Origin of the sequence: Streptomyces sp. UG1 (assembly GCF_049974585.1) — a bacterium.
GTDB lineage: Bacteria > Actinomycetota > Actinomycetes > Streptomycetales > Streptomycetaceae > Streptomyces.
In genome coordinates this window covers 1-51,576 of record NZ_JBNGGG010000024.1, presented here as the reverse complement: position 1 = coordinate 51,576, position 51,576 = coordinate 1, and the positions used below count along the sequence as shown (strand labels likewise).

76 protein-coding genes and 2 tRNA genes (1 of these 78 only partly in view) are annotated in these 51,576 nt (G+C 70.9%); 53 read left to right on the top strand and 25 right to left on the bottom strand.

The features are described 5' to 3' along the window. The 4 genes in view from ACP4J3_RS26035 to ACP4J3_RS26020 are tightly spaced (each overlapping or abutting the next) and all read left to right on the top strand, a layout consistent with a single transcriptional unit that may run on beyond the window. Positions 1-267, top strand: the 3' end of a protein-coding gene (locus tag ACP4J3_RS26035) for an ADP-ribosylglycohydrolase family protein (RefSeq protein WP_426538456.1). Its footprint begins 1,098 nt before the window's first position; the window shows 267 of its 1,365 coding nt (coding positions 1,099-1,365); its start codon lies beyond the left edge, outside the window; its stop codon occupies positions 265-267. Further along, on the top strand, positions 264-1,220 hold the full coding sequence (locus ACP4J3_RS26030; protein WP_426538454.1) for a ribokinase: 957 nt from the start codon (positions 264-266) through the stop codon (positions 1,218-1,220). The genes ACP4J3_RS26035 and ACP4J3_RS26030 overlap by 4 nt, the downstream gene beginning before the upstream one ends. Next, the gene (locus ACP4J3_RS26025; RefSeq protein WP_426538452.1) at positions 1,217-2,419 is read left to right on the top strand and encodes a CaiB/BaiF CoA transferase family protein; all 1,203 of its coding nucleotides are present in this window, start codon (positions 1,217-1,219) and stop codon (positions 2,417-2,419) included. The genes ACP4J3_RS26030 and ACP4J3_RS26025 overlap by 4 nt, the downstream gene beginning before the upstream one ends. Continuing rightward, a complete protein-coding gene (locus tag ACP4J3_RS26020; protein WP_426538450.1) occupies positions 2,416-3,249 on the top strand; it encodes an HpcH/HpaI aldolase/citrate lyase family protein in 834 nt (277 codons plus the stop codon). The genes ACP4J3_RS26025 and ACP4J3_RS26020 overlap by 4 nt, the downstream gene beginning before the upstream one ends. 75 nt (positions 3,250-3,324) lie before the next feature. Here ACP4J3_RS26020 and lgt read toward each other — a convergent pair whose 3' ends face one another. The 11 genes from lgt to hisI form a co-directional block, all read right to left on the bottom strand. Then, positions 3,325-4,266, bottom strand: a complete 942-nt coding sequence (gene lgt, locus ACP4J3_RS26015) for a prolipoprotein diacylglyceryl transferase (protein WP_426538448.1) — start codon at positions 4,264-4,266, stop codon at positions 3,325-3,327. Positions 4,267-4,351: 85 nt separating this feature from the next. Further along, positions 4,352-5,125 carry a DsbA family protein gene (locus ACP4J3_RS26010; RefSeq protein ID WP_426538446.1) on the bottom strand — a complete coding sequence of 258 codons (774 nt, stop codon included), beginning with the start codon at positions 5,123-5,125 and terminating at the stop codon, positions 4,352-4,354. Positions 5,126-5,235: 110 nt separating this feature from the next. Continuing rightward, the gene (gene trpA, locus ACP4J3_RS26005) at positions 5,236-6,054 is read right to left on the bottom strand and encodes a tryptophan synthase subunit alpha (protein WP_426538444.1); all 819 of its coding nucleotides are present in this window, start codon (positions 6,052-6,054) and stop codon (positions 5,236-5,238) included. Further along, positions 6,051-7,343, bottom strand: coding sequence for a tryptophan synthase subunit beta (trpB, locus tag ACP4J3_RS26000; protein WP_426538442.1), 1,293 nt, complete (start codon positions 7,341-7,343; stop codon positions 6,051-6,053). The genes trpA and trpB overlap by 4 nt, the downstream gene beginning before the upstream one ends. Positions 7,344-7,402: 59 nt before the next feature. Continuing rightward, positions 7,403-7,618, bottom strand: a complete 216-nt coding sequence (trpM, locus tag ACP4J3_RS25995) for a tryptophan biosynthesis modulator TrpM (protein WP_426538440.1) — start codon at positions 7,616-7,618, stop codon at positions 7,403-7,405. A gap of 22 nt (positions 7,619-7,640) precedes the next feature. Then, complete coding sequence (gene trpC, locus ACP4J3_RS25990) at positions 7,641-8,450, bottom strand: indole-3-glycerol phosphate synthase TrpC (protein WP_426538438.1); 810 nt, start codon at positions 8,448-8,450, stop codon at positions 7,641-7,643. A 133-nt stretch (positions 8,451-8,583) separates the two neighbouring features. After that, positions 8,584-9,039: a DUF2752 domain-containing protein gene (locus tag ACP4J3_RS25985; RefSeq protein ID WP_426538436.1), complete on the bottom strand. Its 456-nt coding sequence runs from the start codon at positions 9,037-9,039 to the stop codon at positions 8,584-8,586. 79 nt (positions 9,040-9,118) lie between these two features. Next, on the bottom strand, positions 9,119-9,370 hold the full coding sequence (locus ACP4J3_RS25980; protein ID WP_426538434.1) for an HGxxPAAW family protein: 252 nt from the start codon (positions 9,368-9,370) through the stop codon (positions 9,119-9,121). Between the two features lie 197 nt (positions 9,371-9,567). Continuing rightward, positions 9,568-10,209 carry a TIGR02234 family membrane protein gene (locus ACP4J3_RS25975; protein ID WP_426538432.1) on the bottom strand — a complete coding sequence of 214 codons (642 nt, stop codon included), beginning with the start codon at positions 10,207-10,209 and terminating at the stop codon, positions 9,568-9,570. Positions 10,210-10,278: 69 nt separating this feature from the next. After that, positions 10,279-11,775, bottom strand: coding sequence for an anthranilate synthase component I (locus ACP4J3_RS25970; RefSeq protein ID WP_426538430.1), 1,497 nt, complete (start codon positions 11,773-11,775; stop codon positions 10,279-10,281). Between the two features lie 11 nt (positions 11,776-11,786). Beyond that, a complete protein-coding gene (gene hisI / locus ACP4J3_RS25965) occupies positions 11,787-12,203 on the bottom strand; it encodes a phosphoribosyl-AMP cyclohydrolase (RefSeq protein WP_426538428.1) in 417 nt (138 codons plus the stop codon). 74 nt (positions 12,204-12,277) lie between these two features. Between hisI and ACP4J3_RS25960 the strand changes: the two genes are divergently transcribed. Continuing rightward, positions 12,278-12,913, top strand: a complete 636-nt coding sequence (locus ACP4J3_RS25960; RefSeq protein ID WP_426538426.1) for a TIGR03085 family metal-binding protein — start codon at positions 12,278-12,280, stop codon at positions 12,911-12,913. A gap of 13 nt (positions 12,914-12,926) precedes the next feature. Here ACP4J3_RS25960 and ACP4J3_RS25955 read toward each other — a convergent pair whose 3' ends face one another. The 13 genes from ACP4J3_RS25955 to ACP4J3_RS25895 all read right to left on the bottom strand — a co-directional run bounded on the left by ACP4J3_RS25955 (position 12,927) and on the right by ACP4J3_RS25895 (position 23,586). After that, a complete protein-coding gene (locus tag ACP4J3_RS25955; protein ID WP_426538424.1) occupies positions 12,927-14,177 on the bottom strand; it encodes an MFS transporter in 1,251 nt (416 codons plus the stop codon). 14 nt (positions 14,178-14,191) lie between these two features. After that, positions 14,192-14,782, bottom strand: a complete 591-nt coding sequence (locus ACP4J3_RS25950) for an ArsR/SmtB family transcription factor (RefSeq protein ID WP_426538422.1) — start codon at positions 14,780-14,782, stop codon at positions 14,192-14,194. 118 nt (positions 14,783-14,900) lie between these two features. Further along, entirely contained in the window at positions 14,901-15,656 is a 756-nt protein-coding gene (hisF, locus tag ACP4J3_RS25945) for an imidazole glycerol phosphate synthase subunit HisF (protein ID WP_426538420.1), read from the bottom strand. 41 nt (positions 15,657-15,697) lie between these two features. Further along, on the bottom strand, positions 15,698-16,090 hold the full coding sequence (locus tag ACP4J3_RS25940; RefSeq protein ID WP_426538418.1) for a RidA family protein: 393 nt from the start codon (positions 16,088-16,090) through the stop codon (positions 15,698-15,700). Continuing rightward, positions 16,087-16,812 (bottom strand): bifunctional 1-(5-phosphoribosyl)-5-((5-phosphoribosylamino)methylideneamino)imidazole-4-carboxamide isomerase/phosphoribosylanthranilate isomerase PriA, encoded by a 726-nt coding sequence (gene priA / locus ACP4J3_RS25935; RefSeq protein ID WP_426538416.1) that lies wholly within the window; start codon positions 16,810-16,812, stop codon positions 16,087-16,089. The genes ACP4J3_RS25940 and priA overlap by 4 nt, the downstream gene beginning before the upstream one ends. A 4-nt stretch (positions 16,813-16,816) precedes the next feature. Further along, a complete protein-coding gene (gene hisH / locus ACP4J3_RS25930) occupies positions 16,817-17,464 on the bottom strand; it encodes an imidazole glycerol phosphate synthase subunit HisH (RefSeq protein ID WP_426538414.1) in 648 nt (215 codons plus the stop codon). Continuing rightward, positions 17,455-17,619 carry a hypothetical protein gene (locus ACP4J3_RS25925; protein ID WP_426538412.1) on the bottom strand — a complete coding sequence of 55 codons (165 nt, stop codon included), beginning with the start codon at positions 17,617-17,619 and terminating at the stop codon, positions 17,455-17,457. The genes hisH and ACP4J3_RS25925 overlap by 10 nt, the downstream gene beginning before the upstream one ends. 5 nt (positions 17,620-17,624) lie before the next feature. After that, positions 17,625-18,227, bottom strand: a complete 603-nt coding sequence (gene hisB, locus ACP4J3_RS25920; protein ID WP_426538410.1) for an imidazoleglycerol-phosphate dehydratase HisB — start codon at positions 18,225-18,227, stop codon at positions 17,625-17,627. Beyond that, entirely contained in the window at positions 18,224-19,336 is a 1,113-nt protein-coding gene (locus ACP4J3_RS25915; protein ID WP_426538408.1) for a histidinol-phosphate transaminase, read from the bottom strand. The genes hisB and ACP4J3_RS25915 overlap by 4 nt, the downstream gene beginning before the upstream one ends. Then, on the bottom strand, positions 19,333-20,658 hold the full coding sequence (hisD, locus tag ACP4J3_RS25910) for a histidinol dehydrogenase (RefSeq protein ID WP_426538406.1): 1,326 nt from the start codon (positions 20,656-20,658) through the stop codon (positions 19,333-19,335). Before hisD ends, ACP4J3_RS25915 begins: the two co-directional genes overlap by 4 nt. A gap of 130 nt (positions 20,659-20,788) precedes the next feature. Beyond that, positions 20,789-22,018 carry a site-specific integrase gene (locus tag ACP4J3_RS25905; RefSeq protein WP_426538404.1) on the bottom strand — a complete coding sequence of 410 codons (1,230 nt, stop codon included), beginning with the start codon at positions 22,016-22,018 and terminating at the stop codon, positions 20,789-20,791. Positions 22,019-22,043: 25 nt separating this feature from the next. Further along, positions 22,044-22,991, bottom strand: a complete 948-nt coding sequence (locus ACP4J3_RS25900) for a hypothetical protein (protein WP_426538402.1) — start codon at positions 22,989-22,991, stop codon at positions 22,044-22,046. A 145-nt stretch (positions 22,992-23,136) separates the two neighbouring features. Beyond that, positions 23,137-23,586 (bottom strand): helix-turn-helix domain-containing protein, encoded by a 450-nt coding sequence (locus ACP4J3_RS25895; protein ID WP_426538400.1) that lies wholly within the window; start codon positions 23,584-23,586, stop codon positions 23,137-23,139. Between the two features lie 149 nt (positions 23,587-23,735). On the opposite strand from ACP4J3_RS25895, the gene ACP4J3_RS25890 reads away from it, so the two are divergent. From ACP4J3_RS25890 to ACP4J3_RS25685, 42 genes are all read left to right on the top strand, one after another. After that, positions 23,736-23,984, top strand: a complete 249-nt coding sequence (locus ACP4J3_RS25890; protein ID WP_426538398.1) for a helix-turn-helix domain-containing protein — start codon at positions 23,736-23,738, stop codon at positions 23,982-23,984. After that, the gene (locus ACP4J3_RS25885; RefSeq protein WP_426538396.1) at positions 23,984-24,199 is read left to right on the top strand and encodes a helix-turn-helix domain-containing protein; all 216 of its coding nucleotides are present in this window, start codon (positions 23,984-23,986) and stop codon (positions 24,197-24,199) included. The genes ACP4J3_RS25890 and ACP4J3_RS25885 overlap by 1 nt, the downstream gene beginning before the upstream one ends. A gap of 183 nt (positions 24,200-24,382) precedes the next feature. After that, positions 24,383-24,715 (top strand): hypothetical protein, encoded by a 333-nt coding sequence (locus tag ACP4J3_RS25880; protein ID WP_426538394.1) that lies wholly within the window; start codon positions 24,383-24,385, stop codon positions 24,713-24,715. Beyond that, entirely contained in the window at positions 24,715-25,632 is a 918-nt protein-coding gene (locus ACP4J3_RS25875; RefSeq protein ID WP_426538392.1) for a hypothetical protein, read from the top strand. Before ACP4J3_RS25880 ends, ACP4J3_RS25875 begins: the two co-directional genes overlap by 1 nt. Beyond that, on the top strand, positions 25,625-26,026 hold the full coding sequence (locus ACP4J3_RS25870) for a hypothetical protein (RefSeq protein ID WP_426538390.1): 402 nt from the start codon (positions 25,625-25,627) through the stop codon (positions 26,024-26,026). The genes ACP4J3_RS25875 and ACP4J3_RS25870 overlap by 8 nt, the downstream gene beginning before the upstream one ends. Next, a complete protein-coding gene (locus ACP4J3_RS25865; RefSeq protein WP_426538388.1) occupies positions 26,026-26,370 on the top strand; it encodes a hypothetical protein in 345 nt (114 codons plus the stop codon). The genes ACP4J3_RS25870 and ACP4J3_RS25865 overlap by 1 nt, the downstream gene beginning before the upstream one ends. A 5-nt stretch (positions 26,371-26,375) precedes the next feature. Continuing rightward, entirely contained in the window at positions 26,376-26,729 is a 354-nt protein-coding gene (locus tag ACP4J3_RS25860; protein ID WP_426538386.1) for a hypothetical protein, read from the top strand. Further along, a complete protein-coding gene (locus tag ACP4J3_RS25855) occupies positions 26,726-27,847 on the top strand; it encodes a YqaJ viral recombinase family protein (protein WP_426538384.1) in 1,122 nt (373 codons plus the stop codon). The genes ACP4J3_RS25860 and ACP4J3_RS25855 overlap by 4 nt, the downstream gene beginning before the upstream one ends. Before the next feature lie 2 nt (positions 27,848-27,849). Further along, complete coding sequence (locus tag ACP4J3_RS25850) at positions 27,850-28,713, top strand: recombinase RecT (protein ID WP_426538382.1); 864 nt, start codon at positions 27,850-27,852, stop codon at positions 28,711-28,713. Continuing rightward, positions 28,710-29,324, top strand: a complete 615-nt coding sequence (locus tag ACP4J3_RS25845) for a hypothetical protein (RefSeq protein WP_426538380.1) — start codon at positions 28,710-28,712, stop codon at positions 29,322-29,324. Before ACP4J3_RS25850 ends, ACP4J3_RS25845 begins: the two co-directional genes overlap by 4 nt. A gap of 68 nt (positions 29,325-29,392) precedes the next feature. Beyond that, positions 29,393-30,277: a hypothetical protein gene (locus ACP4J3_RS25840; protein WP_426538378.1), complete on the top strand. Its 885-nt coding sequence runs from the start codon at positions 29,393-29,395 to the stop codon at positions 30,275-30,277. Further along, positions 30,267-30,464, top strand: coding sequence for a hypothetical protein (locus ACP4J3_RS25835; protein ID WP_426538376.1), 198 nt, complete (start codon positions 30,267-30,269; stop codon positions 30,462-30,464). Before ACP4J3_RS25840 ends, ACP4J3_RS25835 begins: the two co-directional genes overlap by 11 nt. Then, a complete protein-coding gene (locus tag ACP4J3_RS25830; RefSeq protein WP_426538374.1) occupies positions 30,461-31,216 on the top strand; it encodes a zinc finger domain-containing protein in 756 nt (251 codons plus the stop codon). Before ACP4J3_RS25835 ends, ACP4J3_RS25830 begins: the two co-directional genes overlap by 4 nt. 26 nt (positions 31,217-31,242) lie before the next feature. Next, the gene (locus ACP4J3_RS25825; protein WP_426538372.1) at positions 31,243-31,632 is read left to right on the top strand and encodes a hypothetical protein; all 390 of its coding nucleotides are present in this window, start codon (positions 31,243-31,245) and stop codon (positions 31,630-31,632) included. Then, positions 31,629-31,823, top strand: a complete 195-nt coding sequence (locus ACP4J3_RS25820) for a hypothetical protein (protein WP_426538371.1) — start codon at positions 31,629-31,631, stop codon at positions 31,821-31,823. The genes ACP4J3_RS25825 and ACP4J3_RS25820 overlap by 4 nt, the downstream gene beginning before the upstream one ends. Beyond that, complete coding sequence (locus ACP4J3_RS25815; RefSeq protein ID WP_426538369.1) at positions 31,820-32,278, top strand: hypothetical protein; 459 nt, start codon at positions 31,820-31,822, stop codon at positions 32,276-32,278. Before ACP4J3_RS25820 ends, ACP4J3_RS25815 begins: the two co-directional genes overlap by 4 nt. Next, positions 32,278-32,670, top strand: a complete 393-nt coding sequence (locus tag ACP4J3_RS25810; protein WP_426538367.1) for a hypothetical protein — start codon at positions 32,278-32,280, stop codon at positions 32,668-32,670. The genes ACP4J3_RS25815 and ACP4J3_RS25810 overlap by 1 nt, the downstream gene beginning before the upstream one ends. After that, a complete protein-coding gene (locus ACP4J3_RS25805; RefSeq protein ID WP_426538365.1) occupies positions 32,664-32,813 on the top strand; it encodes a hypothetical protein in 150 nt (49 codons plus the stop codon). The genes ACP4J3_RS25810 and ACP4J3_RS25805 overlap by 7 nt, the downstream gene beginning before the upstream one ends. 3 nt (positions 32,814-32,816) lie before the next feature. Next, positions 32,817-33,176, top strand: a complete 360-nt coding sequence (locus tag ACP4J3_RS25800; RefSeq protein ID WP_426538363.1) for a VVA0879 family protein — start codon at positions 32,817-32,819, stop codon at positions 33,174-33,176. Further along, entirely contained in the window at positions 33,173-33,646 is a 474-nt protein-coding gene (locus tag ACP4J3_RS25795; protein ID WP_426538361.1) for a hypothetical protein, read from the top strand. Before ACP4J3_RS25800 ends, ACP4J3_RS25795 begins: the two co-directional genes overlap by 4 nt. Before the next feature lie 66 nt (positions 33,647-33,712). Further along, positions 33,713-34,378 (top strand): hypothetical protein, encoded by a 666-nt coding sequence (locus ACP4J3_RS25790; protein WP_426538359.1) that lies wholly within the window; start codon positions 33,713-33,715, stop codon positions 34,376-34,378. Beyond that, the gene (locus ACP4J3_RS25785; protein ID WP_426538357.1) at positions 34,375-34,566 is read left to right on the top strand and encodes a hypothetical protein; all 192 of its coding nucleotides are present in this window, start codon (positions 34,375-34,377) and stop codon (positions 34,564-34,566) included. The genes ACP4J3_RS25790 and ACP4J3_RS25785 overlap by 4 nt, the downstream gene beginning before the upstream one ends. A gap of 3 nt (positions 34,567-34,569) precedes the next feature. Further along, entirely contained in the window at positions 34,570-35,475 is a 906-nt protein-coding gene (locus ACP4J3_RS25780) for a WhiB family transcriptional regulator (protein WP_426538355.1), read from the top strand. Next, on the top strand, positions 35,472-36,431 hold the full coding sequence (locus tag ACP4J3_RS25775; protein WP_426538353.1) for a hypothetical protein: 960 nt from the start codon (positions 35,472-35,474) through the stop codon (positions 36,429-36,431). Before ACP4J3_RS25780 ends, ACP4J3_RS25775 begins: the two co-directional genes overlap by 4 nt. Continuing rightward, positions 36,431-37,027 carry a hypothetical protein gene (locus ACP4J3_RS25770; RefSeq protein ID WP_426538351.1) on the top strand — a complete coding sequence of 199 codons (597 nt, stop codon included), beginning with the start codon at positions 36,431-36,433 and terminating at the stop codon, positions 37,025-37,027. Before ACP4J3_RS25775 ends, ACP4J3_RS25770 begins: the two co-directional genes overlap by 1 nt. Further along, on the top strand, positions 37,024-37,365 hold the full coding sequence (locus tag ACP4J3_RS25765; protein ID WP_426538349.1) for a hypothetical protein: 342 nt from the start codon (positions 37,024-37,026) through the stop codon (positions 37,363-37,365). Before ACP4J3_RS25770 ends, ACP4J3_RS25765 begins: the two co-directional genes overlap by 4 nt. Positions 37,366-37,387: 22 nt before the next feature. Further along, complete coding sequence (locus ACP4J3_RS25760) at positions 37,388-37,711, top strand: hypothetical protein (protein ID WP_426538347.1); 324 nt, start codon at positions 37,388-37,390, stop codon at positions 37,709-37,711. 2 nt (positions 37,712-37,713) lie between these two features. Then, entirely contained in the window at positions 37,714-37,914 is a 201-nt protein-coding gene (locus ACP4J3_RS25755) for a hypothetical protein (protein ID WP_426538345.1), read from the top strand. Beyond that, positions 37,907-38,200, top strand: a complete 294-nt coding sequence (locus ACP4J3_RS25750; RefSeq protein WP_426538344.1) for a hypothetical protein — start codon at positions 37,907-37,909, stop codon at positions 38,198-38,200. Before ACP4J3_RS25755 ends, ACP4J3_RS25750 begins: the two co-directional genes overlap by 8 nt. After that, positions 38,190-38,435: a hypothetical protein gene (locus tag ACP4J3_RS25745; protein WP_426538343.1), complete on the top strand. Its 246-nt coding sequence runs from the start codon at positions 38,190-38,192 to the stop codon at positions 38,433-38,435. Before ACP4J3_RS25750 ends, ACP4J3_RS25745 begins: the two co-directional genes overlap by 11 nt. Further along, positions 38,428-38,778: a DUF6085 family protein gene (locus ACP4J3_RS25740; RefSeq protein WP_426538342.1), complete on the top strand. Its 351-nt coding sequence runs from the start codon at positions 38,428-38,430 to the stop codon at positions 38,776-38,778. Before ACP4J3_RS25745 ends, ACP4J3_RS25740 begins: the two co-directional genes overlap by 8 nt. Then, positions 38,765-39,346, top strand: coding sequence for a DUF7341 domain-containing protein (locus ACP4J3_RS25735; protein ID WP_426538340.1), 582 nt, complete (start codon positions 38,765-38,767; stop codon positions 39,344-39,346). Before ACP4J3_RS25740 ends, ACP4J3_RS25735 begins: the two co-directional genes overlap by 14 nt. An 89-nt stretch (positions 39,347-39,435) precedes the next feature. Further along, a complete protein-coding gene (locus tag ACP4J3_RS25730) occupies positions 39,436-39,795 on the top strand; it encodes a hypothetical protein (protein WP_426538338.1) in 360 nt (119 codons plus the stop codon). Between the two features lie 18 nt (positions 39,796-39,813). Continuing rightward, positions 39,814-40,062 carry a hypothetical protein gene (locus tag ACP4J3_RS25725; RefSeq protein WP_426538336.1) on the top strand — a complete coding sequence of 83 codons (249 nt, stop codon included), beginning with the start codon at positions 39,814-39,816 and terminating at the stop codon, positions 40,060-40,062. Positions 40,063-40,163: 101 nt separating this feature from the next. Further along, positions 40,164-40,236 (top strand) — tRNA-Ile (locus ACP4J3_RS25720). Positions 40,237-40,264: 28 nt separating this feature from the next. After that, positions 40,265-41,386, top strand: coding sequence for a DUF932 domain-containing protein (locus ACP4J3_RS25715; RefSeq protein WP_426538334.1), 1,122 nt, complete (start codon positions 40,265-40,267; stop codon positions 41,384-41,386). 102 nt (positions 41,387-41,488) lie between these two features. Further along, positions 41,489-41,563 (top strand) — tRNA-Ile (locus ACP4J3_RS25710). 28 nt (positions 41,564-41,591) lie between these two features. Next, positions 41,592-42,017 (top strand): hypothetical protein, encoded by a 426-nt coding sequence (locus ACP4J3_RS25705; RefSeq protein ID WP_426538332.1) that lies wholly within the window; start codon positions 41,592-41,594, stop codon positions 42,015-42,017. A 186-nt stretch (positions 42,018-42,203) separates the two neighbouring features. Beyond that, positions 42,204-42,389 (top strand): DUF4236 domain-containing protein, encoded by a 186-nt coding sequence (locus ACP4J3_RS25700; RefSeq protein WP_426538331.1) that lies wholly within the window; start codon positions 42,204-42,206, stop codon positions 42,387-42,389. Between the two features lie 35 nt (positions 42,390-42,424). Next, a complete protein-coding gene (locus tag ACP4J3_RS25695) occupies positions 42,425-42,799 on the top strand; it encodes a hypothetical protein (RefSeq protein WP_426538329.1) in 375 nt (124 codons plus the stop codon). A 5-nt stretch (positions 42,800-42,804) separates the two neighbouring features. Then, positions 42,805-43,095 carry a hypothetical protein gene (locus ACP4J3_RS25690; protein WP_426538327.1) on the top strand — a complete coding sequence of 97 codons (291 nt, stop codon included), beginning with the start codon at positions 42,805-42,807 and terminating at the stop codon, positions 43,093-43,095. Between the two features lie 183 nt (positions 43,096-43,278). Then, a complete protein-coding gene (locus ACP4J3_RS25685) occupies positions 43,279-44,241 on the top strand; it encodes a hypothetical protein (RefSeq protein ID WP_426538325.1) in 963 nt (320 codons plus the stop codon). Between the two features lie 44 nt (positions 44,242-44,285). Here ACP4J3_RS25685 and ACP4J3_RS25680 read toward each other — a convergent pair whose 3' ends face one another. After that, on the bottom strand, positions 44,286-44,525 hold the full coding sequence (locus ACP4J3_RS25680) for a helix-turn-helix domain-containing protein (RefSeq protein WP_426538323.1): 240 nt from the start codon (positions 44,523-44,525) through the stop codon (positions 44,286-44,288). 210 nt (positions 44,526-44,735) lie between these two features. Here ACP4J3_RS25680 and ACP4J3_RS25675 point away from each other — a divergent pair, with 210 nt between their 5' ends. The 6 genes from ACP4J3_RS25675 (at position 44,736) to ACP4J3_RS25650 (ending at position 51,435) form a co-directional block, all read left to right on the top strand. After that, entirely contained in the window at positions 44,736-46,283 is a 1,548-nt protein-coding gene (locus ACP4J3_RS25675) for a GIY-YIG nuclease family protein (RefSeq protein WP_426538321.1), read from the top strand. Next, a complete protein-coding gene (locus ACP4J3_RS25670; protein ID WP_426538319.1) occupies positions 46,280-46,453 on the top strand; it encodes a hypothetical protein in 174 nt (57 codons plus the stop codon). The genes ACP4J3_RS25675 and ACP4J3_RS25670 overlap by 4 nt, the downstream gene beginning before the upstream one ends. After that, the gene (locus tag ACP4J3_RS25665; RefSeq protein WP_426538317.1) at positions 46,450-46,788 is read left to right on the top strand and encodes a hypothetical protein; all 339 of its coding nucleotides are present in this window, start codon (positions 46,450-46,452) and stop codon (positions 46,786-46,788) included. Before ACP4J3_RS25670 ends, ACP4J3_RS25665 begins: the two co-directional genes overlap by 4 nt. 18 nt (positions 46,789-46,806) lie before the next feature. Continuing rightward, a complete protein-coding gene (locus tag ACP4J3_RS25660; RefSeq protein WP_426538315.1) occupies positions 46,807-48,906 on the top strand; it encodes an FtsK/SpoIIIE domain-containing protein in 2,100 nt (699 codons plus the stop codon). A gap of 183 nt (positions 48,907-49,089) precedes the next feature. Further along, on the top strand, positions 49,090-49,422 hold the full coding sequence (locus ACP4J3_RS25655; protein WP_426538313.1) for a DUF6257 family protein: 333 nt from the start codon (positions 49,090-49,092) through the stop codon (positions 49,420-49,422). Between the two features lie 93 nt (positions 49,423-49,515). Continuing rightward, complete coding sequence (locus tag ACP4J3_RS25650) at positions 49,516-51,435, top strand: pentapeptide repeat-containing protein (RefSeq protein WP_426538311.1); 1,920 nt, start codon at positions 49,516-49,518, stop codon at positions 51,433-51,435. The last annotated feature ends 141 nt before the right edge of the window (positions 51,436-51,576 follow it).

Genomic DNA, 51,576 nt, shown 5'->3' with positions numbered 1-51,576 from the left:
ACCGCCCTGATCGCCGCCGCCCTCGCCCACGCGAACGGCGACTTCACGGGCTCCATCCGCCGTGCCGTATCGGGAGGCTGGGACACCGACTCCAATGGCGCGACGGCGGGCAGCATCGCCGCCCTCCTCGCCGGCGACCCCGCCGCCCTCCCGGACCGCTGGACCACCCCCCTCAAGAACCGCCTCACCACCTCCATCGCCGACTTCAACGGCACCGGCTTCGACACCCTGGCGCACCTCACCCACCTGGAGGCCACCCGCCCATGACCGACATCGTCGTGCTCGGCAGCACGAACATGGACCTCGTCACCTACGTCGAGAAGGCCCCGCAGCGCGGCGAGACCGTGACGGGCCGGGAGTTCCGTACGATCCCCGGCGGCAAGGGAGCCAACCAGGCGATCGCGGCGGCCCGCGCGGGCGGCGACGTCCTGATGATCGGCGCCGTCGGCAACGACGCCTTCGGCACCCACCTGCGCTCCACCCTGGAGCTCCCCCACTCTTCGAGCGGGGGGACCCCCACCGGCGTGGACACCGACGACCTCCGCATGGTCGAGGGCCCCTCCGGCACCGCACACATCGTCGTGGACTACGAGGGCGGCAACGCGATCGTCGTGATCCCCGGCGCGAACGGCACCGTCGACCACCTCAGCCCCGGCGACGAGGGCGTCATCGCCTCCGCCGGCACCCTGCTGCTCCAGCTCGAGATCCCGCTGGCGGCGGTCCTCGCCGGCGCCCAGGCCGCCCATCGCCACGGCGTCCGTACGATCCTCACCCCGCCCCCCGCCCAGCCGCTCCCGGACGAACTCCTCGCCACCATCGACCTGTTGGTCCCCAAAGAGCACGAGGCCACCACCCTCACCGGCCGCACCGACCCCCGCGAGGCGGCCACCGCGCTGCTCGACCGGGTGCCCGAGGTCGTCGTCACCCTGGGGGCGTCCGGCAGCCTGTACGCCACCCGCGGCGCCGAGCCCCAGACCGTCCCCGCCCCGAAGGTCACCGCCGTCGACTCCACGGGCGCCGGCGACACCTTCGTCGGCGCCCTCGCGGATGGGGGCGCCCCCGCTCGAGCGAAGCCGAGAGTGGGGGACCTCGGCGAGGGACGCCCGATGCCGGACGCGCTGGCCTGGGCCGCCGCGGCGGCCGCACTGTCCGTCCAGCGCGAGGGCGCCACGGCGTCGATGCCGTACCGCCCCGAGATCGACGAACGGCACGCGTCATGACCGACACTCCCCGGGCGACCCCCTTGACCGGCCTGCGCGTGCTGGACCTGGCCACCCTCTTCGCCGGCCCCCTCGCCGCCACGATGCTCGGCGACTTCGGCGCGGAGGTCATCAAGGTCGAGCACCCCGAGAAGCCGGACCCCTCCCGCGGCCACGGCCCGTCGAAGGACGGCGTGGGCCTGTGGTGGAAGGTCCTCGGCCGCAACAAGCACACGATCACCCTGAACCTCGCCAAGCCCGGCGGCCGTGCCACCCTGCTGCGCCTGGCCGGGACCGCGGACGTCGTCATCGAGAACTTCCGCCCCGGCACCCTGGAGAAATGGGATCTCGGCTGGCCGGAGCTCTCCGCCGCCAACCCCCGCCTCATCCTCACCCGCGTCACCGGCTTCGGTCAGTTCGGCCCCTACGCCCACCGCCCCGGCTTCGGCACCCTCGCCGAGGCGATGAGCGGCTTCGCGGCCCTCACCGGCGAACCGGAGGCGCCCCCGACGCTCCCGCCGTTCGGCCTGGCCGACTCCATCGCGGGCCTGGCGACCGCGTACGCGGTGCTGACCGCCCTGTCCGCCCGCGACCGCACCGGCGAGGGCCAGGTCGTCGACATGGCCCTCATCGAACCGATGCTGATGGCCCTCGGCCCCCAGCCCACCTGGTACGACCAGCTCGGCCACGTCCAGCGGCGCACCGGCAACCGCTCCGCGAACAACGCCCCGCGCAACACCTACCGCACCGCCGACGGGACCTGGGTCGCCGTCTCCACCTCCGCCCAGTCCATCGCCGAGCGTGTGATGCACCTGGTGGGGCGCCCCGACCTGATCGACGAGCCGTGGTTCGCGACGGGTGCCGGCCGGGCCCGCCACGCCGACGTCCTCGACCGGGCGGTCGGCGACTGGATCGCCCGCCACACCCGCGCCGACGTCCTCGCGGCCTTCGAGAAGGCGCAGGCGGCGGTGGCCCCGGTCCAGGACGTACGGGATGTGATGACCGACCCCCAGTACGCGGCCCTCGACACGATCACGACCATCGACGACCCCGAACTCGGCCCGCTGCGCATGCAGAACGTCCTCTTCCGCCTCTCCGCCACCCCCGGCGCGATCCGCTGGGCGGGCCGCCCGCACGGCGCGGACACCCAGGAGATCCTCACCGGCCTGGGCCTGACCCATGAGGAGCTGACGGCCCTGCGCGAGGAGGGAAGCCTGTGACGCGCTTTCCCCTGACCTGGCTGTACGCCCCCGGCGACCGCCCCCATGTGGTGGCCAAGGCCCTGACGTCCGGCGCCGACATCGTCGTCGTCGACCTGGAGGACGCCGTGGCACCGGACCGCAAGGACTACGCCCGGGCGGCCACGGCCGACCTGCTCCGCGAACCCGAGCACCCCGTTCCCGTCCACGTCCGTGTGAACGCCCTGGCCACCCCGGCGGCGGCGAAGGACCTCGCGGCCCTGGCCGCCCTCCCCGGTCTGTCCGGCCTGCGCCTGCCGAAGGTGACCTCGGCCGAGCAGATCATCCACCTCGCCCAGACGACCCCGCCCTGCGCCCCGGGCACGATCCCGCTGCACGCCCTCCTGGAATCGGCCCTCGGCATCGAACGCGCCCACGCGATCGCCTCCGCCCACCCCACCCTCCACGGCATCTCCCTGGGCACCGCCGACCTGCGGGCCGACCTGGGCGTACGGGACGACGCGGGCCTCGACTGGTGCCGCTCCCGCGTCGTCGTGGCCGCACGGGCGGCGGGCCTGCCCCCGCCGGCGCAGTCGGTCCACCCCGACATCCGCGACCTGGAGGGCCTGGCGGCGTCCTGCGCCCACGGCCGCACCCTGGGCTTCCTGGGCCGGGCGGCCATCCACCCCCGCCAGCTCCCGGTGATCGAACGGGCCTACCTGCCCACGGAGGAGGAACTGGAACACGCGGAGACCATCGTCAAGGCGGCCACGACGGAGCAGGGCGCCCAGGCGTTGCGGGACGGCACGTTCATCGACGCGGCGGTGGTGACGGCGGCCCAGCGGACCCTGGCACTGGCCCGCCGACGCTGAGCATGTCCTGCCCCCGCATACGACGAGGGGCGCCCGGAAAGCTCCGGGCGCCCCTCGTCGTCGTAAGACCAGACCTCAGGTCTTCTTCGTCGCCGATCCGGCCTCGTCCTTCGCCTCGGCGTCGGCAGCGGCGTCCTCAGCCTCATCGCCGGAGGCGTCATCGGCCTTGTCGTCGGCGGCCTTGTCGCCGTCGGAGTCCCCGGTACCGGGCTCGACCACGGCTTCCCGGCCGGGCCGCTTCCTCGCCGACACCACGATGTAGACCACCGCGAGCAGGAACACGATCAGCGCGGTCCAGTTGTTCAGCCGCAGCCCGAGGATGTGGTGGGCGTCGTCGACGCGCATGTACTCGACCCAGAACCGGCCCGCGCAGTACGCGGCGACGTACAGCGCGAACGCCCGGCCATGCCCCATCTTGAAGCGGCGGTCGGCCCAGATCACCAGCACCGCGACGCCGATGCACCACAGCGACTCGTAGAGGAACGTCGGGTGGTACGTGCCCGGCACGCGCCCGTCCGCCGAGGACGTGATCTTCAGGGCCCACGGCAGATCGGTCGCCCGCCCGTACAGCTCCTGGTTGAACCAGTTGCCCCAGCGGCCGATCGCCTGCGCGAGGGCGATTCCGGGGGCGACGGCGTCGGCGTACGCGGGCAGCGGGATGCCACGGCGGCGACAGCCGATCCACGCGCCCAGCGCGCCGAAGGCGATCGCGCCCCAGATGCCGAGGCCGCCCTCCCAGATCTTGAAGGCGTCCACCCAGTCACGGCCCTCGCTGAAGTACAGCTGGTAGTCCGTGATCACGTGATAGAGGCGTCCGCCGACCAGTCCGAACGGCACCGCCCAGACCGCGATGTCGGCGACCGTGCCGGACCGCCCGCCCCGGGCGACCCAGCGCTTGTTGCCGAGCCAGACGGCTACGAAGACGCCGATGATGATGCAGAAGGCGTAGCCGCGCAGCGGAATGGGACCGAGATTGATCACTCCGCGCGACGGGCTGGGGATGTAGGCAAGTTCCATGGCAAGGTCGACGCTACCTTGCCGGGCGGCACCGATGTCAGGCACCCCGGCTACGGGTCCATAACAGGCGGCCGCCCGGCGGGGCTCACCCCTTGGCCGCCTCCTCCACCATCTGCTTCAGCTTCGCCGGGGTCATCGTCTGGTCCTGGTAGATGTTCTTGCCGTTCAGCAGCACCGTCGGCGTACCGCTGAAGCCGCCCTTCTGGAACGCCTCGTTGGACTTGTTGACCCAACCGTTGTGCGTGCCGTCCTCGACGCACTTGCGGAAGGCGGGGGTGTCCAGGCCCTTGACCTTGCCCGCGAGCTCGAACAGCCTGCTGTTCTTGGCGAAGGCGTCGTCGATCTCCTGCGGCTGGTTCCGGTACAGCACGTCGTGGTACTGCGTGAACTTCCCGGCGTCCTGGGCGCAGGCCGCGGCGTTGGCGGCGTTGCGCGAGCCGGTGCCGCCCATGTTGCCGTCGATGATCGTCGCCAGGTGGTACTCGACCTTGAGCTTGCCGCTGTCGGTCAGGTCATGGATCGTCGAGCGGTAGGCGTCCTCGAAGGACTTGCAGGCCGGGCAGCGGAAGTCCTCCCAGACTGTGAGAGTCGACTTGGCGCTCCCCTTCCCCACCGGGATCGCGAGACCGTCCTTGCCCTGCGCCCCCGAGGGCCCGACGACCGGCCCCGCGTCACCGCTGTCGTCCTTGCCCGCGTTCGCCGCGACGACTCCGACCACCGCCGCCAGTCCGAGGACGCAGGCGACGCTCGCGCCCACGATCAGCGCGCGGCGCCGCTTGTCGGCGGCCTTCTGCTTCTCCCGCTCGACCGCCAGCCGCTCCCGGGCGGTCCGCTTTCCCTCACGATTCTTTTCGCTCACACCCGCAGAACGAACCGGGGAGGCGCAGCGCGCCTCCCCGGCCTCAGGTCCACCCGTTCGAGTGACCAGTAGAAAACATCCGATATGTACGGATGTGTTACGCCTCCGCGTTACGCCTGCCCGCGCACGCCCTTCGCCAGCTCACCGGCGAGCGCGCGCACGGCCTCGACACCGGCCGCGTCGTCCGGCGCGTCCAGCATCCGCTTGACGAAGGCCGAGCCGACGATCACGCCGTCGGCGAAGCCGGCGACCTCGGCGGCCTGCTCGGCGTTGGAGACGCCGAGCCCGACGCAGACGGGCAGTTCGGTGCCGGTGGCCCGGGTGCGCTCCACCAGGTCCTGGGCCTGTGCGCCCACGGACTCGCGGGTGCCGGTGACGCCCATCAGCGAGGCGGCGTAGACGAAGCCGCTGCCCGCCACGGTGATCTGCGCGAGCCGCTCGTCCTTGCTGCTGGGCGCGACCACGTAGACCGTGGCGAGCCCGTGCTTCTCGGCGTGCTCCCTCCACAGCGCCGACTCCTGGACGGGCAGGTCGGGCAGGATGCAGCCCGCGCCGCCCGCTTCGGCCAGCTCGGCGGTGAAGCGCTCGACGCCGTAGCGGTCGATGGGGTTCCAGTACGTCATGACGAGGATCGGCTTCCCGGTGGCCGCGTGGGCCTCCCGGACCGTGCGCATGACGTCCGCGATCCTGACGCCGCCGCGCAGGGCGATGTCGTCGGCGGTCTGGATGACGGGGCCGTCGAGGACGGGGTCGCTGTGCGGCAGACCGACCTCCACGACGTCCGCACCGCCGTCGAGCACGGCCTTGATCGCCTCGATGCCGCCTGCCACGGTCGGGAACCCGGCCGGGAGGTAGGCGATGAGGGCGGAGCGGTCCTCGGCCTTGGCGGCGGCGAGGGCGTCGGACAGCAGTTGGATGTTCCCGCTCACTTGGCGTCCCCCTGGATCTCGGCGGCACCGCCGTTGGCATCGGCGGCGACCTCGGCATCTGCGTCGGTGTCGTACAGGCCGAAGTACCGGGCGGCCGTGTCCATGTCCTTGTCACCGCGGCCGGACAGGTTGACGACGATCAGCCCGTTCTTGCCCAGCTCCCGGCCGACCTCCAGCGCGCCCGCGAGCGCGTGGGCGCTCTCGATCGCCGGGATGATGCCCTCGGTGCGCGACAGCAGCCGCAGCGCCTGCATGGCCGCGTCGTCGGTGACCGCGCGGTACTCGCCGCGGCCGGAGTCCTTGAGGTAGGAGTGCTCGGGGCCGATGCCGGGGTAGTCCAGACCGGCCGAGATCGAGTACGGCTCGGTGATCTGGCCCTCGTCGTCCTGGAGGACGTAGGACCGGGAGCCGTGCAGGATGCCGGGCTCGCCGGCGGTCAGGGTGGCCGCGTGCTCGCCGGTCTCGACGCCGTGCCCGGCGGGCTCGCAGCCGATGAGGCGTACGTCCGTGTCGGGGATGAAGGCGTGGAAGAGGCCGATGGCGTTGGAGCCGCCGCCGACGCAGGCGATGGCGGCGTCGGGGAGGCGCCCGGCGCGCTCCAGGATCTGGCGGCGCGCCTCGACGCCGATCACGCGGTGGAAGTCGCGGACCATGGCGGGGAAGGGGTGCGGGCCGGCGACCGTACCGAAGAGGTAGTGGGTGTGGTCGACGTTCGCGACCCAGTCGCGGAACGCCTCGTTGATGGCGTCCTTGAGGGTGCGGCTGCCCGACTTCACGGCGATGACCTCGGCTCCGAGCATGCGCATGCGGGCCACGTTCAGGGCCTGGCGCTGGGTGTCGATCTCGCCCATGTAGATGGTGCACTCGAGGCCGAACAGCGCGCAGGCCGTCGCGGTCGCGACACCGTGCTGGCCGGCGCCGGTCTCGGCGATGACGCGGGTCTTGCCCATGCGCTTGGTGAGCAGGGCCTGGCCGAGCACGTTGTTGATCTTGTGGGAGCCGGTGTGGTTGAGGTCCTCGCGCTTGAGGAAGACGCGGGCGCCGCCGGCGTGTTCGGCGAAGCGGGGCACCTCGGTGAGGGAGCTGGGGCGGCCGGTGTAGTTGACCAGGAGGTCGTCCAGTTCTCGGGCGAACTCGGGGTCGTGCTTGGCCTTGTCGTACTCGACGGCCACCTCGTCCACGGCGGCGACGAGGGCCTCCGGGATGAACTTGCCGCCGAACGCCCCGAAGTAGCCTTCGGGGCTGGGGAGTTGACCCTGGGGGTCGGGGATGAAGAAGTCGCTGGGCATGCGTGTACCTCACGGTGAGTTTGTGTTGAGTGCACTAATCGCCGTGGGGCGGGGGGTTGTCAGTTGACTGCGGGCCCGTTGTGGCTGGTCGCGCAGTTCCCCGCGCCCCTGAAGGGGCGCTGCCATCGACGGCCGTTTACCTGTCCTGGTTCGTCGCCGATGACGTACCTGACTCTGCGGCCGTGCACGCGGCGTGCCGGGGCTCGGCAGCCTCGGGGGCGGCAGCCTCGCGCCAGGCGGGCGTGCCGGTCCACGGTCGTCACGGTGAGAGTCATCGTCGGTCAGCCTAGCGGGTGATCAGCCTCGGCCGTGCCGCAATGCGGGGTGCTCGCCCGCTGCCACCAGGTCGGAGACCGCGGACTTGGGGTCCTTGCCGGTGACGAGGGACTCGCCGACCAGGACCGCGTCGGCGCCCGCGTTGGCGTAGGCGATGAGGTCGTGGGGGCCGCGGACGCCGGACTCGGCGACCTTGACGAGGGTGTCCGGGATCTCCGGCGCGACGCGCTCGAAGGTGCCGCGGTCGACCTCGAGGGTCTTGAGGTTGCGGGCGTTGACGCCGATCACCTTGGCGCCGGCGTCGACCGCGCGCTCGACCTCGTCCTCGTCGTGCACCTCGACCAGGGGAGTGAGGCCGATGGACACGGCGCGCTCGATGAGGGACTCCAGGGCCGGCTGCTCCAGCGCCGCCACGATCAGCAGGGCCAGGTCGGCGCCGTACGCGCGGGCCTCCCAGAGCTGGTACGAGGTGACGATGAAGTCCTTGCGCAGGACCGGGATGTCCACGCGCGCGCGGACCGCCTCCAGGTCGGCCAGCGAGCCGCCGAAGCGCCGCTGCTCCGTCAGCACGGAGATGACGGCCGCCCCGCCCGCCTCGTAGTCGGCGGCGAGTCCGGCAGGGTCGGCGATCGCGGCCAGCGCGCCCTTGGAGGGGCTGGAGCGCTTGACCTCGCAGATGACCTTGACGCCGTCGCCCTTGAGCGCGGCGACCCCGTCCTTGGCGGCGGGCGCCTTGGCCGCGCGCTCCTTGAGCTCGTCGAGGCTGACGCGCGCCTGCCGCTCCGCGAGGTCGGCACGGACTCCGTCGATGATCTCGTCGAGCACACTCACGCGAGCGGCCCCCTTCCAGACGGTGGACTGTGAACGGTTCAAAACCGGTGGTCACTGCGATGGTATCCGTAGCTGGACGCAGGCCTCGCATCCGGTTGACGCCGGTCCCACTACCTGGACGTTCATGAGTTGATCAAGGGTGGAGCCAGCCACCGAACGGCAGGTTCCGGACAACAGTGAAGACCAGCAGCAGCGCGCCGACGGCCCACTGGTGCGCCGGCCCGAGCTCGATCATCCTCAGCGGGCGGCGCCCGCGCACCACGCGGACCACCCAGACGGTCCACACCACGGCGAAGAGCACATAGCCGACGACGGCGAGCGCGTTGTCCTGGAGCGCGGCCAGGAAGTCCCCGTGGACGACGGCGTGCGCACTGCGCAGTCCGCCGCAGCCGGGGCAGTAGATGCCGGTGTACTGGAGAAGCGGGCAGGCGGGGTAGTGGCCGGGTTCGTTGGGGTCCACGGTGCCCACGTAGGCGAAGGCTCCGACGACGGCCGCGAGGGCGCCCGCCGGGGCAGCCAGTCGCACCGGCATGGCCCCCGCACGGGGCTCGGTTGTCACCCTCTGGCTGTCGACATTCACGTCATGCATTGTGCCCCGCATACGCGTGAGGGGCGCCCCCTGGCACTCCATCGGTGCCGGGTCGCCCCTCGGCGAAGTCGTGCGTGGATCAGCTCTCGGCGCTCGCGGCCTCGCGCTGCTGCGTGGTGAGCAGCGCCTTGTGGGCGTCCTTCGGCTGGCCCATGCCCATCGCGCTCATGATCCAGCCGACGATGCCACCGAGGACCGTGAGGCCCAGGCCGGCCCAGAAGCCCACGGGCTGGGCCATCACCATGAAGGCGCCCGAGACGCAGAAACCGATGAAGGCGATCGTGACACCGGTCCAGGCGGCCGGGGTGTGACCGTGGCTGCTGCCCGCCATTGCTTGCTCCTCGTTGCTGAAGTACGTGTCGAGCCGGACGCTCGCAGCCATTGTCCCGCACGCGTGCGGGCGGGGTGATCGGGGGTAGCCCTCACGAGTCGACGCCGGGACCTGGCAGCGCCCCTTCAGAGGCGCGGGGAACTGCGCGAGCAACCCCCACCGGCCCGCAGCTCAAAACCGGCCCTCCCAGCGGAGCGCTACGCGCCGGTGGGATCCTCACCCCGGTCCAGCGCCTTCCACAGCTCCTCGGGCCGTTCGGGATCGGTCGGCTGGGCCCGCCGCCGCGGCCGGGGCGCGCCGCCGCGCTCGTAGCGGCCGGACATGCCGGGCCACAGGCGGCCGTAGCGCAGGGCCAGCAGTCCGGCGAACAGGATCAGGACGCCGGCGACGGCCGCGACGTACGGCCAGGCGGTGTGGGTGACGGCGTCGACGGTGGCCGCGGTGTCGCCGGAGGCCTTGGCGGCCTGCTCGTCGAGCGCGGCGCTGTCGGAGGCGCCGAGCAGGGCGGCGGCGACGGTGCCGGCGCCGGAGAGCGCGAGCAGGGCGGCGACCATGAGGCGGCCGGCCCGGCGGACGGCGAAGACGGCGACGAGCGCGGCCAGCCCCACTATCGCCAGGGCTGCCGGGACGCCGGTGACGTCACTGCCGTTGGCGGTCAGGGAGAACGGGCCGCCCGCCACCGTCACGGTGCCCTCCGACCAGCGCTGCCGGGTGGCGAGCAGCGCCACGGCCGCGCCGAGCGCCCCGCACAGCAGGGCGAGGGCGAGACTCATACGGCCGGCCCGGGCGGAACCGGAGGCTTCGGAACGGGGGTGAGGTACAGCAGTCACGTACTCCACTATCGCCCGAACCCCGAACGATCAGTCACCCGGGGTTCGGGTGGGGCGGCCGGCCGGGTTCACCCGAGGTCAACCGAGCCGGTTCGCCGTGTGTACGGCTCGCAGTACCGCCGCCGCCTTGTTGCGGCACTCGGTGTCCTCGGCGACCGGGTCCGAGTCGGCGACGATGCCCGCGCCGGCCTGGACGTAGGCCGTGCCGTCCCGCAGCAGGGCCGTGCGGATGGCGATGGCGGTGTCGGAGTCGCCCGCGAAGTCGAGGTAGCCGACGCAGCCGCCGTACAGCCCGCGCCGGGACGGCTCGAGTTCGTCGATGATCTGCATCGCGCGGGGCTTTGGGGCGCCGGAGAGGGTGCCGGCCGGGAAGCAGGCCGTCAGGACGTCGAAGGCGCTGCGGCCGGGTGCCACGCGTCCGGTCACCGTCGAGACGATGTGCATCACGTGCGAGTACCGCTCGATGGACATGAAGTCGACGACCTCGACCGAACCGGGCTCACAGACCCGCCCCAGGTCGTTGCGGCCCAGGTCGACCAGCATCAGGTGCTCGGCGCGCTCCTTGGGGTCGGCGAGCAGTTCGTCGGCGAGGGCCTGGTCCTCCTGCGGGGTGGCCCCACGCCACCGGGTGCCGGCGATGGGGTGGACCATGGCCCGCCCGTCCTCGACCTTCACCAGCGCTTCCGGCGAGGAGCCGACGACGTCGAAGCCGTCGAAGCGGAACAGGTACATGTACGGCGAGGGGTTGGTCGCCCTGAGGACCCGGTACACGTCCAGCGCGCTCGCCGTGCACGGCGTCTCGAAGCGCTGGGAGGGGACCACCTGGAAGGCCTCCCCGGCCCGGATGCGCTCCTTGATGTCCTCGACGGCCTCCTGGAAGTCCTCGCCGCCCCACAGGGCGGTGTACTCGGGAAGCTCGGAGGGCGGCAGGACGGCGGGCGGCTGGGCGACCGGGCGCGAGAGGTCGGCCTCCATGGCGTCCAGGCGGGCGACCGCGTCCGCGTAGGCCTCGTCGACGCCGGTGTCGAGGTCGTTGTGGTTGATCGCGTTGGCGATCAGCAGGACGGAGCCCTCCCAGTGGTCCATGACGGCGAGGTCACTGGTGAGCAGCATGGTCAGCTCGGGCAGCTTCAGATCGTCCCGCTCGCCGGGGCCGATCTTCTCCAGGCGGCGCACGATGTCGTAGCCGAGGTAGCCGACCATGCCGCCGGTGAAGGGCGGCAGGCCCAGGTCGTGGGCGAGGTCGCGCGGGGTGTGCAGGGCCTCGATGGTGGCGCGCAGGGCGGCGAGCGGGTCGCCCTCGACGGGGACGCCGACGGGCGGGACGCCGAGCCAGTGGGCCTGTCCGTCGCGCTCGGTGAGCGTCCCGGCGGAGCGGACGCCCACGAACGAGTAGCGAGACCATTGAAACGCGGCGCGGCCGTTCTCCGCGGACTCCAGCAGGAATGTGCCGGGGCGCTCGGCGGCGAGCTTGCGGTAGAGGGCGACCGGGGTGTCGCCGTCGGCGAGGAGCTTGCGGGTGACCGGGATGACACGGCGGTCGGTGGCCAGCTTGCGGAACGTCTCGAGGTCCATGGCGGCTGACCTTACTGATCCGTGGCCGGTACGCCGGAATCGGCGCCCTCGGCCTCCTTGAGCAGGACATCCTCGTCGAAGCAGGTACGCGCGCCCGTGTGGCAGGCGGCGCCCACCTGGTCGACCTTGACGAGGACGGTGTCGGCGTCGCAGTCCAGGGCCACGGACCTGACCCTCTGGAAGTGGCCGGAGGTGTCGCCCTTGACCCAGTACTCCTGGCGGCTGCGCGACCAGTAGGTGCAGCGGCCGGTGGTGAGCGTGCGGTGCAGCGCCTCGTCGTCCATCCAGCCGAGCATCAGCACCTCTCCGGTGTCGTACTGCTGGGCGATGGCGGGCAGGAGCCCGTCCGCGCTGCGCTTGAGGCGCGCGGCGATGTCGGGGTCCAGCGGGCTGGGCTGACGGGGCGTGCTGGTGGTCATGGATGCCATTGTGCCGCCTGCCACTGACAGTGACCGTCAGGTGTCCACTGGGCGGACCTGACGGGCAGTCGTAGGCTGACTGCATGTCGACCTTCGCCAAGCGTGAACGACTTCTCCTGGCCGACCTCCTGGAGGCCGAGGGCCCCGAGGCCCCCACCCTCTGCGAGGGCTGGACGACCCGTGATCTCGCCGCGCACGTGGTGGTGCGCGAGCGCCGCCCCGACGCTGCCGCCGGCATTCTGATCAAGCAGCTCGCGCCGCGCCTGGACAAGGCGATGGAGGAGTTCGCGGCGAAGCCGTACGAGGAGCTGATCCAGCTCATCCGCACCGGCCCGCCGCGCTTCTCGCCCTTCCAGCTCAAGCAGATCGACGAGGCGTCGAACACGATCGAGTTCTACGTCCACACCGAGGACGTCCGCCGCGCCCAGTCGGACTGGACGCGGCGCGAGCTCGACCCGGTGTTCCAGGACGCCCTGTGGTCCCGCCTGGAGCGCTCCGCCCGCCTGATGGGCCGCAGCGCCCCCACCGGCCTGGTCCTGCGCCGCCCCGACGGCCAGACGGCGGTCGCCCACAAGGGCACGCCGGTCGTCACGGTGACGGGCGAGCCGTCGGAGCTGCTGCTGTTCTCCTACGGCCGGCAGAGCGCCGCCAAGGTGGAGCTGGACGGCGACGAGGACGCGATCGCCAAGCTGCACGAGACGAAGCAGTTGGGGATCTGAGGGGTCACTGGGGTCACTTCGGCAGTTCCGCGCACCGCAGGTCGCGCACGCACAGGACGACGACGCCGCCGAGCCCGCACACCGCCGCGCTGACCACGAAGACCGGTCCGGTGCCCCAGGCGCCGATGGCGGCGGCGCACAGCGGCATGCTCAGCGGTGCGAAGCCGAGGCTGACCAGGGAGGAGACGGCGGTGACGCGGCCCAGGTAGGCGGGGTCGGCGTGGGTCTGGAGCAGGGCACCGCACATGGCCCCACTGAGTCCGGCCAGCAGCCCGATGACCAGGGCCACGCCGATGGCCGTGACGACGTTCGGGGCGAACGCCAGGGCGCCGATCGCGACCGACCCGCCGAGGATGGTGTACGCCGCCACCCGCCCGGCGTGCGGCAGGTGGCCGCGCACGGTCAGCAGCAGGGACGCGGCGCCCGCGCCGACGCCGAACCCGCCGAGCACCCAGCCCATCCCGGAAGCGCCCCAGCCACTCTCGTCGGCGAGCAGGGCCAGGCCGACGTTGAGCGGACCGACGAAGCCGAGGTCTCCGAGGGCGATGGCCACCATCAGCGGGGCGAGCACCCGGTGTCGGCGGATGTAGCCGAGACCGGCTGTCAGATCGCGCCAGGCGGTGCCGCTGTGTGCTGCCTTCTTGTCGTCGGCGGGCAACTCCCGTATCCGTACGGAAATCAGCAGCGGCACCGATAACGCGATGAGCAGCCCGGCGAGGCCGAACGCGGCCGCCGCTCCCCCGACCGCCACCCCGAGGCCACCGAGCGGGCCGCCGACGACGTGGGCGAAGCGGATGGCGAGCCCCCTCATTCCCTGCACGCGCGCGAGCTGCCCACGACTCGTCACGCGCGCGGGAAGGGCCCCCACGGCCGGCATGAACACGGCGTCGACGGTGCCGAAGACGAGGGCCAGCAGGGCCAGCGGCCACAGTCCGGGAGTGGTGAGGAACAGGAGCGCCGCGACCGCGAGCACGGCCGCGCAGCGCACCGCGTCACTGCCTATGACGACCCTGCGAGGTCCCCACCGGTCGGCGATCACTCCCCCGCCCAGCATCAGCAGGGCCCGGGGCAGCGCGCTCACCGCCATGACCACTCCGGCCTGCGAGGGCGAACCGGTCCGGACGGCCGCCCAGGACAGGGCGATGTAGTAGACGCTGTCGCCCGTCATCGAGGCGGTGTAGGCGGTGAGCCAGCGCAGGACGTTGCCGTCGCGGTGCGCGGGTCTTTCGACGACGTCGGCCGGGGCCTTGAGCGTGGCGGTCACAGGAGCGGGTCCCCTCAGACGCGGAACGGGAAGGTGTACGTGTGCACCGCGACGTTCTCGCGGCCCTCGGAGTCGCCGGCGGCTTCGGCGGCCCGGCCGTGCTCGTCGTACCTGCGCAGGAGCGCGATGATCTCCCGGTTCAGCTCGGCCAGTTCGTCCGCCGTCAGCCGCAGGCTGCTCTCGGTGGCGTCCGCGGCGGAATTCCACTCCTCGCCCCAGTGGCTTCGCTCGTCGAGGAAGCGGCGGTACATGTCGGCCCGCTGCTCGAAGAAGAGCCGACTGGCGGCCGTGTACGCGGCAGCCTGCTCCGGGGCGTCCCGGAAGTCCTCGTCCCGGATGCTCACCCCGTCGGACGCCGGCTGCCACCAGCGCTCCCGCCCGTCCGCGCTGCGCGGCTCGGCCTCCTCGATGAGCCCGGACTCGGCGAGCTTGCGCAGGTGGTAACTGACCAGTGAGACGGCCTCGTCGACCTGCTCGGCGAGCTGTGAGGCGGTGGCGACCCGGGCGATGGTCAGTCCTCGGAGAAGGTTCATCCGCAGCGGATGGGCGAGCGCCTTGAGGGTGCCCAGATCCGTGATCCGGCGGTCTCTTTCCTTGCCTGTCATGCCCCCACCGTAGATACGAAGGAAAAATTGCACAACAAATTTTGCGCAACTTCTCCTTCGCATCGGCCCACGAAAAAGCCCCAGCCGCCCAAAGGCGACCGGGGCTCAACCCGAACCCTCAGCGCACGGGCTGCCCCGCCCCCCGCAACGCGTCCTTCACCTCACCGATCCGCAGATCCCCGAAGTGGAACACCGACGCGGCGAGCACCGCGTCCGCCCCCGCTTCGATGGCCGGCGGGAAGTCGGCCAGCTTGCCGGCGCCGCCGGAAGCGATCACCGGGACCGTCACGTGCTCCCGCACGGCCCGGATCATCTCCAGGTCGTAACCGTCCTTCGTGCCGTCCGCGTCCATCGAGTTGAGCAGGATCTCGCCGGCCCCCAGCTCGGCGGCCCGGTGCGCCCACTCGACGGCGTCGATGCCGGTGCCCTTGCGACCGCCGTGGGTGGTGACCTCGAAGGTGCCCTCGGGCGTGCGGCGCGCGTCCACCGACAGCACCAGCACCTGCCGTCCGAACCGCTCGGCGATCTCACGGATCAGGTCGGGGCGCGCGATGGCGGCCGTGTTGACGCCCACCTTGTCCGCGCCCGCGCGCAGCAGCTTGTCCACGTCCTCGGCCGTACGGACGCCGCCGCCGACCGTCAGCGGGATGAACACCTGCTCGGCGGTGCGGCGCACCACGTCGTACGTCGTCTCGCGGTTGCCCGACGAGGCCGTGATGTCCAGGAACGTCAGCTCGTCGGCGCCCTCGGCGTCGTACACCTTGGCCATCTCGACGGGGTCGCCCGCGTCGCGCAGGTTCTGGAAGTTGACGCCCTTGACGACCCGGCCGTTGTCCACGTCCAGGCAGGGGATGACTCGGACCGCCAGGGTCATGAATCCACGGCTCCTTACGCTTGCCTCTAGCCTGCTTGCCTCTAGCCTCTGAAGGCTTCTATTTCCACTTCGACCAGGATGCGCGGGTCGACGAAGCCCTCCACCACCAGCAGTGTCGAGACCGGCCGCACCGCGTCGAAGAGATCCTTGTGGGCGCGGCCCACTTCGTCGATGTCCCGCTGATGACTCAGGTACATCCGCGTCCGTATCACCGACTCCACGCCGAGCCCGAACTCGGCGATCGCCTCCAGCGCGCTCGCGAAGGCCACCTTGGCCTGTTCGTACGGGTCGCCCTCCCCGTACAGCACACGCCCTTTGAAGGACGTGGTGCCCCCCACCAGGACACGATCGCCCGCCGCGACGGCACGTGCGAAACCGAAGGACTCTTCCCAGGGACTTCCGCTCTGCACGCGCCGTACGGCATCGGACGTCATGACGACACAGCCTCCAGGGCCTCTTCCAGAGTGAACGCCTTCGCGTACAGGGCCTTCCCGACGATGGAGCCCTCGACACCGAGCGGGACCAGCTCGGCGATCGCGCGGAGGTCGTCCAGGGAGGAGACCCCGCCCGACGCCACCACCGGGCGGTCCGTCGCCGCGCACACGTTCTTCAGCAGCTCCAGGTTCGGGCCCTGCAGCGTGCCGTCCTTGGCGATGTCCGTGACGACGTACCGCGCGCAGCCCTCGCTGTTGAGGCGCTCCAGCGTCTCGTAGAGGTCGCCGCCGTCGCGGGTCCAGCCGCGGCCACGGAGCGTGGTGCCCCGTACGTCCAGGCCCACCGCGATCTTGTCGCCGTGCTCGGCGATGACCTTGGCGACCCACTCGGGGGTCTCCAAGGCGGCCGTGCCGAGGTTCACGCGCGTGCAGCCCGTCGCCAGCGCGGCGGCCAGCGACGCGTCGTCGCGGATACCGCCGGACAGCTCCACCTTGATGTCCATCGCCTTCGCGACCTCGGCGATCAGCTCGCGGTTGTCGCCGGTGCCGAACGCGGCGTCCAGGTCGACCAGGTGCAGCCACTCGGCGCCCGCGCGCTGCCAGGCGAGGGCGGCCTCCAGCGGGGAGCCGTAGGAGGTCTCGGTGCCGGACTCGCCGTGCACGAGGCGGACGGCCTGGCCGTCGCGGACGTCGACGGCGGGGAGGAGTTCGAGCTTGGCCATGTCTCTACAGGGTTCCGATCCAGTTGGTGAGTAGCTGCGCTCCGGCGTCGCCGGACTTCTCGGGGTGGAACTGCGTGGCCCACAGAGCGCCGTTCTCCACGGCGGCCACGAAGGGCTTGCCGTGCGTCGACCAGGTGACCAGCGGGGCCGTCATCAGCGGGTTCGCGGTCTGAAGGGTCCAGTCGTGGACGGCGTAGGAGTGCACGAAGTAGAAGCGCGCGTCCGCGTCCAGTCCGGCGAACAGCTCGGAGGCGGGCGGCGCGTCCACGGTGTTCCAGCCCATGTGGGGCACGATGTCGGCCTGCAGCGGCTCGACCGAGCCCGGCCACTCGCCGAGGCCCTCGGTCTCGACGCCGTGCTCGATGCCGCGCGCGAACAGGATCTGCATGCCGACGCAGATGCCCATCACCGGACGCCCGCCAGCCAGCCGCCGCTCGACGACCCAGTCGCCGCGCGCCTCCTTCAGCCCCTGCATGCATGCCGCGAAGGCACCGACGCCCGGCACCAGCAGGCCGTCGGCGTTCATGGCCTTGTCGAAGTCACGGGTGATCTCGACGTCGGCTCCCGCGCGCGCGAGAGCCCGTTCGGCCGACCTCACATTGCCGAAGCCGTAGTCGAAGACCACGACCTTCTTCGCGCCGGTCAATTCCACACCTCCAGCCTCAGGACGCCCGCGACGAGACACATCGCGGCGGCTATCGAGAGCAGCACGATGAGGCCCTTCGGCATCTGCTGCTTGACGAAGGAGTAGATCCCGCCGACCAGGAAGAGGCCGACGACGATCAGAAGGGTCGACAGACCGTTCATGGCTTTTACAGCGCACCCTTCGTGGAGGGAAGGATGCCGGCCGCGCGCGGGTCGCGCTCACAGGCGTAGCGCAGGGCCCGGGCCAGCGCCTTGAACTGGCATTCCACGATGTGGTGGGCGTTGCGCCCGTACGGCACGTGCACGTGCAGCGCGATCTGGGCCTGGGCGACGAAGGACTCCAGGATGTGCCGGGTCATCGTGGTGTCGTACTCGCCGATCATCGGCGCCATGTTCTCGGGCTCGGTGTGCACGAGGTAGGGGCGGCCGGAGAGGTCGACGGTGACCTGGGCGAGGGACTCGTCCAGCGGGACCGTGCAGTTGCCGAAGCGGTAGATCCCCACCTTGTCGCCGAGGGCCTGCCTGAAGGCGGCGCCCAGCGCGAGGGCGGTGTCCTCGATGGTGTGGTGCGAGTCGATGTGCAGATCGCCCTCGGTCTTCACGGTCAGGTCGAACAGACCGTGCCGGCCGAGCTGGTCGAGCATGTGGTCGTAGAAGCCGACGCCGGTCGACACATCGACCTGACCGGTGCCGTCGAGGTTGACCTCGACGAGGACCGAGGTCTCCTTGGTCACTCGTTCGACTCTTCCGACGCGGCCTTCGCGAGTCATGCGCTCTGCTCCTTCTTCAGTTCACGTACCGCGTCGAGGAACGCGTCGTTCTCTTCGGGGGTTCCGGCAGTGACCCGCAGCCAACCGGGCACGCCGTTGTCCCGGACCAGGACGCCCCGGTCGAGGATCTGCTGCCAGAAGGCGTGCGCGTCGTCGAACCGTCCGAACTGCACGAAGTTGGCGTCCGACGCGGTGACCTCGTAGCCGATCGCCAGCAGCTCGGTGACCAGCCGGTCCCGCTCCGCCTTGAGCTGCTCGACGTACTTGAGCAGCGTGTCGGTGTGTTCCAGGGCGGCCAGGGCGGTCGCCTGGGTGACGGCCGAGAGGTGGTAGGGCAGCCGTACGAGCTGGACGGCGTCCACCACCGCCGGGTGCGCGGCGAGATAGCCGAGGCGCAGGCCGGCCGCGCCGAAGGCCTTCGACATCGTCCGGGAGACGACGAGATTCGGCCGTCCTTCGAGCAGCGGCAGCAGCGAGTCGCCGTGGCTGAACTCGATGTACGCCTCGTCGACCACGACCATCGACGGCTTCGCCGCCTGCGCGGCCTCGTACAGCGCGAGGACCGTCTCGGGCGGCACCGCGGTGCCGGTGGGGTTGTTGGGCGTGGTGATGAAGACGACGTCCGGCCGGTGCTCGGCGACCGCCTTCTCGGCGGCGGCGAGGTCGATCGTGAAGTCCTCGCCCCGGGGGCCGGAGATCCAGCCGGTGCCGGTGCCGCGCGAGATGAGCCCGTGCATCGAGTACGACGGCTCGAAGCCGATCGCCGTACGGCCCGGTCCGCCGAAGGTCTGCAGCAGCTGCTGGATGACCTCGTTGGAGCCGTTGGCCGCCCAGACGTTCGCCAGGCCCACCTCGTAACCGGACGTGTCCGTCAGGTACTCGGCGAGCCGGGTGCGCAGCTCGACCGCGTCCCGGTCCGGGTAGCGGTTGAGGTTGCGGGCCGCCTCACGGACGCGCTCGGTGATCCGCTCGACCAGGGGCTCGGGCAGCGGGTAGGGGTTCTCGTTGGTGTTCAGCCGTACGGGGACGTCGAGTTGGGGCGCGCCATAGGGGGACTTGCCGCGCAGCTCGTCCCGTACGGGGAGATCGTCGATACGTACGTCGCTCACTTGCTCTCGGGTACCTTCCAGCCGAACCTCGCCTTGATCGCCGCACCGTGTGCCGGCAGGTCCTCCGCCTCCGCCAGCGTGACCACGTGATGCGCGACCTCGGCCAGCGCGTCCTTCGTGTAGTCGACGATGTGGATGCCCCGGAGAAAGGACTGGACGGACAGGCCGGAGGAGTGGCAGGCGCAGCCGCCGGTCGGCAGCACGTGGTTGGAGCCCGCGGCGTAGTCGCCGAGCGAGACCGGCGCCCAGGGGCCGATGAAGATCGCGCCCGCGTTCTTCACCCGGTCGGCCACGGCGGCCGCGTCGGCCGTCTGGATCTCCAGGTGCTCGGCGCCGTACGCGTCGACGACCCGGAGCCCTTCCTCCACCCCGTCGACCAGGACGATCGCGGACTGCTTGCCCTTCAGCGCCGGGACGATCCGGTCCTCGACGTGCTTGGTGGCCGCGACCTGCGGCTCCAGCTCCTTCTCCACCGCGTCCGCCAGCTCCACGGAGTCGGTGACGAGGACGGCGGCGGCCAGCGGGTCGTGCTCCGCCTGGCTGATCAGGTCGGAGGCGACGTGCACCGGGTCGGCGGTGGAGTCGGCCAGGATCGCGATCTCCGTCGGGCCGGCCTCGGCGTCGATGCCGATCTTGCCGGTGAAGTAGCGCTTGGCGGCGGCGACCCAGATGTTGCCGGGGCCGGTGACCATGGGGGCGGGCGGGCAGGACTCGGTGCCGTACGCGAACATCGCGACGGCCGTGGCGCCGCCCGCGGCGTACACCTCGTCGACGCCGAGCAGCGCGCACGCGGCGAGGATCGTCGGGTGCGGGAGGCCGCCGAAGTCGGCCTGTGCCGGGGAGGCGAGGGCGAGGGACTCGACGCCGGCCTCCTGGGCCGGGACGACGTTCATGATCACGGAGGACGGGTAGACGGCCCGCCCGCCGGGCGCGTACAGCCCGACCCGCTCGACCGGCACCCACTTCTCGGTGACCGAGCCACCCGGGACGACCTGCGTGGTGTGCGCCGTACGGCGCTGTGCGCGGTGGACGAGACGGGCGCGGCGGATGGACTCCTCCAGGGCCGCGCGCACGGCCGGGTCGAGCTCCTGCAACGCGCGCGTGAGCGCCGCGGCGGGCACCCGCACCTGGTCCAGCTTGACCCCGTCGAACTTCTCGGCGAAGTCGATCAGCGCCGCGTCGCCCCGATGATGCACGGCCTCGCAGATCGGACGCACCTTCTCCAGGGCGGCCGATACGTCGAAGTCGGCTCGGGGCAGCAGGTCGCGCAGGGCGGGGCCCTCGGGAAGGGCGTCGCCGCGCAGATCGATTCGGGAGATCACGGGCTCAATTCTCTCAGACCCGGGTCCGGCGCCGTTCGCGCGTATCAATGGCTGATACGGCGGGTCTCCGGGAGCTGCCAGGTCAGGCACTATGTGAGCAGATCTTCCAGTGATCGTCTCTCACTTTTTGTCACACGCCGCTCTCGTCGGCGCTGTGGAAGGCGTCCCAGGCGGTCGCAGCCGGGCGCAGGTCCTCGACGTCGGGGTGGACGTACTTCTTCTTCGTGAACGAGGCGTCCGTGTGCCCGGCCCACGCGGCGAGCACCACGTCGGGCACTCCGGAGACGGCCAGGTAGGTCATGCAGCTATGACGGGCGTCGTACAGCCGCACCCGTCGCATCCCCAGCTCGGCCATCAGCCGGTACGCGTACATGCGCAGCCGCCGCGTGTCCAACGGCTCGCCCAGCTCGTCCACCAGGACGTAGCCGGAGTCCGCGTACGCCTCGCCCGCCGCGAGCTTCTCCGCGGCCTGCCGCGCCTTCAGTCTCTTCAGCGCGTCGGCGGCCTTGCTCGGCAGGGGCAGCCCGCGCTCGCCCGCCACGGTCTTGGTGTCCTTCTCCACCACCTTCGAGCCCATCATGGTCCGGGTCTTCTCGGTCTGGAGCGTGCCGAGCGCGAGGTCGACGTCGGTCCACCTGAGGCCGCACACCTCGGCCGGGCGCAGGCCCATCAGGGACAGCAGGAGCACCGCGTACAGGCGGTCCGGTTCGATGCCCTTGATGAACGTCTGCACCTCGCGGACGTTCCAGGGCCGCTCGCGCCTGCGGTTCTTCCTGTCGTTCTTCTTGGCCTGCTTGGAGACCTTCACGAACGTCGCCGGGTTGACCGAGATCAGTTTGCGGGCGACGGCGCGGCCAAGGCATTCCCGCAGCCGGGACAGCAGGCTCTCCACCGTCGACACGGCAAGCCCCGTGCCCGGCCGGCCGATCCGGCGCCCGCTGGTCACCAGGTCGTCGATGAACGCCTGCACGTCGTCCTCGGTGAGCATCTGGAGCCGGACGTGGCCGAGGTGTTCGCGTGCGTGGATGAAGGTGTGGCGAAGCATGTAGAGGGTGGTGTCCTCCACCTCGCGGGCCTTCATAGTCAGCCAGGCGTCGATCCACTCGGCGACGGTCATCTTGGACGGGGCGATGAACGTGCCGGCGGCGAGCTGCCCGCGGATGCGGTCCAGCTCGTTCTTCACCTCGGTCTTGGTGTCCCGGGTGATGGTGAGCTGCTTGCGCTGCATGACAGGCTTGCCGGTCGCCTCGTCGACGACCGGTTCACCGTCCGCGTCCTTCTTCGGCTCGTGGCCGATGTCGACCACGGTGCGATACCGGGTCTTGCCGCCCTTCAGGGCGACCTTCTTTATCTCGGGCACGTATCCCTCCTTCGGGGATGGGTGGCTATCCACCTCCCGGGGCTGGGAGGCAGATCCCGGCGTCCAGGACCGGGCTGGCGGTGACGCTGGCGCACAGTCCTGATCCGGCGGGGGTCTCTGACGGCGGCGCGCTGGGCGCCGACGAGGGCGGCGGTTCCTCTCCGGCCGGGGGCTGCTCCGCGGACGGAAGCTCGCCCGTGCCGGGCTCATCCGGCGGTGTGCCGCCTCCGCCCGGTGTGGGCTGTGGGGAGCCGGGCGTGGCCGTGGCCGGACCGACCGTCACCACCGAAGCGGTGGGCTCCTGGGAAATCGAGGGCGACTCGCTGATCGAGGCGGTCGCGCTGGGGCTGGGCTCGATCGTGGAGGCGGACGGTGACGGGCTGGTGCTCGGGAGCGGGCTGCTGGGTGGCGGTGTCGGGGGCTGGGTGTAGATGGGCAGGGGCTGGGTAACGGTGGCGGTCGGTGTCGGTGCGGAGGACGGCGGCTGGAGGTCGGCACGGTCCTCCCACGGTGTGATCACCAGCAGGGTGGCCGTCGCGCCGGCGGCTGCTGTGGCGCCGATGGCGGTGCCGACGACGTAGCCGCGGTGTGTCTGGAGCGCCTCTCTGAGCCAGGCGGCGAAGGTGAGGGCGAGGGCGGCGATGCCGCCCGGCAGGAGGCTGATGTGCTTCTTGGTGCGCAGTGGCTGCTTCGCCGGAGGAGGGCTGGGCTCCTGTTCGGGGCGGTTGTCGCCGTTGGCCGCCGCTCTTCGGGGCGGCCCGGGGGCGGGGAGGGACCTGCTGCTCAGGTGGCGCTGGACGTTGAGGAGTTCGCGGTAGATCTCGACGTACACCAGGGTGAACTGCCGGACCATCTCGTCGAGGCGGCGGCCGGCTTCGGCCTGCCGCTGTTCGATTTCCTTGATCCGCCGGAAAAGCAGAACCACAGATGCGAGCAGTGCGACGCCGAGTGCCGCGAGAATGATTCTGATCATTCTCGGCCCCTAGGGGTAGCACGCGGTTACTTTGTGTGTACTTTCTGTGGGAGGCTGTTCACATTGCGCCACCAGTTGGCACCTGTCACGGATATATGCAGCCATCGTGACCAAACCGTGACCCTGCTCGCGGTGTGAACTGCTGTCAGCCAGTGGGGCGTTGACGCCCGTCCCCGTCGCGGGACGCATCGACCCCTCGGTGGATCTCGTCGAACAGCTCCCGGAACGCTTCCATCTGCTTGTCCAGCGGGAGCCGCCTGAACCGCTCGACGAGTTCTTCGACGCCGTTGTCCGCCCCGCCGGCCGCTGATGCCGGTGGGGCGTGTTCGGGGTGGGGGACGTCCTCGGTGAGCGACTTCGGCTTGTGGCCGGCGAGTGCGTCCTCGTAGCCGCCCGGCGCCCACTTCATGCCGCGTTCGATGCCGCGCCGGGTGAGGGGGCTGGCGTTGTGGGGGTTGGTGCGGCCCTTCCGCAGGGCCGAGAGGGTTTCGACGGTGACGTCTGACGCTGCGGAGACCTGCTTCCAGGTCTTCCCCAGTTCCAGGCGGCGTTCCTCCATGAACTGATCAAGTAGCTCATGCGGTTGGGGGTTCATCGATCCTCCTGATGTCTTCCGCAGATTAGCGCAGATCAAAGCAGAACGCAGGAGGGGGTACCGGCCACCTCCACAGTGACTCCAGATCTGATGCAGCAGATCGAGCAGATCTATTGTGATCTGAGTGGATCTGGACTAGCGTTTCGTGTATGCATCAGGTCAACAGCAAGCTCCGCAACGCTCGACTGCGGCTCGGCCTGACGACCACCCAGGTGGCCGAACGGTGCACCGCCGACGGCGCCAAGATCGACAGCGGTCAGGTCAGCAGATACGAGCGCGGCATCCACGCCCCCGAGCCCCGCATCCGCGTGGTCCTCGCCCGCATCCTCGGCGTGGACGCGGCGACCGATTTCGGGCCGGGCGCACTGATCGACGAGGCCGACGAGGGCGCGGCGTGATGTCCGGCGACACCACCACCGGCCCGACCCTCGACGAGGTCCGCTCCTGGCCCGCCACGGTGCCGCCCTCCCAGGCCGCGACCGCGCTCGGCGTGTCCAAGAGCCACCTCAACGAGCTCATCCGGCGCGGCGAGGCCCCCGTCAAGGTGCTGCGCCTCGGCGGACGCAACCGCGTCGTCACCGCCGCCCTTGTGCGGCTTCTCGAAGGCGCGTGAGGAGACGTCATGGCCCGTCAGATCCGTGTGCAGAAGCCGCGCCGCCCGCGCGAGCCGGAGCCGGAAGACCGCCGGACCCCGTCCGGCCAGCCGCTGCCCTACTGACGCGAACGGGGCCGTCGTGCACCCGACGGCCCCGGAGTGATCCACCCGCACATCCATCACCAGGAAGGAAGTGGACCGGTGACCAGCATGACACAACCGGATTCGGCGCCGCCCCCGCGCGCCAGCGGCGGCCAGCCCGCCATCGAGGCGGAGCGGAACGATCTGCGCGAGCTGCTGCGCGCGATCGTCGAGGCTCTCGACGTGCCGGACGGACCCCAGCGCGCGCCGCACCTCGACCGGCGCTCCGCGCGGATCGTAGCCGCCGGGCGCGCCGTCCTCACGGGCCGCACCCCGGCCCCTCAGATCCCGTGGGAGACGGCCTTCCTGCGCACGAAGACCGCCCAGGACGCGGTAGTCGACCGCCCCGTGCCGTACGCGCTGACGGACAGGGCCCTGGGCGGTGACGTCTGATGCCGCGCATCGCCTACGTGGAGAAGAACTTCAGCCCGGCGAGCCTCGACCTGATCACCACCGCGGACTCGATCTGCGGCGAGTATGCCCGCCAGGGCTTCGACCTGACGCTGCGCCAGTTGTACTACCAGTTCGTTGCGCGCGGCTACCTGGCCAACAAGCAGACCGAGTACAAGCGGCTTGGCTCGATCGTCAACGATGCGCGCCTGGCCGGTCTGCTCGACTGGAACTTCATCGTCGACCGCACCCGGAACCTGCGCGGCCTGTCCCACTGGGACGACCCGGAGTCCATCATCAGCTCCGCCGCGTACGGCTACCGCACCGAGCGGTGGGCGAACCAGCCGCACCGGGTCGAGGTGTGGATCGAAAAGGACGCCCTCGTGGGCGTGATCACCGGGGTGTGCAACCGGAACGACGTCGACTACTTCTCCTGCCGGGGCTACACCTCCCAGTCCGAGCTGTGGGGAGCCGCCCGCAGGCTGGCCCGCTACGAGGCCCGGGGGCAGAAGCCTGTGGTCATCCACCTGGGTGACCATGACCCGTCCGGCATCGACATGACCCGGGACATCGGGGAGCGGTTCGCCCTGTTCGGCACGGACGTCACGGTGCGGCGCATCGCGCTGAACATGCCTCAGGTCGAGGAGCACAACCCGCCCCCGAACCCGGCCAAGCTGACCGACTCGCGCGCCGACGGCTATATCAGCCGGTTCGGGCGCAGCAGTTGGGAACTGGACGCCCTCGACCCGACCACGCTCGACCGGATCATCGAGGACGAGATCTGGGCCTGGCGCGACGCCGACCTGTGGGCGGAGGCCACTGCCGCGATGGAGCGGCAGCGCTCCCTGCTCGAAGCGGTCTCCCGCCGCTGGGACGACGTCGCCCGCCTGGTCGCCGAGGACGGTGACGGCGATGGCTGAACCGCTCAGCCGCGTCCAACTCGACCGGATCCGTGCCGGTGTCGAGCGCAACCCCGGCACGCCGTCCGCGCGCACCATCCGCATGCTGCTCGACGAGATCGACCGGTGGCGGCCTGCGCAGGTCACGCCCTGTCCGCTGGACCCGATCTACGTGGACGTCATCGTGTGCGCGGCCAACGGCCAGGACGTCGAACAGACGGCCCGCACCCTGCGCGTGTCCCCCGAGACGATCAAGTCCCGCCGCAAGCGGATCCGAGACCGGCTGGACGTCGGCCCGATGGAACAGGTCGTCGCCGTCGCCATGGCGCAGGGATGGGTGCCCGGCGGCGCGGTCCGCATCCCCCGGCCCATCACCGCCCCCCTCGAATTGATCGGCACGCCCGGAGGTGCCTGATGCCCATCGACACGCCCACGATCAGGCTGGACTGGCGGCCCACGGCCCGCGTCTTCCGCACCGACCCGATGAAGGAGCGGCTGGACGCGCTCGCCAAGGAATGGCCGGAGTACCAGCCGGTCGTGCACCTGAAGCTGGGCACGGCCGACCTACCGGTGGCCGGATACGTCCGCACCGACAGCGCGGCCAGCGTGCCCTGGACGTTCGACGGCAGGCCCCGCCGCGTGTGCGTCGGCCCCGGCGAAGAGGTCTGGGTCAGCGTCATCTGGCACCCGGCCACGGCCTTCCCCAAGCGCGCCTGGGTGCCCGCCCGCCTCCTCAAGGCCACCGGCCGCAGGTGGTGACCGCCATGGGCTACAAGGCGCTGCGCATCGACCCGGACGGCACCCGCACCTACCTCGATCTGCCGGACGAGTTGCTGGACGCCGTCCGTGAACAGGTCGGCGGTGACCTTGAGTTCGCCCACTACGGGCGTGTCCTGAACGGCACGCTGCTCGCGGTCGCCGTCGTCGTCTACGAGTACAGCCTGGACGAGCACCCCGCCAACATCCACGCCACCCGCGCCGTGGAGGCGGTGCGCGGCGCGGCCCTGTCCTACCTGCTGCACGGCCCGGTCGTCTTCCTCGGCTGGGACGGCCGGGAGAACGTCCTCTCCCTGCCTGAGGCGGTCCGCCCGTACCTGCTCGCCGGGAGCGCGTCATGACCACCCGCCCGGCATCCACGCCCCCCGCCACGCCGGGCGGGAACCCCGCCGGGCCGGAGGTCTTCCCCCAAGCCTCCGGCCCGGCCGAAACGGTCCACGCAGCCTTCCCCACCGCACGTCTGGTGCTGCCTGCCGACGCCCCCGAGGACCAGTGGCACGCCGCCCGTCAACTCGGCCTCGGCGGCAGTGACATCGCCGCCGTCCTCGGCCTGCACCGCTACAAGGGCCCGCTGCACGTGTGGGAGGAGAAGCAGGGGCGCGGCGACCACACCGACAGCGAGGCCGCCGAGTGCGGGCGCGAACTGGAGGCAGTCATCGCGCGCCTCTTCAGCAGGCGGGCCGGCCTGGAGATCGCGCCCGCGCCGGGCACGCTCCAGCACATCGAGCACGCGTGGATGCTGGCGAACCTGGACCGGCTCGTCATCGAGCGGACCCCGGCGCTGGGCATCCCGTCCGTGGTCCCGCTGGAGTGCAAGAACCGCAGCGAATACCAGGCGCGTGACTGGGACGACGAAGTGCCCGACGAACCCGCGCTGCAATTGCACTGGTACCTCGCGGTGACCGGCTACGGCCATGGGTATGTGGCGGCGCTCATCGGCGGTAACCGGCTGCGCTGGCACCGGATCGACCGCGACGACGAGCTGATCGAGCATCTCGTCGAGTACTGCGGCGACTGGTGGCAGCGGCACGTCGTCGAGGGCGCACCCCCTCCGCCGGACGGCTCGAAGGCCACCACCCAACTGCTCGCCCACCTGTGGGACGCGAAGGAAGACGCGACCGCCGAGGTCGACCCGGTCGAGGCCCTGCTGCTGAAGCAGCGCCGCCGGGAGCTGAAGGAGCAGATCACCTCCCTCGGCGAGGACCTGGACGAGGTTGAGAACCAGATGAAGGCGATGCTCGGCGAGGCCGAGGTGGCCCTGACCGGCGGCCGTACGGCTTTCACCTGGCGCGCCAACGGCACCTTCGCGGCAAAGCGGTTCCGCGAGGCCGAGCCCAAACTCGCCGCCGAATACACCCGCTTGGCCCCAGCCGTCGACATCGAACGGTTCAAGGCCGACCACCCCGAGATCTACCGCAAGTACCGGGCGCGTCGCCTGCACGTGCCCACGGAAGGATGACCATGGCTGATCTCAAGCAGCGTGTACGTGAGGCCACCGGCGAGGCGCCCACCCCGGCCCCGAGCACGGACCTGGCCGCGCAGGACCCCACCCTGAAGTGGCTGGAGCGCAGGCGCACTTACATCGCGCACGCCCTGCCCAAGCACATCGACGAGGGCCACTTCATCGAGGCCGCGCTGACGTCGATGGGCAAGCTGCGCAACTGCCACACCGACACGATCCAGACCGCGCTCATGGCGTGCGCCCGCTTCGGCCTGGCCCCGGACGGCGTGCGCGCGGCGATCGTCCCCTTCGGCAAGACCGCCACTTTCGTGCCCATGTACCAGGGTCTCATCGACGTCATGCACCGCTCGGGCAAGGTCGAGTCGGTGCGCGTCGACTTCATCCGCGAGCGGGACGTGTGGGACTACACGCCCACCGCCCCGAGCCCCGGCGACTTTTACCACAAGCCCTGCGTGGAGCTGCCGAGGGAAGAGCGGGGAGAGATCATCCTCGCCTATGCGTACGCGTGGATGGCGGGCGGTGGACGCAGTCAGGTGGTGCTACTGAACAAGCAGGACGCCATCGAGATCCGCGACCTGTACTCCAAGGCGTACGCGAAGGCAGAGCGGGAGAAGAAGTTCGACTCCGCCTGGCACACGCACTTCGACCAGCAGTGGGGCAAGTCCTGCGTCCGCCGCCTGGCCAAGCTGGTGCCCACCTCCCCGGAAGTCGTCGACCTGCTGCGCGCCGATGTGGACGCCGACGAGGGCCGCCCGACCGTGATCCGGGCGATGCCGCTCGACTCGTGGGACGAGCCCGGTGAGGGCCAGCCCGGCTCCGGCACCCCCGAGGCCCAAGAGGACAGCGGCGGTGAGCAGCCGTGAGTGTCGGCCTGCTGCCGCCGGTGACCACCTCGTGCGGTCGGATCGATGCCGAACCCCTCACCGAGGGGCCCCGGTTCGTACGCACGCGGGCCATGACCCGCTGGCACCGGCCGCGTTCCGGCCGCCGCTACGTCAGAACCGGGCGGACCGTCTACGACCTGTGGTGCGGTGGCGGCTACGTCGACGACACCGCGTTCCAGCGTGACGAGCCGCTGGCCGGTGAGCCGGTGTGCGGAACCTGCGACGGCCGCGCCGTCGGCGCCGGACAGGAACCCGACGGCCCCAGCGACCGTGAACTCCTGTTCTCGCCCCGCTGGATCGACCCGCCGAAGAACTGCCCCGGCTCCCGCAGCACGCTGTTCGCCGAGATGGCCGGCGGGCGCGTGGGCCGCTGCCTGGTGTGCGGCGACCACCAGCCGCTGCGGGCCATGGGAGGCCCGTACGACCCGCGCTACGGGATCGTCCAGCACCCCACGGGGGCCGCCCTGGTGGCGCCGTGCCCGTTCCACCGCTGGCGCTACCTGACTGTCGTCGACGGCTGCGTGGCGTGCGGCTGCGGCAGACCGCTGGACGCGCCTGCCCGGCCCGACGGCGGCACTGGGGGGTCCTGATGCCTACCGCAGCCCGCCCACGTTCTCTCCGGTCCCGTCGGCGTACGCGCAGCAAGGAGGCCCCGCACGTGGCCCGCATCCGTTCGATCAAGCCTGAGTTCTTCACCAGCCTCACCGTCGCCGACTTGCCGCTGTCGGCCCGGCTCACGTTCATCGGCCTGTGGACGTACGTCGACGACAACGGCGTCGGCCTGGACGAGCCGCGTCTCGTGCGCGCGGCGGTGTGGCCGCTCGACGACCGCACTGCGGCCGACGTCGAGGCGGATCTGGAAGCCCTCCGGAGTGCGGGTCTGATCCTCCGGTACGAGGCCGGAGGACGGCGTCTGCTGGCGGTGAAGAACTGGGAGGAGCACCAGAAGGTGTCTCACCCGCGCAAGCCCCGCTTCCCGATGCCTCAGCAAGCCGTCCCGTCGGACGGCACCCCGCCTGACCAGCCAACACCCCCGACTCCGGAGGACTCCGGTAATCCTCAGGAGACCCTCCAGAGTCCTCCGGAGACCCTCCGCCCTGAGCAGGGATCAGGGAACAGGGAACAGGGAGCAGGGAAGGAGGGGGTTCGCGCGGGCGCGCGCACGCGGGAGGCCTCCCCCTGGAGCCGCACCGACGAGGCGGTCGGCGAGCGCATGGTCTCCGAGTGGTGGGACCGCTACGGCCGTGCGACCGCTCAGGCCAGATCGTCCGTCCTCGCCGCCGTGGAACAGGCCCTGCGAAACGGCCTCGACCCGGGCGAGCTGTGGCAGGCCCTGATCCGACTCGGCGACACCAGCAAACCCGTGTCCGGCGGAACGCTCCAGTTCGCGCTCTCCGCCGTACGAAGCACCCCGCACGGGGCTGCGGGAGGCAACGTCGTCCCGCTGCGCGGCAGTTCGCCACCGGGTGGCAGAGACCTCTTCGCCGAGCACGTGGCGCTGTACGAGAAGCTCGCCGCCGAGGAAGCCGGGGGTGCGCCATGACGTGCCCTCGTGCAAGGGCCGCAAGACGCCCGGCCAGTACCTGTGCCGGTCCTGCTGGTTCCGCCTCACACCCGCCGCCCGGCGCGCCCTCAACCGGCCCGACTCCGGCGCCTACGGCCGACTCCGTGCCCTGTACCGGCAGTTGGAGGACGGGGTGCCGCTCGGCGAGATCGAGGTGTCGCCATGACCCCGGCTGAGGCGCAGAAGCTGCTGGTGCACTGCGCGGCGTTCGACAACCGTCGCCCCAACGAGGCAGCCGCACGCGCATGGTCGGCCGCCCTCGCGGACGTGCCGTACGACGCCGACACCACGGCAGCCGTGGCCCGCTTCTACGGCACCCCGCCGACCGACCCGAGCCAGCGCAAATGGATCGAGCCGCACCACGTGCGCAGCCTGCGCAAGGCGATCCGTGCCGAGCGCACCGCAGCCGAGGGAGAGGTACCGGGCCCCGGCCTGCCTGCGGCGGTGCCGGACGCCGACCCGGACGATCCCGGGGCGTACATCAGGGCGCTGAGGGAGGGTCGTGCCCGCGTTGCGACGGGCGAGCTGCGGCCCCGGCCGGTGCTTGAGCTGATCGAGGGAGTCGGCCGCTTGCCGGGCGAGGACGAGCCCTACCTGCCGGAGCCGACCCGCCGCGAACTCGCCGTCGCAGTGCCCCGGTTCGCCGAGCGCCCCCAGCGGTGGCCGGAGCTCGCCATGGCCTGCCCGAAGGCGGACTGCCGGGCGCTGCCGCTGCGGGCCTGTGTACGGCCTTCTGGCGCCGAGTTGCGGGACCACACGCACCACGCCCGCCGCGCCGCCTGGATCACGGCTGTGGCCGTGTGCCCGGCCTGCCAGGTCGCCCCCGGCACACCGTGCCGCGACCACGACGGGCGACCGATTGCCGACCTGATCCACCCCGAGCGCGACCGCGAAGCGGTCGCCACCGACACCACTTGATCAAGCCCTGGAAGGGGGCGATGGCGATGGCCACAGCGCACGTCGCCGCAACCCACAACCCAATCACCGAGTTCACGACCTGGCTGGCCGAGCACTACCGGCACCGCCAGCGCCCGGCCTCCGTGCCGGACGTTCAGGCGCTGGACGTCGAGGCTCTGCGCCTGTCGCTGCCCCTGGACGAGCCGGACCGGCACCTGCTCGAAGGCCCGGCCCTGGAGGACGCGTTCACGCACCTGGCCATCGACCACCCGAAGCAGGTAGCCGCCGACCGCGAGCAGTTGCTGCTCGCCCTCGTCGACGAGGCGTTCCGGCACGTGTTCCCCGCGCCCATGCACCGCTGGTCGCCACAGGAACGCGCCCTGTACGAGCAGCTGCTCGACTCCACCCGCGCCCACCCCGTCGGAGGCTCGTCATGAGCGCTGTGCTGATCCGGATCCTCACCTGCGACGGCCTGGCGGGCGGCGAGATCTGCGGCGAGGAGTTCGGTGGCGACACCGGGTTCCTGCCGCTGGTGACGCTGCGCCGCCGGGCGCGCGAGGCAGGCTGGCGCCGTCGCCGCCGGGGGCGCGACCTGTGCCCGGCCTGCGTGAAGGACGGTGCACGGTGAGCCGCCGCACGATCAGCGCCGAGAAGCGGGCCGCGATCGAACGGCTGCTGCACGCCGGGCTGCACGACAGGGCCATCGCGGCACGGACGGGCGCGCATCACACGACCGTGGCCAAGGTCCGCAAGGCTCTGCGGCTGCCGGTGCACAAGTCCGGCCGCAAGAGCTACCCCACGCTGGCCGAAGCCTTCCGGGCGCGCACCGAGCCGGCCGAGGGCGGACACCTGCGCTGGACGGGCTCCCTCAGCAGCAGCGGCGTCCCGCTGGTGATGCACGACGGGGTGAGCTACAGCGCCTACCGGGTCGCCTTCAAGCTGCGCACCGGCCGCGAGGCGACCGGCCAGGCCCGGCCCGGCTGCGAGTTCCCCCACTGCGTCGAGCCTCGCTGCATGACCGACCAGCGTGAGCGGGAACGCGACCGCGAGACGTTCGACGCGATCTTCGGCGGTGGTGCCTGATGCGCACCTACGACGAGGCCTTCACGGCCGCCCGCGACGGGAGCACGTTCTCCAACAGCAGCCAGTGGGAGGTCTGGGCGGCGAAGAACTGCAATCGCTGCATCCACGACAAGCCCGCCCGGCAGGGCGACGACGCCAACGGCTGCCCGCTGATCCTCATCGCGCTCATGGGCAAGCGGCCCGCCGAGTGGCTGACGCAGACCGAAGAGCAAGCGGTCTACGCCGACTACACGTGCACCGAGTTCCGCGACGAGGAAGACGGGCCCGGCCCGGAGCCCCGGCCGATCCCGACGCCGCCCGGTCAGGGCGAGTTGTGGCCGCGCGAGCCCTTCGAGGGCCACCGGATGCTCACCCCGCTGGAGCCCGCCACCGAGGCGGTGAGCCCGTGCTGAAGCCGTCCCTCGACCAGTCTCGTCCGGCCGCCACTGCGGAGGCCGCCCGGCTGTACGTCCTCGCCGTCATCTACGCCGCCCTCGGGGGCCTGGCGTGGATCGCCACCGGCCGCCACCTCGCCCGCCCCCGCAAGGAGATATGACCCGTGGATCATCGCAAGCTCACCCAGGCCGAGCTGGTCGACGAAGCCATCGAGCGGTTCGGTGACGACCCGCTCAAGTGGGCGTTCCAGTGCCCCTCCTGCGGGGACATCGCGACCGGCCAGGACTTCCGGGACGCATTGAAGGAGCACCCGCGCACGAACCGGAACGGTGAAGTCATCGCCTCCGACGTGCTCGGCCAGGAGTGCATCGGCCGCACCCTCGGCGCCCTCGAGGGCCGCAAGACCCGAGGCTGCAACTGGGCGGCGTACGGGCTGATCCGCGGCCCCTGGGAAATCGCACTCCCGGACGGCCGCAGCGTGTACGGCTTCCCGCTCGCACCGGCACCGGAGCGTGCCGCGTGATCGCCTACGCCATCGTCGCCGGGGGCTCTGCCGGTGCCCTGGTGCTCGCCTGGCAGGCGGCCCCGCTGATCGTGCAGCGCTTCACCCCCGCAGGCCGTGGACTGCACCGGTACGCCATGACCCCGGCTCAACTGCGCGCCGAACTCGCCCGCAGCGACCGCGACATGGGCGCGCTCGTGTGCGCGCTCACCACGGTCAGCAACGACCGCGACCGGGCTGTGCGCACCGCGTGGGCCTGGCGGCACGCCGCGCACAAGGCCGCCGACCGCATCACCGAACTCGCCGAGCAGGCCAGCGACGCGAAGCAGCTACGCGAATCCAACCGCTCCCTGCGTGCCCAACTCGCCAACGCCACCGCCGTCAGCCAGGCCGCCACCTTCGGCGACGACGACCCGACCGTGCCGGGCGGCATCCCGGTCATCACCGGCGCGCCGTACGCCTCCACCGACCCCGGACGCATCCGCGCCTGACCCGAGACCCGTCCGCCGCCGGGATGACACCGGCTCGGCGGCGGGCGCAGCAACCAGGAGAACATCGTGACCCGAACTCTTCCCGTCCCGCCCCCGCGCGTGGCACGCCTGCCCCGCGACAAGCACGGCCGCCCCATCCCGTGGTTCGTGGCTCGCGTCAACGGCGTCCCGGACTTCCGCATCGCCGACACCCGCAAGATCCACGGGGCGATCGCGTTCCGCTGCTGCTGGATCTGCGGCGGCACCCTGCGCAACGTCACGCTCGGCCTCGCCGCCACCCAGTACGCGTACGTGATCGGGCCCATGTGCGCGGTCAACCGGGTGAGTTCGGAGCCGCCCGCGCATCGCGACTGCGCCCTGTACGCGGCGCACGCCTGCCCGTTCCTGACCACCCCGCACATGCGGCGCTGGCCGATCGACGTCCCGGACACGGTCCGCCCGGACGGGGAGATGATCGAACGCAACCCGGGCGTCACCCTCGTCTGGGTCACGAACACGTGGCGCATGGTGCGCGGTCTCCAACTGTGGGACGTCGGCGAGCCGGTGGAGACGCTCTGGTTCCGTGAGGGCCGCCCCGCCACCTGCGCCGAGGCGCTGGCCGCGATCGACTCCGGCATGCCGCTGCTGCGACGCGAAGCGCAGACCGAGCCGGATCCGGAGCAGGCGCAAGCCCGCCTCGACCGGCAGTACCACCACGCCCTGGCCCTGCTGCCCGGCGGGGGCCCGCGATGACGAAGCGTCCGACCGCGACCAAGGCCCGTTCCTGCACCGGGAAGATCCGCCACGAGACCCGGGCCAAAGCGCTCGCTCATCTGCGCCGCCTGATCAAGCGCGGTTACGTGCGGCTGTCCGCGTACGAGTGCAAGCACTGCGGGGGCCATCACGTGGGCCACCGGCCCAAGCCCCGTACGAGGCGGTGACCCATGGCCTACACCGGAGCCGTCCCCGACACCGCGGTGCGCCACAGCGAGTGGCGGGAGCTGGCCGCCTGTCGGGGTGAGGGCGATGCCCTGTTCTACGAGCAGCGGTACGAGTCCATGGCGAAAAGCCTGTGTGTGATCCACTGCCCTGTGCGGCGGCAGTGCCTGGCGGACGCGATGGCTGCCGAACGCGGCGTCGGGAGGGATCACCGGTACGGCATCTTCGCCGCCCTGGACGGCAAGGAGCGCTGGCGCCTCGACCCGACCGCGTCCGGCCACGTCGACGACGGCTCGACGCTGCTGAAGCTGGACGGGCCGCGCCCGGAGTGCGGCACCTACGAAGCTCTCGTGCGGCACCTCGCGCGCGGCGAACAGGTGGACGACCGGTGCTGGAGCAGGGAGGTGCGCCGCATCCACGGCAGCCGCTCCGGACGCCGTCAGGGCCGCATCAAGCCGGAACCCGAGCCCGTGGCGCAGGTGAAGTCCGGGCCGGAGTGCGGCACTGAGCAGGCCTGGTACCTGCATCGCCGCCGCAAGCAGAACTGCGCCGTGTGCGAGGAGGCGCACGCCGAACTGCTGGAGACCAGGCGGCGCGAGATCCTCGCCGACGAGCACGTGAAGGGCGGCAGCGAACGCGGCTACATGATCCACCGCCGTCTCGGCGAGCCGCCGTGCGACATGTGCACTGAGGGCGCGCGCCGCGACCGGGAGGCCCGCCTCCAGCGGGAGGCCCGGCGGTCGAAGCGGGAGGGCCTGACCGCGCGGGAGCGGCGGGTGCGCGACCTGTGGGAGCAGTCGCTGAGCGACAGCGAGATCGCCCGCCGTGTCGGCATCAGCCGGGCCGGCGTGGCCAACATCCGCCGACGCCTCGGCCTGCTGCCCAACCTGCACGCGAGGAAGGCGTCATGAAGGTCCCGGTTGAGGTCGCTGAGCTGCTGCGCGAGGGCCTGTCGAACGCGGAGGTGTCCCGCCGCACCGGCGTGCATCCGGTCAAGGTCGGGGACGCCCGGCGGGCGCTGGGGCTGCCCGACTTCCGCGACATGAAGGAGGGCTACGTCGCCCCGCCGAGCCACCGCAGACATGGCACGCGCGCCAAGTACGTTGCCGAGAAGTGCCGGTGCCAGGCGTGCAAGCGGGCCAACCGGCGCGAAGGTAACCAGCGCAGCCGCATGCAGGCGTACGGCCACTGGCAGCCGTACGTGGACGCCGAACCGGTCCGCGCGCACGTGCGGGCCCTGGAGGCGTACGGGCTCGGCTGGAAGCGCATCGCCCGCCTCGCCGGGGTGTCGCCGACCACGGTTGGCAAGCTCCTGTACGGCGCGCCCCGGCGGAACATGGGCCCGTCGAAGCGGGTCCGCCCGGAAACGGCCGCGAAGTTGCTGGCGGTCGAGGCCACCCCCGAGAACCTGGGCGGTGCGGTGTCCGTGGACGGCACCGGCACCCGGCGCCGCCTCCAGGCCCTCGTCGCGGGCGGCTGGCCGCAGGCGCAGCTCGCCCGGCGTTTGGAGATGGAGCCCGGCAACTTCGGTGTAACGCTGCGCGCGGAAAGGGTGCTCGTCTCCACGTCCCGCGCCGTCACGGCCCTGTACGAGGGCCTGTGGCGGGCCGATCCGGTCGAGCACGGCGTGCACCCGCAGGGCGTGTCCCGCGCCCGCAACCAGGTCCGGACGAATCAGTGGGCGCCGGTCGGCGCATGGGACGAAGAGAGCCTCGGCGACCCGGCCGCCTATCCGGACTGGACGGGCAAGTGCGGCACCCCGCAGGGCTATGACGCGCACTACCACTACCACCTCTTGCCCGCCTGCCAGCCGTGCAAGGACGCCAAGACGGCCGACCGGCAGGCCAGGAAGGCGGTGGCAGCCTGATGAGCATCCCCGAGCGCACCGGCCGCGCACGACCCGACCGCGGCTGCCGCTGGTGCGGATCGAAGGCCGAGACCGTCAAGTACGAGATCCGCGACCCCGAGAGCGGTCGCATCGGCAGCGACGTCATGTGCTGCGTCTGCGGCAAAGAGCAGTGGCGATGGGGCCTGGAGAGGAAGTTCTGGGCGGAAGAGACCTGCAAAGAAATCTTCACAGGAGTACTGGTCACCGCATGGCTCGCGGCGCAGATCATCCGGCTCGCCACGCCGACCGACGCCATCCCCGCGCTGCTGCGCATCCGCAGCGTCGCGGCCCTCGTGCTCCAGCGGGCCGGATACGACCGCGCATTCATCGTGGACCACCTTGGTGCGACCACCACCCTGGCCGACCCCGGCGAAGTCACACCGGAACTGCTCACCGCCTCAGCCGCCTGGTTCCGGGACCTCGGCTGTCCGACCTGTGGGCGCGGCGCGATCAGGTACTGGGGAGTCGCCGAGGCCATCGCCAAACTCCGTGACCAGATCGCCCCGCAGCCCGCCCCGGCGGCCGAGCCGGAGGCGTGGAAGCACGGCCTGCTGTTCGACCTGGAGGCGTCATGACGGACGCCCGACAGCTCCAGATCTTCGTGGACTGCCCGTTCGGCGGCTGCGAGGACGGCTACTGCGCATGCCTCGAACAGGACATCGACGAGGACTTCTACGCCGAGCTCGACGACGAAGAGATCGACCCGGCTGAACTCGCCGAGCACTTCGGCTACGTGCCGGCGCGCACGGTGCGCCGCTACTGCAACCACTGCCACCAGGTCGTCCACGTCCGCGAAGCCGAGGGCGAGACCTACGTCCCGAGACACGAGCACGTCAACTGGTCCGCCGAGGGCTTGGCCCTTGAGCCCTGCCCGGGATCCCGCACACACCAACTGATGGAGGCCGCGCCTTGAATCCCGACTGGAGCACCGCCACATGAGCAACGCCGCCCACCCCGACCGGCCGTGCCCGCACGAGAACTTCGACGCCTACATCGAGGTCAACCGCGTCACCACGAGCGATAACGACCCGACGGTGGTCGGCTACCACGCCGACATCAAGGTCAACTGCCACGACTGCGACGAACCGTTCCGCTGGACCGGCGTACCGGCAGGGTCGTCGCCCCGGCAGCCGATGTGCAGCGTCGACGAGACCGAGCTGCGCGCCCCGCTCCGGCCGGCCTCCGCGGACCCGGACTTTGGCATGGGGCTGCCCGGCTTCGCAGTCAACTACTCCGGCCCTGAGTCGAAGGAGCCCTGATCATGCCCGAATTCGCCCGGCTGTTCCGCCTGCACCAGCCCGACGGCCGTGTCCTCCATGGCGCCGAGTTCCCGTCCGGCCGTGTCGCTGTCGACGATCGCATGGGCTTCTACACCGCTGTGGATCTCAGCGAGTTGATAGCCAGCGTGCCGAGCGGCACCCGCATCGAGTGGGCCGACGGCGAGGAGGCCGCAGATGCCTGAGAAGCACGTCAACGTCACGCTCACCTTCGCGACGGACAGCGCCCCCGCTGTAGTCGGCACGCGCGTCGCCGAGGTCGTCGTCGCTGAGGTCGCAGCCAATTTGACTGCCGTGAACTGGCACGGCTTCGAGGTCAGTGATGACCCCGATCCGGAGTGCGCCCACGCCTCGTGGGAGGAGACCCCGTTCACCCTCGGCGACGGGACTCCAGTCGCCAGCCGCCGGTGCGCGGACTGCAAGGAGAAGCTGCCCACGATCCTCCTGGAGGGCCCCACCGATGGACGCTGAGCACCGAGTCATCACGATCGACCGGGTGGAGTGGGTGCTGAAGAGCCCCGCGCACTACACCGAGGTGGAGAAGGCCGTGGCGGTTGCCGAGAACCGGCGCGCTGCTGCGGCTGCGCGCGGCACCCGTACCGGCGACGTCTACATCACCGCGTCCGACGACGAGGTGATCGTCAACTTCGAGACCGAGCGGCCGAAGAACCCGACGCGGGAGGAAGCGGAGCCGCGCCGTGGCTGACATCCAAGGCCATTGCCCCGCCTGCGGCTGGTCGACGCTCTTCGTCGGCGACGGCGGCTACCTCACATGCTCGCGGCTGGAGTGCCCGCAGCCCGACGCCGCGCACAGGATCCTCGCCGACCGCGAGACCGATCACATCGTGCAGTTCGACGACGAGGGCTTCACCATCCGCCACCCGCTGCGCGAGCGCCTCGACGACGCGCTGATGCGCTGCGACCTGCACCTGTACTGCGCCTCCTTGCCCGGCCCGCCGCAGCCACCCGGCCGCTACCGGGCCGTGGCGCGGGATGGCGACTGGCTGTTCCAGCGGTTCGACGTGCAGGTGGCCGATGGCGACGCTTGACGATCTGGTGCGGGACCTGCTCGACCGCTGGACCGGCGACGGGCAGCACCCCGGCGACGGCGGCCCCGGCCTTATCAAGCGGCTCGACGACCTGGCCCTGCGTACTGAGCAGCCGCGCGAGTCGGGCGGTCACGCCTTGCCCGGCTCCCGGCCGCCGGCCTCGACCGCGGCCCTGGAGTGGAGCGACACGATCAAACGGGAGGCGCGCGCCCTTGATGCGGACCTGCGCGGCGGGTCGGCGCGCATGCAGCGGTGGGACCGTGCGCTGCGTGCCCTGCCTGCGGGAGCGGAGAACGCGGGTCGGGTGGGCGAGGTGACGTCGGCCGTTGGCATCTGGCACTCAACGGCCCGCACGGTGCTGGGGCTTCAGGCCCCGGCGCGGGAGATGCGGCACGTGCTGTGCCTGGTGTGCGGCCAGCGGTCGATCAAGACGCGCCCTGACGATGACAGGCCGCGTGCCTGGTGCACCAACCCTGCTTGTGAGGACGAGGAGACAGGGCGGCCCGCCCGGTACGAGGGCGATCGGCTGTACCTGCTGACGGAGAACCGGGTGTCGGAAGGGGCTTGAGGTACTGGAATTCCCCTGCATCAGATCTAGACAGATCTGATGTGATCTGTCATTCTGGAAGTGTTCAGGGGACAGACCAAGGGGGCGTCATGAAGGGCCAGTTCACCCGCAGGACCACAGTCGCCGAGTACCTGGTGCAGCGCGGTCTTCCGGCTGACTGGCGCTACGGATCGTGGCTGGGCCGCGTGGCCGCACAGATCTACCGCCAGACCTACGGCCGCGAGCCGGGCCGGGCGTTCCGGTTCATCAACGGCCGCTTCCGCCGGGTCATGGCCTACCGGCCGTCCGAGACGCACGTGCTCACCGAGGCGTGGGACCGCTACGGCTGCTACGCCGAACGCCGCCCCGCTCCGGTCGCCCGCCCCCGCCGCACCGCGCCGGTCTGGGACGGCAGCGGCGACTCGATGCGGTGGACCCCGTCCGACAGCCCCGTCCGCAGCCACCCGTAACCACCCAAGGGGGGAGTCATGTCCGACACGCTGATCCGCTCGCTCGAACTGATCGAGCCCGGTGACCTGGTCGTCTACCACGGGTCCATCCGCCTCCTGCACGGCGTGGTGTGGGTGGCGATCCCGTGCCCGTGCCAGGTGTGCGGGGCGTTCGACCGCATGGGGCTTCCCGAGTCCCGGTTCGCGCTGGCCGACCCGTGGGGTGAGCTGCCCGGCCCGCACCACGTGCGCCGCCAGTCCCTGACCCGCTCGGCCGCCTGCGGCTGACAGACCGGCGGCCGGGGGCCTGTCCCCCCACCCACCCCGGCCGCTCCCAGGGCCGCCGCCCCGCCCAATCCCCCCGTCACCGGGGCGGCGGCCCACCCCAAGGGCCCGTAGCTCAGCGGTCAGAGCGGTCGGCTTATACCCGACGCGTCGCCGGTCCGAATCCGGTCGGGTCCACTCCGAACAGCCCGTGAGGGAGGCAGCAGTGAGCACCACCATCGACGTCAACCAGCAGTTCCACGACCAGCGCACCGCGCTCATGCAGTCGACGGGCGCCCGCCGCCGCGCCGACGGCACGTACGCGGCGACCGTCGGCTACGACCGGGGTGAAGTCGTCGGCCGTGACGGGCTCGACACCTCGCGCGGCACCGCCGCCCTCTACACCTCCACCCCCGCGTGGCACGGCCTCGGCACCGTCATCCCCGGCGGCACCACGGAGATCGACACCGTCCTGAGTCTCGGTCAGATCGACTTCCAGGTGGACAAGGTCCCGGTGAAGTACTCGTACGACGGCAGCGACCGGGTGATGGAGGACCGCTGGGTCACCGTCCGCTCCGACACCGGGGCCGCCCTCGGCACCGTCGGCCAGCGGTACCAGATCTTCCAGCAGCGGGAGATCTTCACCTTCCTTCAGGACCTCGCGGGCCAGAACGGCGTGCTGTGGGAGTCCGCCGGAGCGCTGCGCGGCGGCCGACGGGTGTTCGTCACCATGGAGATCCCCGACTCGGTCATCGTCGATCGAGGCGGCCTCGATGACGAGATCCGCCTGTTCATCGTCGCGATCAACTCGCACGACGCCACCTCGCAGGCCGAAGTAGTCGTCACCCCCTGGCGCGTCGTGTGCGCCAACACCGAACGGTTCGCGCTCGCCGACGCCCGCTCCCGCTGGGCCATCCGGCACACCTCCGGCGGCCTGGAGAACTTCGAGGAGGCCCGCCGTACCCTCGGCCTGACGCTCAAGTACGCCGGGGTGTTCGAGGCCGAAGAGACCGCGCTCGCCCGCACCGACCTCGCCATCGACGACTTCCACAAGGTGATCGCCGACCTGTGGCCCATCGACGACGACGCCACCGACCGCACCAAGAACAGCCACGCCCGGCGGGCCGAGCGGCTGGACGCCATGTTCCGCGCCGAGACCGGGCGCGCCGGATGGACCGCGTACGCGGGCGAGCGTGCGATCACCGACTACCTCGACCACGTCGCCCCGCGCCGCCCCGGCAAGTCCATGAGCGAGGAACTGGCCCGCGCCACCGCCCTGCTGGAAGGCACCGACGACGAACTGAAGACCAAGGCCCACAAGCGGCTGCTCCAGCTGCGCACCCGCTGACCCGGACCGGCGGCCGGGCTGCATCCCCCCGGCCCGGTCACCACAGGGCCGCACGCCCGCCCCGCCCAGCCCGGGCGTGCGGCCCCCGCAACTGAAGATCAAGGTGCTGTAGCTCAGTTGGTAGAGCGCCGGTCTTATAAGCCGTTGAGGTCGTGGGTTCGAGTCCCACCAGCACTACTCCTGCCGTCTCACGCCTGGAGTAGCGATGACCAAGGTCACCCCTTACCCCGAGACCCCCGCCGCCGTGGCCGCCGCCGCCCTCGACGCCATCGAAGCCCGGCCCGACGCCTTCAACATGCTCAACTGGGCGTGGCTGCCCGGCGTCACCAGCCTCGCCCCCGACGAGACCCCGGCGTGCGGTACTACTCTGTGCGCCGCCGGATGGGCCGCCCACGTCACCGGCTGGACGATCGTCCACCTCCAGCACGAGCACTACGTGGACATCACGGTCCGGGAAGGCGACGGCACCGAATCCTCGACCCTCGGTGACCTCTTCGCGCAGAAGGGCGACAAGCGCCGCTTGATCGGCCAGGTCGCCGAGGAGGCCCTCGGCCTGAAGCCCGGCGAGACCTTCTGGTACCACGACGCGCCCACCGCCCTCGCCCGCCTCCGCGAGATCGCCGGACGCTGACCCACCCCCAACGACCGGCTGAGGGCCCGGCACAGCCACCGCGCGCGGCCGTAGCAATGGGGCCCGGAACCTCGAAGCGCAGGCCTGAAACGGCAAGCCCTCAGCCGCACCACCGTCCGGCGGCCGGACACGCGACCCACCCGACTCGCTTCCGCGCCGCCAGACCCAGCCACCGAAGGACTCGCCATGCCGTTCACGTTCCGCAAGAGCTTCCGCATCGCACCCGGCGTCCGCCTCAACCTCGGCCGCCGCTCCGCCTCCGTGTCCGTCGGCACGAAGCGCGTACGCCGCACATGGGCGACCACCGGCCGCACCACCGACTCCGCCGACCTGCCCGGCCCCTTCGGCTGGCGCCGCTCCCGCCGCCGCTGACCGCCGGGGCCCCAACCACCCCTCTGGAGTACCCCATGACGACACCCGGCCGGATCGCCTCGCAAGCCGGCGACCTCATCCGCCAGTTCAACCACGAGACGATCAGCACCGGCGACGGCTGGCAGTACCCGCCGCACGCGTACGACGCGATCGGCTCCCTCGCCTACCTGGTGCGCATGCTGCCGCAGGCCCTCGAACAGTCCGTCCACCCCGTCATGCACACGCACGAGTGCGGGCGCGTGGCCATCGACGGCGGCGGCGACCCCGACGAGGCCGTGAAGCACATGCGTACCGCCCTGGCCAACGCCAAGGCCGCTGCCGGGCTGCTCAGCGCGGCCGTTGGCCACCTGCACGCCGCCACCTCACCCATGGGCCTCGACACCCGAGGCCTGCCCGGCTTCGAGGACTGACCGCCGTGGCCACCATCGAGCAGACCGATACCCAGACGGTCACCATTCCGGCCGACGTCGCGGAGCAGTTCGCCGACACCTGGTGCGGCAGGCTCACCGATGATGTCGGCCCCATCCTCAACTGCGACGAAGTCGAGGCGCTCGCCGCCCTGCTGCGCGCCCTCGGTGCCGAGCAGGCCGCCGACGAATGGATCGACACCCACGCCCAGGGCGACGAGCCCGGCGACGACCACTTCCAGGGCCCGGTACCCGCAGAGGTGTCGTTCGACTGCGACGCCGCACGCTGGAGGCCCTGATGGGCCACCGCATGACGGCCGTCGCCTGCCTGGAGCGCGACTACCGCACATGGTTCACCGGAGGGCGGGACCGCACATCCACGAGCGGTGACATGGTCTCAAGGCCGCCACGTATGCCTCCGCTTGGATGATGTGACGGGGAACCAGGGGGTAGGCTGCCGAGCCTGATCAAGGGGGCGAGTGATGAGCACGACGACCGCCACGAACGGCAATGACGATGAAAAGCCACAGGCGGAACGCACTCCGCAAGCCGCCACAGGAGCCCGCGAGGCAGTCCGCAAGGCGGCGGCCCGCGAGCGGGCTCGGCGACAGCTTGAAGCCAGACATATAAAAGCGCACCGTGACAAACGTAGGCGTCAGTTCGATGTCGCAATTCCCCTCCTTGCGCTTGGCCTCGCTGCCGCAGTCGTCTTCGTGGAAAACGGCCAACTGCAACGAGTGAACATTGCCTTGCAAGGGGTGATTTCATGGATAATTCTAGGGGCCTGCGTAATTCTACTTCCTTTTGCCATTTCATGGCTGCTCACTCGACGCCAGTACATGGAAAACCAGAACAAGCAATTTGATCAGGCCCTGAAAGCTCAAGAGGAGTACGAACGAGAAGTACTTGAGAAGCTCCAGAAGGAAACCGAACTGGCCACGCTGATGGGGCTGAATCAAGCTCAGATCGGCGAATACCACCGCATCGTCACCGAGCAGGCCGACAAGGCATTCAAGTCGTCCCGGACGGCGATGGGCGTCGGGCTGTTCCTGCTCGTGTGCGCTGCTGTTGCCGGTGCGTACGTTCCGTTGGAGGAAGTCCGGTGGTTCATCGGCGCCCTGGCAGCCTTCAGCACGGTCCTGACGGCGTACCTCACGAAGACGTACCTCACCATGTACAAGGAATCGATCGGCCAATTGAACCGCTACTTCGATCAACCGGTCCTGAACAGCCACTATCTGACGGCCGAGCGTCTCGCGGAACGTCTCGACGGCGAAGCCGCGATCGAGGTACGACGGCAGATCATCAACGAGGTGCTGGCGACCAGTTCGCGCGCGGGCGCCAACGGCTCGGCTTCGAAGCAGGCGCTCAACGGTGGAAAGCCGAAGAGGCGGAAAGTGCCCAAGCAGCAGACAGGTTCCGCCTCAAACGGTCAGGGGGCCTGATCGAACGGTGCCCTCTCGCCGCGGCGGGGTGGCGCTTACGGGGGTCAGCCGGCCTCGCCCTGCTTCTTCAGGTAGGCGTCCCGGATCTGCCGGACGGTCTGCCGGTCGATACCCAGCTCGGCGCCCACGGACGCCAGGGACGCGTCCGGCCGGGCGAGCAGCTGCACGACGACTTCCCCGCGTAGCAGGCTCAGCCGCTTGTTCTGGTCTGGGAGGCTCTTGAGTACCTGTGTCAGGGCTCGCGCCTTCTCCACAGGGTCGGCGATCTCTTCGAGCGCGGCCATCGCATCCAACACCCGTTGCGCCTCCTCAGGTACACGCCCCGTCACACCCGTTCCCTTCCCCGGGCGGGCCCTTCCCTCACTGTAGGGGGACCCCCTACAGTGACGGAAGGTAGCCCGCGCTGCCGACGCACAACGGCCCCGGCCGGAGCTGCCACGCGAACGGCCGGGGCCTCCCACCCTCCAACCTTCCGAGCCGAGAGGGCGAGACCAATGACCACTGATCGTAGGGGAGCCCCTGCGCACCCCCCTACCCCGGCACACGCCTGGCGCTTCGCGCTCTTCATCGTCTCCGCCGCCGCCGTCGCCACCACGGGCTGGTCCCTGTACGCCGTGGCCCGCTACTACGAGGCGCCCAAGGGCATCGCTGGTGCGGCCGTGGCCGTGTTCGACGGTGCCGCCTACGCGTGCCTGTACCTCGCCTCGCAGGCGTCCGGCGCCGGCCGCTCCGCCGCCGGTCCCCGGCTGGCCGCACTGGTCATGGCCGCCGTGTCCGTGTACCTCAACATCACGCACGCCGACCTGATCGGCGGCGGCATCCCGGCCGCCGTGTTCTTCGCCATGCCCACGGTCGCCCTGCTGGCCGTCGCGGAGATGTCGTGGGCCGGGCCGCGCGCCGCGATGCGCGCCGAGCTCGGCGAGAAGCCGTTCCGCCTGCCCACGTTGGGCGGCTGGGCGTGGACGCTCGCACCGAGGCTGGCCGGGAGCACGGTCAAAGCGCGCGCCGTGGACCACATCGAGGCCGCGCGCCGCGTGCTCTCTGCGGCCGACGTCGCCGCCATCCGGGCCCTGCGTGATGCGCACCCTGATATGCCCCCGGCCGAACTCGCGGTCCTGGCCGCCATGTACGGGGTCACGGTGGATGCTGCACAGGTCGCTCTCGTGCTCGCCCAGAGCCCTGCGAGCATCACCCTGGAGCGCGCTGATGCAGCGACGTGCGACGGAGCGGAGGCGGCGGCAGAGATCCGAGCCGCGCGGATGGAGCGAGAGCGGCTGGGCAGGGCGCGACGACGTCTACGGCAGGCTTGGGAACAGGCGATCGCCGATCTCAGGCGCATCGAGTTCTCGAAGGTGCCGGACGGTCGGCACGGGCCGGTCGTCTACTTCCTCCGCAACGGGGACCGGGTCAAGATCGGCACATCGACCAACTTGCGGCATCGCATCGAGACGCTGTCCCTTCGGCGCCCGGATCTGATCCTCGTTGTCGAGGGCGACCGGAACATCGAGCGTGCGTTCCACGACCGGTTCGCCCCGCAGCGCGTGGGCTTCACCGAGTGGTTCTATCTCGAAGGCGACCTTAACGGGTGGCTGCGCACCGCTCGCCGTGACCTGCCACCGGTGCCCTGGCCCCCGCCCTGGCCCCCGTACGAGGAATCGGAACCTTCGGAACCTGACGGGCAGGTGACCGTGGAGCGAGCCGACGACGCGGATTCGGACGCCACGCGCGCCGTCGCCCAAACGGTCGTGCCGCCGGTCGCCGAACTCGCGGCAGCACCGTTCCGCTGGGAGGACATCGATGCCGTCGACGGGGACGGCAAAACGACCGCAGCGCTGGCATCCGCAGAGCTCCGCCAGATGGTCACTGCCACTGTGACGGTGACTCTGTCTGAGCTGCGTCGGCGAGCCCGAAAGCTGAACCGGGAGTCGGTCAGGTCGACTTCGCGGCCGGTGACCATCAAGACCTTGCAGGAGGAACTCGGCCTGTCTCGCCGCGAGGCGACTGAACTTCGGCGAGAGATCGTCGGGGGTGAGCGGTCATGAAGTGGATCCTCTTCGGCGCCGTCCTCGGCGTTCTGCTGCTCTACCCGTCGCTGCTCGCAGTCGTCATCGGCGTCGCCGCCGCGATCGCCTCCCAGCCCGTTCTCGTGGTGTTCGGCCTCGGCCTGGTGGCCGGTGTGCGTGTGCGCCGGGCCCGGAGGTGGGCGCGGTGAGCGACGATCTCGCCAAGGCCGCCCGCGATGCGGTCGACGCAGCCGCCGACGCCCGGCACCTGGAGCTCGTCAAGGCCGTCCTTCAGGCGCAGGCCATCGCTCAGGCCGTGCAGCCACAGCCGCAGCCCCAGCCGCCGATCACCGCCCGCCCCTGGGGCGCCTACATCGGCTTCGGCTGCCTTGGCCTGGTCGCCTTCGCGGTCGCCGTGGTGGTCGCGCTGGTGGTGTTCGGGTTCGCGATCCTTGCCGCCGTCCTCGGCCTCGTCGCCGTCGCCCTGACCATCTGCGTCCTCGTGCTGCGCAGCATGTGGCGCGACTACCAGCAGGACCGCTGACCAGCAGGAAGCCCGCCCATGACCGACAACGTCGTCCGGCTCCGCAAGCACGCGCCCGTTGAGGACGCCGCCGCCCTGACCAAGACCATCATCGACGTCGTCCAGGACGCCGAACCCCGGCCCGTCGACAACCCCAAGGAGACGGTCCCCGAGGGGACGTGGCTGGCGGAGAAGCAGGCGTACCTCGCGGAGGCCCCGCCGGTCATCCCCACGTTCCTGCGCAACGCCGCCGAGTTCGTCGACGCCGCCCGCTGGACGGTGTCGTACTACGTACACGTCACCGCCTTCCACACGGTGCGCGCGCCCGTGTACCTCGCCCGGCTGCTGCTGCGTGCCCCGCGCGGCGCCGGCCGCCTCCTCGTCCGCTGGGGCAAGTGGGTTGCCGACACCGAGGCGAGGCCCGTCGAGGCCAAGGCCGCCGCATCAGCGGACATCGAGGCGTGGCTCGCCCTCTCCCGCGAGCACTCCCGCCGCGTCCGGCCGCGCCGTATCGCCTCCCTCGTCGTCGCTACGGCCACCGGCATCACCGCTCTCGTGGCCGCGTTCCTCGCGCCGGGGTGGATCCTCACGGCCGCCGTCGCCGCTGCCGCGCTGTGCGGGCTGAACGGGGAGAAGCGCGACGGGAAGCCGCTCATCACCCGCTACGTGGCCACGAACGTGCTGCGCCGCCTGGACTCGACCGAGGTGTTCGAGGCGCTCGCGGCGATCGGTATCGAGGGCCGGAAGGGCAAGCGGGGGGTGGAGTTCGCCTCCGAGGTGATGCGCGACGGCCCCGGCTGGCGCGCCGAGGTCGACCTGCCGCCGGGTGTGGAGGCCACCGCGGTGCTGGAGAAGCGCGCCGCGCTCGCCGCCGCCATGCGACGGCCCATCAGCACCGTGTGGCCGGAGGCCGACCGGGCCGCGCACCCCGGGCGCCTGGTGCTGTGGGTGGCTCAGCGTGACCCCGCCAAGGCCGGGCGGAAGCTGTGGCCGCTGATGAAGAGCGGCCAGGCGGACGTGTACGAGCCGCTGCCGTTCGGGTTCGACCCGCGCGGCAACCTCGTCGAGATCACCCTCATGTACTCCAACCTGCTGGTCGGAGGCATCCCCGGATCCGGCAAGACCTCCTGCGCGCTCGCCATCGTCCTCGGGGTCGCCCTTGATCCCACCGCCGAACTGTGGATCTTCGAGCTGAAGGGTTCCGGCGACCTCGACTCTGTCCGCCCGGTCTGCCACCGGTACGTGTCCGGTGACGAGGACGAGGACCTGGAGGCCGCGCTGGGAGGGATGCGCTCGGGGATCGCCGAGTACCAGCGGCGCGCCGCCTTCGTGCGCTCCCTGCCCGCGAGCGAGGTTCCCGAGGGCCGCAAGGTCACCCGGGCGCTCGCCGAGAAGTACCCCGAGCAGCAGCTCGGCTTGCGCGTCATCGTCATCGACGAAGTCCAGGAGCTGTTCACGCACGACGACTACAAGGACGAGGCCACCGCGCTCGCCACCCGCCTGGTCAAGAAGGCGCGGGCGTACGGCATCATCCTCATCCTGCTCACCCAGAACCCGGACGCCCCGTCCCTGCCCACCTCCGTCTCGTCCAGCGTCGGCACCCGGCTGTGCCTGGCCGTCATGGACTGGCGGGCCAACAACAACGTGCTCGGCACCGGCGCCTACGACCGCGGCTTGCGCGCCACCGACATCAGCGTCGACGAGCAGGGCACCGGCATCCTCGCCCGCGGCCGTGAAGGCATCACGGTACGCGCTGCGTTCATCAAGCAGACCGAGGCCGAGGACATCGCCAAGCGGGCCCTGGCGCTGCGCACGGCGGCAGGCACCCTGTCCGGGCAGTCCGTCGGCGCCCAGGTCGAGGAGCTGGACGTCGAGACAGTCGTGGACCATCTGCGGTCGGTGTGGCCGGACGGAGTTGAGTCCGTGCACTCGCACCGTCTTGTCGAGGCCCTGGCTCGCTTCCGGCCGGACCTGTACCGGCCGTGGCTGGAGATGGACGCCGCTGCTGCGTCGACGGCGCTGAGCACGGCGCTGAAACCGTTCAGGGTGTCCACGAAGCAGCTCACGATCCGGGAGTGCTGCGGCGGCGCGAAGGGCCTGCGATGGGAGGACATCCCGCCCGCCGAGGACGGCGGTTAGACGCCACCGGGCCGATTTCGGATCAAGGCTGTGGTTTCACCCCGACCCGAAACCGGTTTCGCCCCCGATATCGGCCCCCACCTGCACAGTTTCAGGTTTCGGACCCTCGCGCATGACCCCGAAAACCCCGCAGAAACGGGCTCCGCCGTCCTCGGCGGAGCCGAACCCACCGAAGGAGAACCCATGCCCGGTAGGTACACCTGGGGCGAGACCTTCCGCCTCGCCCGCCTCGAAGCCAAGATGGCCCGCCAGGTCGTCGCCAGCGGCAGCGAGACGGCTGTCGACGGGCGCCTCGTGCGCCGGGCCGACCGCATCCACGATCGGGCCGAGGAGCGCTACGAGCGCAATGCACGGGCCGCCCTCTCCCAACTGGAGGCCGCCGACAACGAGCTGGCCCGCGCTGAGGCCGCCCTGCGTGCCGCCCGCAGCCCGGAGAAGGCCGGCGCCCGCCGCGCCCGCAACGACGCCAAGGCCAGGCAGCGGCGCGCCGAGGCCGCCGCACGCCGCTACCGGTGACGGGCCACCACGACCCACGCGGGGATGAGCCCATGACGGAGCATCCACCGGTCGCCGTGCGCGATCGGCTTCACGACGCCATCTCATGTACGTGTGAACTCCGGGAACTTTCGGGGTCGTTGTGGCGTCGATCTCGTTGTGGCTGAACCCTCAACGAACCCCGCCCCACCCGAGTGGCCCCACTGCGGTCATGGCTCCGACCCCGCGACCGTCCCGGTAGGTTGCCGCGGCATCCACGTCCCCGGCCACACCGCATGCCTTGCCCACCTGGCCGACGCCGACCGCGACGCCTACCTGGCCGGACTGACCCCCGGCGACGACATCGACCACCGCCGCACCCCCTTCACAGAGCTACTCCTGTCCTCTCTCCTCCACGCCCTTCGAGACCCTTCCACCGGAAAACCGCAGGTCGGCAATGCCTCTTTCGAGGGGGCGCAGTTCTCTGGCAATTCCTGGTTCGATGAGGCGCAGTTCTCTGGCAGCGCCAGGTTCAACGAAGCGCAGTTCTCCAGCGACGCTTGGTTCGTCGGGGCACAATTCTCCGACAACACCGTGTTCGACCAGGCGCAGTTCTCCGGCGTCGCCGCGTTCGAGAGAGCACAGTTCTCCGGTTACGCCAGCTTCAGCGAAGCGCAATTCTCCGGCGACGCCGCGTTCGAGAAAGCAAAGTTCTCCGACCGTACCGACTTCGACGAGGCACAGTTCTCCCGCGGAGCCGGGTTCGACAGAACGCGGTTCTCCGACAGCGCTTGTTTCGGTAAAGCGCAGTTCTCGGGTGAGGCCACGTTCTACAAGGCACAGTTCTCTGACAGCGCGTGTTTTGATGGAACACAGTTCTCCGGCGATGCCGTGTTCGAAGCGGTGCGGTTCGCGCAGGCTTCGACATTCGGGCCCCTCGCGTGCGCGGGGGTGGTGGATCTGGCTGGGGCTGTGTTTGAGCGGGCAGTGACGCTGGAAATTGCGGCGCATGAGGTCCGCTGCGAACGGACCGGGTGGGAGTCGACGGCGACGTTGCGCCTGCGCTACGCCGCAATACACCTCGGGCATGCGGTGCTGTCCGCGCCTGTAGCGGTCACCGCACATCCAGCCCCTTTGAGCGGCCCTAATGGCACTGTGGACGAGAGCCTTCTGTCAGGCTGCGGTGACCGGATGCGGTTGACCTCGGTACAGGGGGTTGATGCCGCTCACCTAGTCCTAACCGACATCGACCTGACCGTCTGTCTTTTCTCCGGGGCTTTCCACCTTGACCAACTCCGCCTAGAGGGCCGCACCGTCTTCGCGCAAACGCCCACTGGCTGGCACCGGCGCGGAATGCGACTGGCTCGGTGGACCCGCCGACGCACCCTGGCCGAGGAACACCACTGGCGCGCGCAGACCGCCGACCAGTCAGCTCCGCCCTCGAGCCAGATCCTCTCGCCCCGGGACTGGCGTACCGGACCCCACCACCCCGACCCCGACCTCACTCCTGACCCAGAAGACGTGGCCGCGCTCTACCGGCAACTGCGCAAGGCGTTCGAGGACGGCAAGAACGAGCCCGGGGCAGCGGATTTCTACTACGGCGAGATGGAGATGCGCCGCCACGACCGCACCGGCACCCCGATCGGCGAACGCGTCCTGCTTTGGGCCTACTGGCTGCTGTCCGGCTACGGCCTGCGTGCCTCGCGAGCCCTCGGCTGGCTCGCCGCGTCGATGCTGATCACCATCGTGCTGATGATGAGCTTCGGGCTCCCGCAGTCCTCGCCGAAGCAGGAGGCGACAGGCGTCGTCCCGCCGGGCGGGGGCAAGGTCACCTTCGAGATCGACAAGGAAGACCCGAAGAACCCCACCGGGAACAGGTTCACCGGCGAGCGCTTCGAGAAGGCGCTGAACGTCACGCTCAACTCCGTGGTGTTCCGATCCAGTGGCCAGGATCTGACGACAGCCGGCGGCTACATCGAGATGGCGTCACGTTTCTCGGAGCCGGTTCTGCTCGGTCTCGCGGCGCTTGCGATTCGGGGGCGCGTGAAGCGGTGAGCGAGCCGGTCTCAGCCCATGGCCACGCTGCGCGTCCACCTGGAAGCGATGTCCTCGGCACCGCCTAGGGCCTGTTGTGAAAGTGCTGGTCACAGCCACTCGTTGATGGCTGCGACCAGCACGGTCGCTTCGTAGCGGACC

Excerpts from the sequence above, each read along its gene's own strand:
- ACP4J3_RS25765 (WP_426538349.1), top strand. The coding sequence starts at position 37,024 with ATGACGGACGCCCGACAGCTCCAGATCTTCGTGGACTGCCCGTTCGGC.
- ACP4J3_RS25660 (WP_426538315.1), top strand. The coding sequence starts at position 46,807 with ATGACCGACAACGTCGTCCGGCTCCGCAAGCACGCGCCCGTTGAGGAC.
- ACP4J3_RS25695 (WP_426538329.1), top strand. The coding sequence starts at position 42,425 with ATGACGACACCCGGCCGGATCGCCTCGCAAGCCGGCGACCTCATCCGC.
- ACP4J3_RS25870 (WP_426538390.1), top strand. The coding sequence starts at position 25,625 with ATGGCTGAACCGCTCAGCCGCGTCCAACTCGACCGGATCCGTGCCGGT.
- ACP4J3_RS25755 (WP_426538345.1), top strand. The coding sequence starts at position 37,714 with ATGCCCGAATTCGCCCGGCTGTTCCGCCTGCACCAGCCCGACGGCCGT.
- ACP4J3_RS25750 (WP_426538344.1), top strand. The coding sequence starts at position 37,907 with ATGCCTGAGAAGCACGTCAACGTCACGCTCACCTTCGCGACGGACAGC.
- ACP4J3_RS25895 (WP_426538400.1), bottom strand. The coding sequence starts at position 23,586 with ATGAACCCCCAACCGCATGAGCTACTTGATCAGTTCATGGAGGAACGC.
- ACP4J3_RS25950 (WP_426538422.1), bottom strand. The coding sequence starts at position 14,782 with ATGACAGGCAAGGAAAGAGACCGCCGGATCACGGATCTGGGCACCCTC.
- priA (WP_426538416.1), bottom strand. The coding sequence starts at position 16,812 with ATGGCCAAGCTCGAACTCCTCCCCGCCGTCGACGTCCGCGACGGCCAG.
- ACP4J3_RS26025 (WP_426538452.1), top strand. The coding sequence starts at position 1,217 with ATGACCGACACTCCCCGGGCGACCCCCTTGACCGGCCTGCGCGTGCTG.
- ACP4J3_RS25730 (WP_426538338.1), top strand. The coding sequence starts at position 39,436 with ATGAAGGGCCAGTTCACCCGCAGGACCACAGTCGCCGAGTACCTGGTG.
- ACP4J3_RS25770 (WP_426538351.1), top strand. The coding sequence starts at position 36,431 with ATGAGCATCCCCGAGCGCACCGGCCGCGCACGACCCGACCGCGGCTGC.
- ACP4J3_RS25885 (WP_426538396.1), top strand. The coding sequence starts at position 23,984 with ATGTCCGGCGACACCACCACCGGCCCGACCCTCGACGAGGTCCGCTCC.
- ACP4J3_RS25780 (WP_426538355.1), top strand. The coding sequence starts at position 34,570 with ATGGCCTACACCGGAGCCGTCCCCGACACCGCGGTGCGCCACAGCGAG.
- ACP4J3_RS25775 (WP_426538353.1), top strand. The coding sequence starts at position 35,472 with ATGAAGGTCCCGGTTGAGGTCGCTGAGCTGCTGCGCGAGGGCCTGTCG.
- ACP4J3_RS25675 (WP_426538321.1), top strand. The coding sequence starts at position 44,736 with ATGACCACTGATCGTAGGGGAGCCCCTGCGCACCCCCCTACCCCGGCA.
- ACP4J3_RS25980 (WP_426538434.1), bottom strand. The coding sequence starts at position 9,370 with ATGGCGGGCAGCAGCCACGGTCACACCCCGGCCGCCTGGACCGGTGTC.
- ACP4J3_RS25825 (WP_426538372.1), top strand. The coding sequence starts at position 31,243 with ATGGCCACAGCGCACGTCGCCGCAACCCACAACCCAATCACCGAGTTC.
- ACP4J3_RS25745 (WP_426538343.1), top strand. The coding sequence starts at position 38,190 with ATGGACGCTGAGCACCGAGTCATCACGATCGACCGGGTGGAGTGGGTG.
- ACP4J3_RS25655 (WP_426538313.1), top strand. The coding sequence starts at position 49,090 with ATGCCCGGTAGGTACACCTGGGGCGAGACCTTCCGCCTCGCCCGCCTC.
- trpB (WP_426538442.1), bottom strand. The coding sequence starts at position 7,343 with ATGCCCAGCGACTTCTTCATCCCCGACCCCCAGGGTCAACTCCCCAGC.
- ACP4J3_RS25705 (WP_426538332.1), top strand. The coding sequence starts at position 41,592 with ATGACCAAGGTCACCCCTTACCCCGAGACCCCCGCCGCCGTGGCCGCC.
- ACP4J3_RS25685 (WP_426538325.1), top strand. The coding sequence starts at position 43,279 with ATGAGCACGACGACCGCCACGAACGGCAATGACGATGAAAAGCCACAG.
- ACP4J3_RS25875 (WP_426538392.1), top strand. The coding sequence starts at position 24,715 with ATGCCGCGCATCGCCTACGTGGAGAAGAACTTCAGCCCGGCGAGCCTC.
- ACP4J3_RS25960 (WP_426538426.1), top strand. The coding sequence starts at position 12,278 with ATGTCGACCTTCGCCAAGCGTGAACGACTTCTCCTGGCCGACCTCCTG.
- ACP4J3_RS25680 (WP_426538323.1), bottom strand. The coding sequence starts at position 44,525 with ATGGCCGCGCTCGAAGAGATCGCCGACCCTGTGGAGAAGGCGCGAGCC.
- ACP4J3_RS25925 (WP_426538412.1), bottom strand. The coding sequence starts at position 17,619 with ATGAACGGTCTGTCGACCCTTCTGATCGTCGTCGGCCTCTTCCTGGTC.
- ACP4J3_RS25700 (WP_426538331.1), top strand. The coding sequence starts at position 42,204 with ATGCCGTTCACGTTCCGCAAGAGCTTCCGCATCGCACCCGGCGTCCGC.
- ACP4J3_RS25985 (WP_426538436.1), bottom strand. The coding sequence starts at position 9,039 with ATGCATGACGTGAATGTCGACAGCCAGAGGGTGACAACCGAGCCCCGT.
- ACP4J3_RS25820 (WP_426538371.1), top strand. The coding sequence starts at position 31,629 with ATGAGCGCTGTGCTGATCCGGATCCTCACCTGCGACGGCCTGGCGGGC.
- ACP4J3_RS25785 (WP_426538357.1), top strand. The coding sequence starts at position 34,375 with ATGACGAAGCGTCCGACCGCGACCAAGGCCCGTTCCTGCACCGGGAAG.
- hisI (WP_426538428.1), bottom strand. The coding sequence starts at position 12,203 with ATGGCATCCATGACCACCAGCACGCCCCGTCAGCCCAGCCCGCTGGAC.
- hisB (WP_426538410.1), bottom strand. The coding sequence starts at position 18,227 with ATGACTCGCGAAGGCCGCGTCGGAAGAGTCGAACGAGTGACCAAGGAG.
- ACP4J3_RS25830 (WP_426538374.1), top strand. The coding sequence starts at position 30,461 with ATGACCCCGGCTGAGGCGCAGAAGCTGCTGGTGCACTGCGCGGCGTTC.
- ACP4J3_RS25940 (WP_426538418.1), bottom strand. The coding sequence starts at position 16,090 with ATGACGTCCGATGCCGTACGGCGCGTGCAGAGCGGAAGTCCCTGGGAA.
- ACP4J3_RS25855 (WP_426538384.1), top strand. The coding sequence starts at position 26,726 with ATGACCACCCGCCCGGCATCCACGCCCCCCGCCACGCCGGGCGGGAAC.
- ACP4J3_RS25810 (WP_426538367.1), top strand. The coding sequence starts at position 32,278 with ATGCGCACCTACGACGAGGCCTTCACGGCCGCCCGCGACGGGAGCACG.
- ACP4J3_RS25860 (WP_426538386.1), top strand. The coding sequence starts at position 26,376 with ATGGGCTACAAGGCGCTGCGCATCGACCCGGACGGCACCCGCACCTAC.
- ACP4J3_RS25865 (WP_426538388.1), top strand. The coding sequence starts at position 26,026 with ATGCCCATCGACACGCCCACGATCAGGCTGGACTGGCGGCCCACGGCC.
- ACP4J3_RS25900 (WP_426538402.1), bottom strand. The coding sequence starts at position 22,991 with ATGATCAGAATCATTCTCGCGGCACTCGGCGTCGCACTGCTCGCATCT.
- trpM (WP_426538440.1), bottom strand. The coding sequence starts at position 7,618 with ATGACTCTCACCGTGACGACCGTGGACCGGCACGCCCGCCTGGCGCGA.
- ACP4J3_RS26030 (WP_426538454.1), top strand. The coding sequence starts at position 264 with ATGACCGACATCGTCGTGCTCGGCAGCACGAACATGGACCTCGTCACC.
- ACP4J3_RS25890 (WP_426538398.1), top strand. The coding sequence starts at position 23,736 with ATGCATCAGGTCAACAGCAAGCTCCGCAACGCTCGACTGCGGCTCGGC.
- ACP4J3_RS25970 (WP_426538430.1), bottom strand. The coding sequence starts at position 11,775 with ATGGACCTCGAGACGTTCCGCAAGCTGGCCACCGACCGCCGTGTCATC.
- lgt (WP_426538448.1), bottom strand. The coding sequence starts at position 4,266 with ATGGAACTTGCCTACATCCCCAGCCCGTCGCGCGGAGTGATCAATCTC.
- ACP4J3_RS25670 (WP_426538319.1), top strand. The coding sequence starts at position 46,280 with ATGAAGTGGATCCTCTTCGGCGCCGTCCTCGGCGTTCTGCTGCTCTAC.
- ACP4J3_RS25760 (WP_426538347.1), top strand. The coding sequence starts at position 37,388 with ATGAGCAACGCCGCCCACCCCGACCGGCCGTGCCCGCACGAGAACTTC.
- ACP4J3_RS25735 (WP_426538340.1), top strand. The coding sequence starts at position 38,765 with ATGGCGACGCTTGACGATCTGGTGCGGGACCTGCTCGACCGCTGGACC.
- hisF (WP_426538420.1), bottom strand. The coding sequence starts at position 15,656 with ATGACCCTGGCGGTCCGAGTCATCCCCTGCCTGGACGTGGACAACGGC.
- ACP4J3_RS25725 (WP_426538336.1), top strand. The coding sequence starts at position 39,814 with ATGTCCGACACGCTGATCCGCTCGCTCGAACTGATCGAGCCCGGTGAC.
- ACP4J3_RS25850 (WP_426538382.1), top strand. The coding sequence starts at position 27,850 with ATGGCTGATCTCAAGCAGCGTGTACGTGAGGCCACCGGCGAGGCGCCC.